Raw genomic sequence first — 57,671 nt, 5'->3', positions numbered from 1 at the left:
GACATCATGCTGCCTGGGCAGGATGGTCTCTCCCTGTGCCGGGATCTGCGGCCACGCTTCAAGGGCCCCATCGTCATGCTCACCTCCCTCGACAGCGACATGAACCAGATCCTGAGTCTGGAGCTGGGAGCCAACGACTACATCCTCAAGACAACGCCGCCCCCTGTGCTGCTGGCCCGGCTGCGGGTCCAGTTCCGCCAGCAGGGACAGGCACCGCAAGCAGCCGTGGCCAATACGCCGCCCCAGCGCCTGCAGTTCGGCCGCTTGAGGATCGACGGGCCGGGCCGGGACGTTCGGCTCGATGGCGACAGCATCCCTCTCTCCACCGCCGACTTCGACCTCTTGTGGGAGCTGGCCTGCCATGCGGGCCAGATCCTGGGACGGGAGGCGCTGTTTCGCAGCCTGCGTGGCCGCGACTACGACGGCCAGGACCGCAGCATGGACGTGGCCATCTCCCGCCTGCGCCGCAAGCTGGGGGATGACAGCAACAACCCGACCCGCATCAAGACGGTGCGCCAGAAGGGTTATCTGCTGGTGCCCCACGCCTGGGAATAATAGGGCCATCCGCCACTGACCACGGGAGAGCACATCCATGCGCCGTCTGTTTATCCAGTTCTACCTGCTGCTGATCGGCTGTTTCACCCTGGCCATACTGCTGGTCGGCCTTGTCTATCAGGTCAGCGCCGAGCGGGCGGGCGACCGCTATCTGGAGCGAATGATGCAAGGCTCCCTCGGCCTGCTCACCGGCGAACTGGCGCGATTGCCGCCAGAGCGCTGGCCCGTGCGCATGGCGGAGCAGAGTCGCCAGCTCACCCTGCCGCTGCAGATCGGTGCCCTCGCCAACCAGCCGCTGGCCAAGGAGGATCAGGCCTTTATCGAGGCGGGCAACATAGTCATCGTCGAAGGGGATGACACCTTCCTGCAGCGCATCCCGGGCACCGATCAAGTGCTGATCGTCGGCCCAGTGCCCTATCTCTCCTATCTGCACGAGCTGCACTGGGTCGATGTGGGGCTGCTGCTGGCCATAGGTCTCTCCCTCGGTCTGCCGATCCTGCTCTGGCTGCGCCCGCACTGGCGTGGTCTGCAACGGCTCGAACAAACCGCCCGCCGGGTTGGTGACGGGGATCTCTCCAGCCGCACCGGCCTGCCGCCCGGCAGCAGCCTGGGCCGGGTGGGACGCACCTTCGATCAGATGACGGAACAGCTGCAAGCCATGCTGGCCAGTCGCAAACAGCTGACCGATGCCATCGCCCACGAGCTGCGCACCCCGCTGGTCAGGTTGCGCTACCGGCTCGCTATGCTGGACCCGCAACCATCGGCAGCGGAACAACAGGGGCTGGAGCGCGATCTGGGGGCACTGGACGCCCTCATCGAGGAGATGCTCACCTACGCCAGGCTGGATCGTCCCGAGCTGCCGTTGCAATGCAGCGAGCTGGAGCTGGCAAGCTGGGCCGGCAGCCGCCTACCGGACTGGCAGACGCTGCGGCCAGAAAAACGACTCGACTTGGTGTGTCCCACCCATCCCCTGCCCTGGCGCGGCGATCCCCGCCTGCTGGATCGGGCGCTGGAGAACCTCATCGGCAACGCCCTGCGCCACGCCACCAGCCGGGTGACCCTCGCCATGAGCCAGCAGCAGGATCACTATCTGCTGGAGGTGGCCGACGACGGCCCTGGCATAGATCCGGCGCTGGCGCCCCAGATCTTCGAGCCCTTCGTGCGGCTGGATCAGAGCCGGGATCGCCGTACCGGCGGCGCCGGTCTCGGCCTCGCCATAGTGCGCAGCATAGCCCGCCACCACTGTGGTGAGGTGCAGTTGCTGCCCAGTGCAGTCGGCGCCCGCTTCTGCCTCAGGCTGCCTGTACATTTGGATACAAACCGTCACCAGCCACTCACTGAACCGCCAGCGGAACAGCCCTAGGATGACGTCATGGAGAAAAGCTCCATGTCATCAACCCGAATGAGGAACTGGAATATGAACAAGCTGATCCCCCTGAGCCTGGCCGCTGTCTTCGCCCTGACCTCCGGCTTCACCATGGCAGCCACCCCCACCAAGGCAGCCGCCCCTCAGGCGACCCAGACCAAGGTGGTGAAAAAGCACCACAAGGCCACTCATGCCAAGACACCGGCCGTCAAGGTCGCTCCCAAGACTAAATAACGACGCATCAAGCTTCCCGTAACAAAAAGGGGCCCCATGATGGGGCCCCTTCTGTCGTGATCGGCATGGCGCCGCAGACTTATTCCAGCATGTAGTCTGCCGGCAGAGCGACGCGCGCCACGCCTGAGGCGACCGCCGCCAGCGCCACGGCACGGGCCACCCGTGGCAGCAGACGGGCATCCATCGGCTTGGGAATGACGTAATCCTTGCCGAAGGCCAGTGCGCTCACCCCTGCGGCGGTCAGCACCTCGGCCGGTACGGGCTCCTTCACCAGACCGCGGATCGCCTCGACCGCGGCTATCTTCATGGCATCGTTGATGCGGCTGGCGCGGGCGTCCAGCGCGCCGCGGAAGATGAAGGGGAAGCAGAGCACATTGTTGATCTGGTTCGGATAATCGGAGCGGCCCGTACCCATGATGAGGTCATCACGCACCGAGTGGGCCAGGGACGGCTTGATCTCGGGATCCGGGTTGGAGCATGCAAAGATGACCGGATTGGGCGCCATCAGGGCCACCGCTTCGGCGGGCAGTACATCCGGACCGGACACACCGACAAACACATCCGCCCCTTCAATCACATCCATCAGGGTGCGCAGTTGCGTATCGTTGGCAAAACGCTGCTTGTAGCGGTTCAGGTCGGTACGCTCCGTGTGGATCACTCCCTGGCGGTCGAGCATGAAGATGTTGTGTGGCGCGGCGCCGCACTTGATCAGCAGATCCATGCAGGCAGTGGCCGCAGCCCCCGCCCCCATGCAGACGATGCGACTCTGTTCGATGCGCTTGCCCTGCACTTCCAGCGCATTGAGCAGACCGGCGGCGGTGACGATGGCGGTGCCATGCTGGTCATCATGGAACACGGGAATATTGCAGCGCGCGATCAGCGACTCTTCGATCTCGAAGCACTCCGGCGCCTTGATGTCTTCCAGATTGATACCACCGAAGGTGTCGGCGATGGCCGCCACAGTGTCGATGAACTGCTGGCTGGTCTCGTGCTTCACCTCTATGTCGATGGCATCTATGCCGGCAAAGCGCTGGAACAAAAGGGCCTTGCCCTCCATCACCGGCTTGGAAGCCAGCGGCCCCAGGTTGCCCAGCCCCAGTATGGCGGTACCGTTGGAGATGACGGCCACCAGGTTGCCCTTGCCGGTGTAGCGGTAGGCATCATCGGGATTGGCGGCGATCTCGCGCACCGGCTCGGCCACACCCGGGCTGTAGGCCAGCGCCAGATCGTGGGCTGTCTCGGCGGGCTTGGTGAGGGCGATGGCAATTTTGCCCGGCATGGGCTGAGCGTGGTAATCGAGTGCTTGTTGACGAAGATCGTGACGCAGATCGGACATGGGGGACCCCGATACGGAAGTGAATGATGTGGTGCATTGGCTCGCGACAGGCGAGGGCTGGGGATCATAAAGAAAACCGCCGGCCTTTCACAGAGGAAAGTATCGCCGGTGGCCAATGACAATTCAGTAATTAGCACGTCATGCTAACCATGAATACCCATTTAGTTATAGATATGGTTTCACCCCATCACAGGGATGCCTGCTTTGGCTTCTGCCTGTCTGGCGATGGCCTCCGTCATCCCCTGAAAGATGAAGAGATGAAACGGCAGCATGGCAAGCCAGTAGGCCAGTCCCCAGGCGCCCTGGGGATGCCAGTGGGCGGTGACCCTGATCCGGGTCAGACCGGACTCCTCCGGCAGGATATTGAACGCCAGTCGCCCCACCCCGGGCGCCTTCATGTTGAACAGCAGGTCCAGCCTGCGCCCTTCATCCACCCCCAGGATCTGCCAGGAGTCCAGCATGTCCCCCTTCACGAAGCGATCCGGGTTGGTGCGACCACGGGTACGGGCCGGGCCGCCGATCAGGTGATCCATCCACTCGCGCACCACCCACAGTTCGTTCATGTAGAAGTAGCGTTGCTCCCCCCCCAACTGCTGCAATACCTGCCACACCACCTCTGGCGAGGCGAGACAGATGGCCTCCCCGCTGGCGGTGCGGTCATAGAAGCCGTACTCGGGATGGCGCCAGCGCAAGCCCAGCGGCGTCTCCTCCCCCTGCTGCTCGGCACCGAGCTTCTGCTCCAGCGCCAGACTCTCCGCCAGCGCCTCGTCAAAACTGAGCAGTGTCTGGGGCAGCAAGGCCCGCAGCGGGCCATCATCGACAGGGATATCGTGCTTGAGGCCACCCACCAGCGCCTTGGCCACCGGCTGCGGCACAGACGTGACGAATTGCAGCCACCAGGCGGAAAGCTTGGGGCTCAGGAAGGGGATGGGAATAATGGGGCAGCGCTTGCCGATATGGGCGGCAAACTTCTGCAACTGCTGCTGGTAGCTGAGCAGCTCGGGGCCAACGGCATTGAGCACCTGGCCATCCACTCCCTCAACTTCCACCAGCCCGCCCAGATAGTGCAACAGATTGGAGAGGGCGATTGGGGGCGTGCGAGAGCGCACCCACTTGGGGGTCACCATCATGGGCAGGTTGAACACCAGATCCCGCATCACCTCGAAGGCAGCCGAGCCCGGCCCTATGATGATGCCGGAGCGCAGCTCCACCGTCGGCACACCCGAGTCACGAAACAGTTCACCACAATAGCGGCGGGAGTTGAGATGACGACTGTTGCACTGCTCGGGCTGAATGGCACCCAGATAGATGATGCGGCGTACCCCGGCGGCGCGGGCGGCGGCGGCAAAGTTCTTCACTCCCTGCTGCTCCAGCCGGTGAAAATCGGCGCCAGCCCCCATGGCGTGGACCAGATAGAAGACGGTGTCTATGTTCGCCAGCGCAGGCAGCAGGGTGATGGGCTTGAGGCTGTCGGCAAAGCGAAACTCCACGCCCTGCGGCAGGCGGCAGGGGCGACGAGCGCCAGCGATCACCCGATAACCCAGCCCTTGCAGGTGAGGGACCAGATAGGAACCGATATAACCCGCGGCTCCCATCACCAGACAATTTCGCATTGGCACTCCTCCCGTATTGTTCATGCTCACCATGAAGGTGCTGTCATCGACAGACATGCATCTCCTTTGATTGAGCCAACACCATAGGGCAAACCGGTTCAATACAAAACGTCGACCAATGAAAAAGGCGCCCGATGGGCGCCTTTTTCAGAATTCTTCAGAAGTAAGATTACTTCTTGGCAGTCAAGCCACCGAAACGCTTGTTGAACTTGTCTACACGGCCGCCGCTAGAAACTTCTTTCTGCTTGCCGGTATAGAACGGGTGGCATGCGGAGCACACGTCCAGGTTCAGATCTTTACCCATGGTAGAGAAAGTGTTGATGACGTTACCGCAAGAGCACTTGGCGGTGATGGCTACGTACTCGGGATGGATACCAGCTTTCATGGACAACCTCAATTATCAGGCCGTGTCGCTATCCGATCTTCTGTCGGACACCACACGATTGTTGAACACAGTTTCAAAGGCTGCGAATAATATAGGAAATGCCTGAGATCAGGCAAGTGGCTTCGCAGAAAAAATAGGCAATCCCTGGTGAATTCTTCCCAAACGCTGGATCTGGTTCGTGTCGCTGTCCCGGTACCGTTACGCCGTCACTTCGACTATCTCTCTCCCTTGCCCCTGCCTGAGCCCGGCTGTCGGGTCGAGATCCCCTTCGGCCCCCAGACGCTGGTCGGGCTGGTGGTCGACCATCCGGCCGAGAGCCAGGTGCCTCGAGCCAAGTTGAAACCCTTGAAAAGGGTGCTCGACAGCACGCCAGTGCTGGGGCCGGACATACTGGCGCTGATGAACTGGAGCGCAAACTACTACCAGCATCCGCTGGGAGAGGTGCTGCCCCACGCTCTGCCGGTGCTGGTACGCAAGGGGGAGCCAGCCGCCTATCGGGAGCTGGAGTTCTGGTTTGCCACGCAAGCCGGGATGGATATGGACCTTAATGAGCTAAAGCGGGCTGCCAAGCAGCAACAGGCCCTCGCCCTGCTGCGCAAGGGGCCGCAAACCCCGTCCGCCCTCAAGCAGGAGGAGATCCAGAGCGCGGCGCTCACGGCACTGGAGAAGAAGGGCCTGCTGGAGAAACGCAGCCTGGAGCCGAGTCATGATGGTGACTGGGCGACGCACTTTGACGCGGGAGAAGGGCTGCGCCTCAACGGCGAGCAGGCGCTGGCGGTATCCGCCGTCACCAGCCAGAGTGACCAGTTCGGCGCCTTCCTGCTCGACGGCATCACAGGCTCCGGCAAGACAGAGGTATACCTGAGCATTCTCGAGCCCCTGCTCAAGGCGGGCAAGCAGGCGCTGGTGATGGTGCCCGAAATTGGTCTCACCCCCCAGACCATCAATCGCTTCCGCCGTCGCTTCAAGGTGCCCGTGGTGGCGATGAACTCCGCCATGAATGACAGGGAGCGGCTCGATGCCTGGCTCGCCTGCCGCGATGGCGGCGCCGCCATCCTGATAGGGACCCGTTCCGCCGTCTTCACCCCGTTCAAGAACCTCGGCATCATCATCATCGACGAGGAACACGACGGCTCTTTCAAGCAGCAGGACGGCTTTCGCTACCACGCCCGGGATCTCGCCGTGATGCGGGCCCATCGCGCCGGCATTCCCATCCTGCTCGGCTCGGCCACCCCCTCGCTGGAAACGCTGCACAACGCCCGCACCGGCAAATATCACCACCTCAGCCTGACGCGGCGCGCCGGTAACGCCCAGACAGCCCGTCAGGTGATTCTGGACATCAAGAGCGTTCGGCTGCAGGCCGGGCTCTCCCCCCAGCTGGAGCAATTGATGGCGGAGCACCTGGCGGCGGGCAATCAGGTGATGCTGTTTCTCAACCGGCGCGGCTATGCCCCGTCGCTGATCTGCCACCAGTGTGGCTGGAGCGCCGCCTGCGAGCGCTGTGACGCCTGGTACACCTGGCATCAGGCAGGGCGTCGCCTGCACTGCCACCACTGCGACAGCGTGCGCCCCCTGCCCCACAGCTGCCCCGAGTGTGGCAGCAACGAGCTGATAGGCTCAGGGGTGGGCACAGAGCAGCTGGAGCAGCTGCTCACCACGGTTTTCCCCCAATACCCCGTAGTGCGCATCGACAGAGACAACACCCGCCGTAAAGGGGAGCTGGAGACCCATCTCGGTGACATCAAGGCGGGCAAGTATAAGATCCTGATCGGCACCCAGATGCTGGCCAAGGGCCACCACTTCCCGGATGTGACGCTGGTCGGCCTGCTGGATGTGGATGGTGCCCTGTTTTCCGCCGATTTTCGCGCCGCCGAGAAGCTGGCCCAGCTCTACACCCAGGTGGCGGGTCGCGCAGGTCGTGCCAGCAAGCCCGGTCTGGTGGTGTTGCAGAGCCACCACCCGGAACATGCCCTGTTGCAGGATCTGACCCAGAACGGTTACGGCCACTTCGCCGACACGGCGCTGAAAGAGCGCCACCTGCTGGGGTTGCCACCGTTCAGCTATCAGGGGCTGTTTCGGGCCGAGGCCAATGGCCGTGACGAGGTACAGCTGTTTCTCGCTCGCCTCGCAGATACGCTGCGCAGCGCCCGTTACCCCCACGTGCAGGTGCTGGGGCCCATCAGCGGCTTCATGGAACGCAAGGCGGGCAAGTTCCGGATGCAGTTGCTGGTGCAGGGGCCGAACCGGGCCCCGCTGGCACAACTGATGGATTGGGCGGTCAAGGAGCTGGACGGCTGGCCCGAGACCAAGAAGGTGCGCTGGAGTCTGGATATAGACCCCACCGAGCTGAACTGAACCAGTTCGTATATTGCTCAAGCGCTGGCGGCGACTTGCCAGAAGTGGTGACTCGCGATCCCGCGATTCGCCAGCCTGGGTCCGGGTTCAGACCCGCAGATCGATCTGCTGCACCCAGCCCCCCTTGCCCTGCTCGGTGAGGTAGAGGCCGGATTGGCGCAAGACCCCCTGATTGCCGCTCTCCCCCAGATGGTTGAAGGGCGTATCGAGGGGGCGCAGCAGTATGGCACCTATTCCCAGCTCCACCAGGGCGATGGGAGCATGGTCCGGGTGCCAGAACTGCAGGGCAGAGAAGTGGCTGTCTCGTTCATCCAGTACGCCGTTGCCATCTTCATCCAGCGCCGCCAGCTCACCAAAACCGTTGCCGGAACGGGCACCGAACAGCTCGCCACCATCGTCTATGGCGCCGTTGCCATTGCGATCCAGCGCCACGAAACCGCTGCCTTCGCTCAAACCCGGCAGGCTGTCATCCTTGCCATCCTGATCGATATCGAAGTTGACCCTTGCCTCGGTCAGATCGGCTATCTTGCCATCCAGACTGAGCACCAGCGGGTCTTTCAGGGCATTGAGGGTGGTGCGGCGCTGACTCACTTCAAGCTGCCGCCAGTCGAGTACAAAGCCGAGATCGAGCTGCAAGGTCTGGCCGTCACTGGTCTGCACGCTGGCCGATGCCACTACCTTGAGCTGCTCCTGTTCCAGCAGAGTGTCGGTCACCTCCACCGCCCGATCCGGCTCCGCTGCCTGAGGGGCGGCCTCTCCCTGGGCCACGCCCTCCATCTCCCCTTCAGATGACTTGATGGGTTTGGGCAGCTCTATCTCGTGGCCGAGCATGGCCTCTATCATCAGCTTGATCAGCCGCAGCCGGTTATCCAGGCCGTCATTTGGATTGGTCTCCTCGGCTTCCGGCTTGACCAGAGAGGGTACCCCCTCAGTCCCCATGGCACCTTGCTGACCCGCCCCCCCTTGCGTCGAGGTCGTTCTGGCTGAGCGCATCAGCTCCGCCACCACGCGTTCCACAACAGGATCCGCAGCCGGACCTGCAGCAGGGGTGGCCTCACCGGCTGTCGTATTCCCGGGCACAACCGGGGCGACAGGCCCCAGATTACGTACCTTGCGAGTCTGTAGCTGCTGATACTGGTGTTGTACCTCCCCCTGGAGGTCGTAGTGATCGATGCGCATCTGATCGCCCTCGGCGCTATACATCTGGTCAGTTATCGACCAGCTGCAACCGGGGGCTTAACACCGATTGGCTATATCAGATCACGGTTGCGTCATCATCGGCACATAACAAGGCCAGGGCCAACGATCTGACCTGCACCAGTGCCAGCGGCTGCTGATAGCTGTGGGCCATCACAACGGCGCCCTCCAGCAAGAGACAAAGTCCGGTGGCTTGCGGGATGCTGCACCCGAGCTGCACTCTGACCCAGTTCAACAGCGCCTGTTTGTGCGCCACCACCAGCTTGCGTACCGGATGACGCGGATCGGCAAATTCGGCGCTGGCATTGATGAAGTTGCAACCGTAGAAATCTCTGCGACCAAACCACTCCCCGAATCCGTCGAGCAGAGCCTGCAATCGACTCACCCTCCCCTCCAGACCTGCCAGCTTCCCCTCGAGCAGGGCGAAGAACTCCTGCTCGCGGGAGAGCAGTACAGCCTCGATCAAGGCATCCTTGGTCGGAAAATGGCGGTAGAGGGTTCGCTTGGTGCTACCCGCCTCCGCCCAGATGCGATCTATGCCGGTTGCGTGAAAACCATGGCGATTGAACAGGCGATAGGCGGTTGCCATCAGCTGTTGGCGCTTTTCACTCACGATTTATCCCTTGAAGTACACCGATCTGTCTACCTAATGTGCCTAATCATGTCAGACAAACCAAGAGAGAAACGTGATGAAAAAATGGTATGGCCCGTTCTGGGCAGGGCTGGGGGCCGCCTTGGCGATCGGGATACTGGGCTGGTTGAACGTCAGTTGGCACACGGCCCTGATCATGGCGCCTTTCGGGGCAAGCTGTGTGCTGCTGTTTTCACTGCCGGCAAGCCCGCTGGCTCGTCCATCCAAGGTGCTCGGAGGCCATCTGCTGACCGCCAGCGTCGGACTGCTGGTGCAGTGGCTCCCCTTGCCGCTGGAGTTGCAGCTGGCATTGGGAGTGGGTCTGGCCATCGCGCTGATGCAAGGCCTGGATCTCATCCATCCCCCCGCTGGCGCCAACCCCTTGCTGGTGTTGATGACGGGGCAGGAGTGGCCCTTCCTGTGGCAGACAGTGCTGCCGGGCGCCTTGCTGCTGATCCTGCTGGGCCAAGGTTTTCAACGGCTGAAACGATGGCCACTCAGAACCACATAAAACAAGGAGGGAGGCAGCGCCTCCCTCCTTGTTATCTCGCTATCCCGTCCATGCCGTTACTGGACTGGCTGGGAGACCCCTTCCAGGTGGATCTCGACCCGGCGATCCGGGGCCAGACAGGCGATGAGTGCAGGCCTGGAGCCAGTGGTGCAGTTGTTGCCGGTCACGGGGGAAGATTTGCCACGCCCCTCGACTCGCACCTTGTCGGCAAAGAGTCCCTTGGCGATCAGATAGTCGGCCACTGTGCGGGCACGTTGTTCCGACAATGCCTGGTTGTAAGCATCGGAGCCGATACGGTCGGTATGCCCCACCACAGTCGCGGCACCGTCCTTGGGATTGGCCGCCACTATCTGGCTGAACAGGGTATCGAGCGCATGACTGGCGGCCGGCTTCAGGGTGGCCTTGTTGAACTCAAACAGCACATCCGAACTCAGGCTGAACGTCTTGGGGGCCACCACAACGGCAGGTGCGGGCTCCACGGCGGGGGCCGGAGCAGGGGCCACCACCTCGTTCCCGTGCTGGCCGAAGCGATAGAGCATGCCCACAGAGAGCAGGCCGTTATCCATCTCTATGCCGGAACGATCGAGGGAGGCATCTCCCAGCGGAGTTGTGTACTGATATTCGAGACGGGCGGCCCAGTCACGGTCAATAGCGTATTCGGCGCCCAGGGCCCCGACAAAAACTGCGCCATGCTTGTCACCGGTTTCCTTGATGAAATCGGTCGCCGTCCGGGCTGACAGCTCGCTGTCTGTCCAGGCGTAGCCACCACCAATCCGGCCATAGAGATCCAGCGCATCATTGACCGGAAACCCTATCTTCATGGTGGCCTGGATCATCTGGCTCTTGGCTTCCCCCTCCACCCTGACCCCGCTCAGCTCACCGGACGAGGTGTACTTGCCGAGCCAGTCATAGCCGAACTCGAAACCCAGGTTGGGGTTGAGCTGATAACCGGCAAACGCACCCAGTCCGAGAGCATCCTTGCTGGTGCCGGTATTTTGCAGCGCCCCCAGGGTATCCGAAACCACTTGCTTCTGGTCGACGTCGAAGTACTTGGACCAACCGGCCTTGCCCCCGGCATACCAGGTATTGTCCTGGGCGGCAGCCTGCACGGCCCCCGTCGCAAGCAGGCCGCTGACCAGAGCGGCAAGTATCGATTTATTCATGGTGAAAGCCTCTGCAATAAGTCGTTGTGGGCGCGCAATGCGCTCTCTTCCCTGATGGGGCCAAGCTGGCCCCGTCACTCAGGTTATCCCATCTCTTGTCAGCCTCAAATGACCAGGGACTCAAGAGTGTGAAGCTGGCGACATTCCAGACGGGAAAACGACCCTGTGCATGAGGATTGTCATAGTGCGTTGAAAGTGCTGCATAAACTCGGATCTTCCGGTGGCCAATAGGTAACTGTCGCCACCTAAGACCCAAGAAACAGGCCCAAAAAGAAGAGGGAGGCATAACGCCTCCCTCCTGCTTTTCGCTCTGTATCAGCTGGCCAGAAACAGCCGGTAGGCGGGGTCGTCACTGACCTCTTTCCAGCCGTAGCCAATCTCGCGCAGGTAGTCGTGGAAGGCGGCCACGTCCTCGTCCGGCAGCTCGAAGGCGCAGAGCACGCGGCCGTAGTCGGCGCCGTGGTTGCGGTAGTGGAACAGGCTGATGTTCCAGCGACAGCCCAGGGTCTCCAGAAAGCGCATCAGGGCGCCCGGTTGCTCCGGAAACTTGAAGCTGTAGAGACGCTCACCGAGGGGCCGGGCCGGGCGGCCACCAATCATGTAGCGCACGTGGTTCTTGGCCAGCTCGCTCTCTGTCATGTTGACCACCGGATAGCCGTTGCCACCGAGTTGGTCGATGATCTGGCCCAGCTCCTCGTCGCCGCCGGTCAGGCGCACCGAGACAAACAGCGACGCCTGAGCCGCATCCGAATAGCGGTAGTTGAACTCGGTCACCATGCGCGGGCCAAGCTGGCGACAAAAGTCGAGGAAAGCCCCCTTGCGCTCGGGTATGGTCACCGCCAGCATGCCCTCGCGCTTCTCGCCGATCTCGCAGCGCTCCGACACATAACGCAGGCTGTGGAAGTTGACGTTGGCGCCCGACAGAATGGCTGCCATCCGCCCGCCCTTGACCTGTTCCCGCTCGCTGTAGGCCTTGAGCCCCGCCAGCGACAGGGCGCCGGAAGGTTCGGCAATGGCACGGCAATCATCGAAGATGTCTTTCAGCGCGGCGCAGATCTGGTCGTTGGAGACAGTCACCACCTCGTCCAGATACTGGTTGCACAGGCGAAACGTCTCTGTGCCGATGCGCTTGACCGCCACACCGTCGGCAAACAGTGAGACCCGCTCCAGATTGACAGGCTCGCCTGCCTCCATGGCAGCCTTGAGGCAGGCGGACCCCTCCGCTTCCACCCCGATCACCTTGACGTCCGGCAGCAGCTGCTTGATATAAACCGCCACACCGGCGGCCAGGCCGCCGCCGCCCACAGGCACGAAGACATGGGTGAGATGGGTATCCTGCTCCAGCAGCTCCTTGCCGATTGTGCCCTGGCCCGCGATCACCTCGACGTCATCAAACGGCGGTATCAGGGTGTAGCCCTCGAGTTCGGAGAGGCGGCGGCTTTCGGCATAGGCCTCATCGAAGCTGTTGCCAAACAGCATGACGTTGCCGCCCTGGCGGCGTACCGCATCGATCTTGATGTCCGGCGTGGTCTTGGGCATCACTATGATGGCCTTGATACCGAGCTTGGCCGCCGACAGGGCGACCCCCTGGGCATGGTTGCCGGCAGAGGCGGCGATGACGCCGTGATCCTTCTGCTCCTGGGTCAGGGTGGCGATCTTGTGGTAGGCACCGCGCAGCTTGAAGGAGTGCACGGGTTGCAAGTCTTCACGCTTGAGCGCCACATGGTTGCCAAGCCGTTCGGACAATTTTTTAAGGGTCTGCAAAGGAGTCACCCGCGCCGCCTCATAGACGGGGGAGAGCAACACCTTGCGTAGATAATCAGCCGCAGAGACCATGAGTTATTCCTCCGTCTCGCATTGATGGGCACATACTGCGCCCGGCTCATAACGGAGCAAACGATAAAAGCTCATCATCACTCCTCCAGCTTGCTGCGGTCACGCACAGCGCCCTTGTCGGCGCTGGTGGCGAGCATGGCGTAGGCGCGCAGGGCAAAGGAGACCTGACGCTGACGATCCAGCGGCTTCCAGCCACGGGCTTCCACGGCAACGCGGCGGGCGGCCAGCACGCTGTCGGCCACCTCCAGCACCATGCTGCGGGCCGGGATGTTGATGTTGATGATGTCGCCATCCGCCACCAGACCGATAGTGCCGCCAGAGGCCGCCTCGGGCGAGACGTGGCCGATGGAGAGACCCGAAGTGCCGCCGGAGAAGCGGCCGTCTGTGATCAGGGCGCACTGTTTGCCCAATCCCATGGACTTGAGATAGGTGGTGGGATAGAGCATCTCCTGCATGCCGGGGCCGCCCTTGGGGCCTTCGTAGCGGATCACGACCACTTCACCGGCCTTGACCGTGCCATCCAGAATGCCGGCAACTGCCGTGTCCTGGCTCTCGAATACCCGGGCCGGGCCACGGAAGCAGAGGTGCTCGTCATCCACCCCGGCCGTTTTTACGATGGCGCCATCAAGGGCCAGGTTGCCGGAGAGCACGGCGAGGCCCCCCTCCAGGCTGTAGGCATGCTCCAGCGAGCGGATGCACCCCTCGGCTCTGTCCACATCCAGCTCGGGCCAGCGGCAATCCTGGCTGAACGCCTTGGTGGTGCGGATGCCAGCTGGCCCGGCGCGGTAGAAGTCCACCACCTCCTGGCTCGGCTGGCGGCTGACGTCGTATTCGTTGAGCAGCTCGGCCAGGGAGCCGCCCAGTACGGTACGGGTGTCACCGTGCACCAGACCCGCCTTCTCCAGCTGACCCAAAATGGCGACCACGCCACCGGCACGGTGCACATCTTCCATATGGTACTTCTGGGTAGAGGGGGCCACCTTGCACAGCTGGGGCACCTTGCGAGACATGCGGTCGATATCGGCCATGGTGAAGTCCACCCCGGCCTCCTGGGCCGCCGCCAGCAGGTGCAGCACTGTATTGGTGGAACCGCCCATGGCGATATCCAGCGCCATGGCATTCTCGAACGCCGCCTTGGTGGCGATGTTGCGTGGCAGGGCGCTCTCGTCATCCTGCTGGTAGTAACGCTTGGCAAGGGTGACGATGCGCTGGCCTGCCAGCTTGAACAGCTGCTCGCGATCGGCATGGGTCGCCAGCATGGAGCCGTTGCCCGGCTGGGAAAGCCCCAGCGCCTCGGTCAGGCAGTTCATGGAGTTGGCAGTAAACATGCCGGAACAGGAGCCGCAGGTAGGGCAGGCGCTGCGCTCCACCTGTTCGCTCTGGGCATCGGAGACCTTGGGGTCGGCGCCCTGGATCATGGCATCAACCAGATCCAGTTTGATGATCTGATCGGACAGCTTGGTCTTGCCCGCTTCCATGGGGCCGCCGGAGACGAAGATCACGGGTATGTTGATGCGCAGGGCGGCCATCAACATACCCGGAGTGATCTTGTCACAGTTGGAGATGCAGACCATGGCATCGGCGCAGTGGGCGTTGACCATGTACTCCACCGAGTCGGCGATAAGCTCGCGAGACGGCAGCGAATAGAGCATGCCGCCGTGGCCCATGGCGATGCCGTCATCCACGGCTATGGTATTGAACTCTTTGGCCACGCCGCCGGCGGCTTCGATCTCGCGGGCCACCAGTTGACCCAGATCCTTGAGGTGGACGTGACCCGGTACGAACTGGGTGAAGGAGTTGACCACGGCTATGATGGGCTTGCCGAAATCCTCGTCTGTCATGCCAGTGGCGCGCCAGAGGGCGCGGGCCCCGGCCATGTTACGTCCGTGGGTGGTGGTGGCGGATCTCAACTTCGGCATTGTCTCTACTCCCTGAATGCCCATGGGGCGCATTATTTCTTGAATGTGTGACTCGCGGATCGGGAATCGATCCTGGTCAGGGCACAACACGGATGCCCTGACCGGAAGCGACTCGGGGAGGCATGGCACCTCCCCGTTCTCGTCAGCCGTTACTTGTCATCGACCGGGGTCAGCCAGTTCCATTTGTCCTTTGTCTGGCCGTTGAACAACCCGAAGAAGGCGTTCTGCAACTGCTCGGTCACTGGGCCACGGCAACCGGCACCTACCTGCATCCGATCCACCGAACGCACAGGCGTCACTTCGGCGGCAGTGCCCGTCATAAAGATCTCGTCCGCAACGTATAAGGCCTCGCGGGGCAGCGCCTGCTCGCGCACCTCATAACCCAGATCCCGGGCCAGGGTCATGATGGTGTCGCGGGTAATGCCGGGCAGGATGGCGGCGGTGGCAGGCGGGGTGAAGAGCACGCCGTTTTTCACCAGGAACAGGTTCTCACCCGCACCTTCGCTCAGGTAGCCGTTCACATCCAGCGCCAGCCCTTCGGCGTAGCCGTTGCGCTTGGCTTCCCGGCTGATGAGTTGAGAGGAGAGGTAGTTGCCACCGGCTTTGGCGCCGGTCGGAATCGTGTTGGGGGCCAGCCGGTTCCAGGAGGTGACGCACACATCCACCCCGTTTTTCAGACCCTCTTCCCCCAGATAGGCACCCCACGGCAGGGCAGCGACCATGAGCTCGGCCTTGGCATCCAGCGGTGGATGCAGTCCCAGCCCCACATTACCGATAAAGGCCAGCGGACGCAGATAACCGCTCTTGAGGCCGTTCTCGCGCACCACGGCGCGGCAGGCTTCATTCACCTCGGCCTCGCTGTAGGGCACCTCCATCCAGTAGATTTTGGCGGAGTCGAACAGGCGGCGGGTGTGCTCCTGCAGACGGAAGATGCAGGTACCCTTGGGGGTGTCATAGGCACGCACCCCCTCGAACACAGAGGAGCCATAGTGCAGGGCATGGCTCATGACGTGCACCTGGGCATCTTGCCAGGGAACCATGTTGCCGTTGAACCAGATATATTGCGGCTGGGGTTGGGAAGGCTGTGACATTGCTGTTGCTCCTTAAGCTCTGATCCGGGGTTGCTGTTCCAGTGCATCGACCCGGGAGACGTCCACCAGCTTGACCAGCTGGCTCCATAAATGCTGGATGGGACGCACCGACTCGACAGTAACCGTGATCCGCAGTTGTTGGCAATCCTGCTCCGCCCCCATCTCCATGCTGAGGGCACAGAGATTGAAGCCGCGGTGGCGCACCACCCTCAATACCCGCTCCATCACTTCAGGTCTGGGCTGGGCGTGAATGTGCAAGGTGTGTTGTGCAAATGCTGGCTGCGCAAAGGTGTGCGGGTTCATGGGCGTTGCTCCATCATCTTGTGGTTGGCGACTCCCGGCGGAACCAGGGGCCAGACGTTTTCTTCCTCTGAAATGGCCACATGCAGCAGATAGGCGCCTTCGCTCCCCAGCAGGCGGTCGAGGGCTGCTGCGATTTGATCCTTGCATGTGATGGTCTCACCCGGGATGCCAAAGGCGGCGGCCAGAGCGACGAAATCGGGGTTGTCGGAGAGGATGGTTTCGCTGTAGCGGCCATCGAAGAACAGCTCCTGCCACTGGCGCACCATGCCGAGACGCTGGTTGTCGATCAGCACCATCTTCACCTTGAGCTGGGCGCGGCGTATGGTGCCCAGCTCCTGCACGTTCATCATGAAGGAGCCATCACCGCTCACCAACACCACTTCGTCATCGGGGCGCGACATCTTGGCGCCGATGGCGGCGGGCAGGCCGAACCCCATGGTGCCGAGGCCGGCGCTGGAGAGGTGGTTGCGCGGGCTGGTGAAGCGCATGTGCTGGGCCACCCACATCTGGTGCTGACCCACGTCGCAGGCCACCACACTGTTCTCCGGCAGCCGGGCCGAAAGCTGCTTGAGCAGGGCCGGGGCATAGATGGGCTGGCCGGGATGGTCGTAGCGAAACGCATACTCGCGAGCCATGTTCGCGCAGTGCTCACGCCAGGGATCGATGGCCAGCGCCATGGCCAGGGCGGGCAACACCCGCTTGAGATCCGTGGTGATGCCCACCTCGGCGGCACGGCGCTTGCCGAACTCGGCGGCATCCACGTCCAGATGGATCACCTTGGCCTCGGGGGCAAACTCTTCCAGCTTGCCGGTCACCCTGTCATCGAACCGGGCACCCACTACCACCAGCAGATCGCACTGCTGCACCGCATAGTTGGCCGATTTGGTACCGTGCATGCCGAGCATGCCCAGATAGACAGGGCTGTCAGGATCCAGCGCGCCAATCCCCTTGAGGGTAGTGACCGCCGGCATGCCGGTGACGGCGGCAAACTCGCGCAGCTGGGTTTCGGCATTGGCCATGCCCACTCCGCCACCGACGTAGAGCACGGGGCGCTCGGCAGCCGCCAGCAGGGTGCGGACCAGCGTCAGCTCGGCCGGATTGAGTGCCTCAGGCTCCTCCACCGCAAACAACAGATTCTGCGCTGGCACGGCGGCCAGCTGCACATCCTTGGGAAAATCGATGAGCACAGGACCGGGACGACCTTCGGTGGCGATGGCGAAGGCCTCTTCCAGCACACGCCCCAGATCCGCCACATCGGTCACCATGAAGGAGTGCTTGGTGCAGGAGAGGGACATGCCGAGCACATCGACCTCCTGAAACGCATCTGTACCTATGGCGGAACAGGGCACCTGACCGCTGATGGCCACCAGAGGCACGGAGTCGAGCAGCGCCTCCGCCAGCCCGGTCACCAGATTGGTGGCGCCGGGGCCCGAGGTGGCGATACAGACCCCCACCTGGCCGGAGGCTCTGGCGTAACCCACCGCAGCCATGGCGGCCCCCTGCTCGTGGCGACAGAGCTGATGGGCAAGGCCCCCGTCATACAGGGCGTCGTAGACCGGCATGATGGCTCCGCCCGGGTAACCAAACACCTGGGTCACACCCTGTTTCTTGAGAGCCTGTACCAAAAACTGCGCGCCGTTCATGTGGAAAATCCTGTCCTGTAGTCGAAAAAAAACCCCCGAGCTGTGAGGCTCGGGGGTCGCTTGTTTCGTTCTGTCCGGTGGTGGGTCTATCCCTTGTTCCGTGCAGCTAAACGAGCCCCGAGCGGTGAGATAATAATCACCACTAGGACCACAATAATGCTGACGAAACGGGAGGCCATGTTCATAGTTACAACCGGAAATCCTGTAAAATTGGAGCGGTTTGCACCGCGAATGGCTATTAGAACTAGCACGGTGATTTTTATTGGGCAAGCCTTTTTTACCTGACAAGACTCTGATTTTGACTAAGCAGCAGCCTGACGGCTGGAACAAAAAACTAATAAAAAACGGTTAACCAGCACATACATCAAACCAAGGACGGGATTTATGTCATTAGCTGTGGTTTATAGCCGTGCCAGCCTGGGGATAGCGGCGCCGCAAGTCACGGTGGAAGTTCACCTCTCCAACGGTCTGCCCGCCTTCAACATGGTGGGATTGCCGGAAACCTCGGTGAAGGAATCCCGGGATCGGGTGCGCAGTGCCCTGCTAAACGGCAATTTCGAGTTCCCGAGCAAACACATCACGGTCAATCTGGCCCCCGCCGACCTGCCCAAGGAGGGAGGCCGTTTCGATCTGGCTATCGCCATCGGCATTCTCGCTGCTTCCAAGCAGATACCGGCAAAATACCTGCTCGATCACGAATTTTTAGGGGAGTTGGCCCTGACCGGCGAGATCCGTCCCGTGCTCGGGGTGCTGCCCGCCGTGCTCGCCTGCCGCGATGCGGGGCGCACCCTGCTGGTACCGAGAGAAAATGGCCCCGAAGCCTCCCTCATTCAGGATGCCGAGGTGCGTACCGCCCACCAGCTGCTGGCCGTCACCGCCTGGCTGGCAGGCCAATATGAGCTGCCCCTGCCGGAGCCCCAGACCACGGACTCCCTGCCCGATGTACCGGATCTGCAGGATGTGATCGGCCAGTCACAGGCCAAGCGGGCATTGGAGATCGCTGCCGCCGGCAGCCACAATCTGCTGTTCATAGGCCCGCCTGGTACCGGCAAGAGCATGCTGGCCAGCCGTTTGCCCGGCATCTTGCCACCCCTGAGCGAGCAGGAGGCGCAGCAGACCGCCGCCATCCACTCCATCGGCGGCCTGACCCCGCGCGCCGGTCACTGGCACCACAGACCCTATCGCACACCCCATCACAGTGCCTCAGCCGTGGCCCTGGTGGGTGGTGGCAGCCATCCCAGACCCGGCGAAATATCCTTGGCCCACAACGGGGTACTCTTTCTCGACGAGCTGCCGGAGTTCGAGCGCAAGGTACTCGACTCTCTGCGCGAACCGCTGGAGACGGGCCACATCACCATCAGCCGCGCCGCCCGTCAGGTGGATTTTCCCGCCCGCTTCCAGCTGGTGGGCGCCATGAACCCCAGCCCCTGCGGCCACTATGGCGACGGCCAGACCCGCTCCAGCCCGGATCAGATATTGCGCTATCTCGGCAAGCTCTCCGGCCCCTTCCTCGATCGCTTCGACCTGACGGTAGAGGTGCCGCTGCTGCCCAAGGGCAGCCTCACCGGCAAGGCGGAGCGGGGGGAATCGAGCCAGCAAATCCGCGATCGGGTGCTGGCGGCGCGGGAGCGAATGCTGAGCCGCAATGGCAAGCTCAACAATCTCCTTGATAGTCGTGAAATCGAAGACATTTGCCGATTATCGCCGCAAGATGCCGAGTTTTTGGAGAATGCCATCCAGAAGCTGGGACTCAGCATCCGGGCCTGGCACCGCATACTGCGGGTGTCACGCACCATAGCCGATCTGGCGGGGCGACCTGCGATCGAGAAGGATCATCTGATCGAGGCGCTCGGCTACAGGGCCATGGACAGGCTGCTGTCGCGGCTGCGCAGCGGCTGAATGGCTGGGATAGAGAGATAGTGAGTCCCACATGCGTGATGGTCCCGTGCATGGTCTAGCGGCTCATCGGCTGATATTATGGCCACAGATCTGACCACTTGGTTGCCACCCACAGACAACGAGACGGACCCGACTCATGCAAAACAAGCTGATAGAGCGGCTGCGCGGCAGCCTCTCGACCTTGCTCTATTTTTTCAACACCCTCTTCTGGTGTATCCCCATCTTCTTGCTGGGCATTCTCAAGCTGCTGTTGCCGCTTAAAGGCTGGCGTACCCTCTGCAACGCTCTGCTGGATGGCTGCGCAAGCTGCTGGATCGGTGTCAACAACCTGATCCAGAAAACCATCATAGGGACCTCTTTCGAGGTGGTCGGCGCGGACAAAGGAAGCCGTGATGAGTGGTACATGGTGATTGCCAACCATCAATCCTGGGTCGACATACTGGTATTGCAGCGGGTTTTTAATCAAAAAATCCCCTTCCTGAAGTTTTTCCTCAAGAAAGAGCTGATTTGGGTACCTTTTCTCGGTCTGGCCTGGTGGGCACTGGACTTCCCCTTCATGCGGCGCTATTCCCGTAAATTTCTGGAAAAAAGGCCACATCTGAAGGGAAAAGACATAGAAACAACCCGAAAGGCCTGTGCCAGGTTTCGCCACATTCCGGTGAGTGTGATGAACTTCGTGGAGGGCACCCGCTTCACCGCCCACAAGCACGACAAACAGGCAGCGCCTTATCGCCATCTGTTGCACCCGAGGGCTGGTGGCATCGCCTTCACCCTGGCGGCCATGGGCGACCAGCTACATCAACTGGTGGATGTGACCATCGCCTATCCGGGTGGTATCCCCAGTTACTGGGACTTCATGTGCGGTCGGGTGAAGGAGATCAAGGTTCAGGTTCGCTTTCTGCCGATTGAACGCAAACTGGTAGGGGATTACTTCAATGACCCCGAGTTCCAACAGGCGTTTCAACAGTGGTTGAACGGGATCTGGCACGAGAAGGACCAGACTCTTAGCCAACTGCTGTCAGACAAGGCGCAGTAAAAGACCCCTCGCCAATCCAGCTCTACCCGGCAGCAGGGCTGGCCTTCAGGTTGGTGACCATGGCAACAGTTTGAGAGTGGTTTTCAGGAATGGCGGAATGCGCGCTGGCAGTAAACTGACGTCGTGCGGGCACAAGTGATACAGGCCGATGCTATGGGTCAGTTTGGCGTTGAGTCCGCCTCCTTGGCGGTTGCCGAAGCAAGCGCCAAGGCCAGTTCTGGCAACTGCTCCTCGCGGAACACTGCAATGCCGTTGCGACGCAGCAGGGCCGTGGTCTTGCCCTCACCCGCCACTGACACACCTTCGAAGCGGCCGTTATAGATACGGCCGCTGCCGCATGAGGGGCTCCCCTCTTTCAGCAGCGCGAAGCGAATCCCCTGCGCCTGACAGAGCGCAAGAGCCAGCTCGGCACCGCGATCGAACTCGGCCGTCACATCCAGTCCGCTCGCGGTCAGCACCAGATCACCCTGCCGCTCGGCAGGGGGGCGCGGAGTCGGCAGTCCGCCTGCCACTTCGGGGCAGAAAGACTGCGTTCGCCCCTCGGCGCCAAGCTCATTCAGCCAGTCGCTGACAATCCCCTTGCTCTGGCCATCGTAACGTACTGGCTGACCCAGCAAGCAGGCACTCACCAGCACCCGGGGCGGCGCTTTGCTCATGCTTCTGCCCCGTGCATCACCTGATCGAACATGACGCAGCAAGGGCTCTCCAACCGGTAGAGGATGGCAGGGCGCTGCTTGCCGGTCCGCTTGCGGCCGGTATCCACCAGAATGTCGGCGCGATGGATGCGCTTGCGAAACGCCGCCGTGTTCATCGGAGTTTGCAGGATGATTTCAAAGGCGCGCTGCACTTCGGAGAGAGTGAACTCGGGCCCCAGCAGTTGCAGCGGCAAGGTGCTGTAGCGACTCTTGATCCGCAGTCTCTCCAGCCCTCTGGCTATAAGCTGGGTATGATCGAAGGCGAGGCTGAGGCCGGGCAGGGCCGAGAGTGGATGCCAGCAACCGTGCACGGCTTCGACTTCCGGATCGACCAGACAGAGGTAGACCAGCGCGGTGGACCAGCCACGGGGATCCCGCTCCAGATTGCCGAGAGTGCAAACCTGTTCGCTGTAGCAGTGGCCGAGCCCCCACTCCGCCAGCAGGCGATGGCGAGCCGTGTCCAGGTCCCGATCCCGAGTCTCGTCGATGCGCAGTGCCGGCAGTTGCCAGCAGTTGGCAAAGGGGGGGTGATCGCGGGTTTCGAGCAACAGCTCGAGCCGCTCCTCGTACAACCGCAGCACCACCATATCCAGACTCATTCTCAGCATGTCGATCGCCCTGCTCGCCTTCCATTAATGTTTGGTAGATAATATCACACGAATAGTATGTGAAGGAGCCAATCATGGGAACCGTCGCCAGCCTGGATATTGATGCGCAGAAGGGATTTACTCCCCTCTGCCCGAACGAACTGCCCGTCGTGGGCGGGGATGATATTGTGGCTGCGCTCAACGCTCAGGCCACCCTCGCCACGCTGCGTATTGGCAGCAAGGACTCCCATCCCGCCAACGCAGCCTGGGCCGTCAGTGACCCAGCCGGCATGTTGTTGCCGCTGGATTTGCCCAATGCCGACCTCACCTGGCCGGTACACTGTGTGCCCGGCACCCAAGGCTTCGAGCTGCTGGATGGCCTGCCCGCCCCCATCGATTACGACTTCTTCGTCTGGAAGGGGGTCGAGCCGGATCTGCACCCCTACGGCACCTGCTTCCACGACCTGGCCGAACGGCGCAGCACAGGGCTCATCGAATTTCTGCAGGCCCGCAAGGTCGATACCGTACTGGTCGGCGGCCTCGCCACCGACTACTGCGTCAAGACCAGCGTGTTGCAACTGCGCCACGCCGGTTTTCGGGTGATCGTCCATCTCGATGCCTGCCGTGGCATAGCCCCGGATACGGTTGCCAGTGCTCACTCCCAGATGATCGAAGCCGGGGCCGAGCTGGCCCAGACCCTGATGGATGTACAACGCCTGCTGGATGCCTGATATGCCGCCGATTCTCACCAGCCTGCCCGATACCGGTGCCTGCAATCTACACATGTGGCCGGCATTCGCCCGCCTGCGGGGAGCCTGATATGCCGCCGATCCTCACCAGTCTGCTCGATACCGATGCCTACAAGCTGCATATGCAGCAGGCGGTGTTCCACCGCTATCCTGATGCCGAGGTGGTGGCCGAATTCCACAGCCGCAACGAAGAAGATCTGTTGCCCATGATGGGCCAGATAGAGGAGCAACTGCGTCTCGCCGGCTCCCTGCGGCTGACCAGGCCGGAACTGAATTTTCTGGCCGAGCGCCCCTTCTTCACCGCCGACTACCTGGATCACCTGCGCCGCAAGCCCCTCGATGCCTCCCTGCTGCAGGTATTCGAGCAGGATGGCCGCATCAATGTGCGGGTCGAGGGACCCTGGCAGGATGTGATCCTGTGGGAAATCCCTGTGCTCGCCATCATCAGCGAGATGCGCAACCGCTTCCGCTATCCCCAGTTTGGCGTCAACCAGGCGCTGGATCGGCTCGATCAGAAGATCGACAAGCTGGAACAGGACCTCAGCCCGGAAGAGATGAGCGAGTTCAACCTCATCGACTTCGGTACCCGTCGCCGCTTCTCCCATGCGGTGCAGGATGCGGTAGTGGGCCGTCTCAAGGAGCGGCTGCCGGCATTTCGCGGCACCAGCAACTACCTGCTGGCCCAAAAGTACCAACTACCTGCCGTGGGCACCCAGGCCCACGAGTGGTTCCAGGCTCACCAGCAGCTCGGCTTCCCGCTCGAGCACAGCCAACGCGCCGCCCTCACCAGCTGGCTGGACGAATTCACCAACCACCTCGGCATTGCCCTGACCGACTGCATCACCATGGACGCCTTCCTGCGTGATTTTGACTTTGAGCTGGCCAGCCGTTATCAGGGTCTGCGCCACGACTCCGGCGACCCTGTTATGTGGGGCGAGAAGGCCATCAGCCACTACCAGCGCCTCGGCATAGACCCCACCGACAAGACGCTGGTCTTCTCCGATGGGCTCAACCTCGACAAGGCGGTGCAGCTGTTCCGCCACTTCCGTGGCCGCATCAACACCAGCTTCGGCATCGGCACCAAGCTCACCTGCGATCTGCCCGGTGTCAGCCCCATGAACATCGTCTTCAAGCTGATGGAGTGCAACGGCGGCCCGGTCGCCAAGATCTCCGACAGCCCGGGCAAGACCCTGTGCCGGGATGCGGACTTCATCCGCAACCTCAAGCAGGCCTTCCACGTCGGGGTGTAACGTGCCTTTTTGAGGAGCCCATCTTGCGCAGAGCGCCGGTGGCCCCCTACCATGACCCTCTTGAAAGGTCCGACTGGTGTCGGGCCTTTCTCTTGCCCGAACGACAGACCACAAGGAACTGCCCATGACCTCTAAATGGATATTTGCCCTCACCACACTGCTGGCCAGCCTAGGCGCCACTGCCGCCGAACCGCTGCGGGTATCCGCCATCCCGGACGAAGCCCCCACCGAGTTGCAGCGCAAGTTCGCCCCGCTGGGAGAATATCTGGCCGAGAAGACGGGGCGCGAGGTGGTGTTCGTACCGGTCAACGATTACGCCGCCGTGGTCGAGGCGCTGGCTGCCGGCAAACTCGACATGGCCTGGCTCGGGGGTTTCACTTATGTGCAGGCCCATCGTAGGGCCGACAAGGTAGTGCCGCTGGTCCAACGCCAGGAGGATGCCCAGTTCACCTCCAAATTCATCGCCAATGCCGACAGCGGCATCAAGACCCTGGCCGACACCAGGGGCAAGGACTTCGCCTTCGGCTCCCCCTCCTCCACCTCGGGTCACCTGATGCCGCGCCACTTCCTGGCCGAGCAGGGCATCAATCCGGAACGTGACTTCGCACATGTCGCCTTCTCCGGCGCTCACGACGCCACCGTTGCCTGGGTCGCCTCCGGCAAGGTGCCGGCCGGTGCGCTCAACGCCTCCGTGTGGGACAAGCTGGTGGAAGAGGGCAAGGTCGATACCGCCAAGGTGAAGGTGATCTGGACCACGCCGACCTACTTTGATTACAACTGGACGGTGCGCGGCGACCTGGATCCGGCGCTGCAGGAGAAAATCAAGCAGGCCTTCCTCAGCCTGGATCCTGCCGTCCCGGCCCAGGCCGAGATCCTCAAGCTGCAACGGGCCAGCCGTTTCATCGAAACCAAGCCCGAGAACTACCAGGGCATAGAAGCGGCCGCGACCCAGGCCGGTCTGCTGAAGTGATCGCCGTTGCGCTGAATGGAGCAGGGCTGCGGCTCGGCGAGAGTCGCATCCTGCATCCGCTTCGCTTGCAGATCGAGGCGGGGGAGTGCGTCGCCATCATAGGACCGAGCGGCGCGGGCAAGACCAGCCTGCTGCGGCTGATCGGTACAGAGCTGCGCGGTGAGCTGGCACTCTCCCTGTGGGGGGAAGATCCCTGGGCCCTCTCCACCCGGGCCCGCCAGCGGCTGCGCAGCCGGATCGGCATGGTCTGGCAGCAGCCTCCGCTGCCCGCCTCCCAGCCGGTGGTGACTGCCGTGCTGGCTGGCAGACTCGGCCAGTGGTCCCTCGTTCGCGCCCTGCTCTCGCTGCTGCGCCCCTGCGATCCGGACGGTGCTCGGGCCGAACTGGCCCGCCTCGGCCTCGCCGACAAGTGGCAGCAGCGCTGCGGCGAGCTCTCCGGTGGCCAGTTGCAGCGAGTCGGCATAGCCCGGGTGCTCTATCAGCAGCCGGACCTGATGCTGGCCGATGAACCCGTCTCCGCCCTCGACCCCGTACTCGCCCAAAGCAGCCTGGATGCCCTGCTGGCGCAAGCCCGCACGCACGGCAGCACGCTCATCGCCAGCCTGCACGCGGTCGAACTGGCCCTTGAGCGCTTCCCCCGCATCATAGGCCTGCGCGAGGGACGGGTGCAGTTCGACTGCCCCGCCACCGCCGTCACCCCGGCCATGCTGGGCGCCCTCTACGCCGGTGACCAGGAGGCACTGCCGTGCGTCGGCTGATGAGCCGCTGGCACCATCCCCTACCTTGGCTGCTGGCCCTGGTCGGCTACAGCCTGTGGCAGCAGGCCGACGGCTGGCTGGGCCTGCTCGATGGTCAGAGCTGGCGGCAGATGGGCAACTTTCTCGCCACCAGCTGGCCACCCCGCCTGGATCAGGACTTTCTGGCCCTGACCCTGACCGCTACCCTGCAGAGTCTGGCCGTGGCGACTCTGGGGCTGGCCGGTGCCCTGCTGCTCGGCATTCCGTTCGCCTTGCTCGGCTCCCGCGCCCTGTCGCTGGCCGAGCTGGGGCCTATCCCCAGCCCGCTGCGCGGCGCCTTGCGCGCCTTCAGCCGGCTCATCGCCATTCTGCTGCGCAGCCTGCCCGAGCTCATCTGGGCGCTGCTGTTCGTGCGTCTGTCGGGGCTCGGGCCCCTGGCCGCCATCCTGGCCATCGCCGTCAGCTACGGCGGCATGCTGGCCAAGGTCTACAACGAGATCATGGAGAGCGGCGCCCTGCAACCGGCCCGCGCCCTGCTACTCGGCGGCAGCGGCCGCCTGCAGGCGCTCTGGTACGGCGTGCTGCCCGCGGTGCGCCAGGAGCTGCTCTCCTACACCGTCTATCGCTGGGAGTGTGCTCTGCGCGCCTCCGTTATCATGGGTTTCGTCGGTGCTGGCGGGCTCGGCCAGCAGCTCGAACTCTCGTTGCGCATGTTTGCCGGTGGTGAGGTAGTGACCCTGCTGCTGGCCTTCATCCTGCTGGTGACCCTGGCCGACGGCCTCAGCGCCTGGCTGCGCCACACCCGCTCCCCCGGCCTGCAACTGCTTGCCTGCCTGGGGCTGGCCAGCGCCATGGCACTCCACCAGCTCGACTGGCGCATGCTGAGTTTTTCCTTCGGCGGGCTGGGCCGGTTCATCGGCGAGTTTCTGCAACCGGACTGGTCGGGGCCTTTTCTGCGAACAGTCGGCCTTGGCCTGCTCGATACGGTGCAGATGGCATTGCTGAGTACCCTGTTGAGCGCCCTGCTGGCCCTGCCGCTGGCCTGTCTCGCCCGCCACTGCTGGCCACTGAGGCTGCTGTTCAACCTGCTGCGATCCGTGCCGGAGCTCATCTTCGCCAGCCTGCTGGTGATCGCGGTCGGGCTGGGGCCGGTGGCGGGCATACTGGCGCTTACCCTGCACACCACGGGCGTGCTGGCCCGGCTGTTCGTGGAGACGCTGGAGAACGCGGATCAGGCCCCTCGCCTCGCCTTGCAATTGAGCGGCTCCGGCCCCACGGCCAGCTTCTGGTACGGGCTGTTTCCACTGGTGTCACGCCAATGGCTGGCCTACAGCCTCTATCGCGGCGAGATGAACCTGAGGGCCGCTACCATACTCGGGGTGGTGGGCGCAGGGGGGCTGGGGCAGCAGCTCTATGTGTCGCTCAGCCTGTTCCGTTACGATCAGGCAGCCACCCTGATCCTGGCCATCTTGCTGCTGGTCTGGCTGGCTGAGGGGATCAGCCGCCGCTCCCGTTTGCCGCGCCCAGCCCCCTCCCAGCGAGACTGCCAGATCTGAATCGGGAGCAAGCAGCCGGCGTTGAGCTGGTCAGGCTCCAATCCCGATAAACAAAAAGCCCGCCGGTTTGCACCGGCGGGCTTTTTTCATGGGTTACTGCGGGATCAGTCTTTCTTGGCCAGCAGGAAATTCACCAACTGGCTGAACTGTTCCTGAGAAGTAATGGATTCGATCTTAACCATGTACTTGCCGTTGACCAGGAAGGCCGGCACACCGCGAATGTTGTAGCTCTCGGTGTTGCGATCAAACTGGGACACCATGCCGGATACGGCGAAGCTGTCGACGGCACCGTCGAACTCTTCAGCCGGCACGCCGTTATCCAGGAAGATCTGCTTCACATCCGCGCGGCTCTGCGGATACTGGCGTTGGGTATGGATCTTGTTGAAGATAGCCGGGGTCAGCTTGGCTTCAACATTCAGCAGGCTGGCCAGGGCATAGGCGCGCTGCATTTCCGGACCCATCTCGCGGCCCAGGAAGGCCACCGGGTTCTTCTTGAGGGGAACGCCTTCTGGCATCCCCGCTTTCAACTGTTCAACGATCGGCTCGAAGGTCGCGCAGTGCGGGCAGTAGTAGGAGAAAAACTCCACCACTTCCGGCTGGGCACTGCCTGTCTGTTTGACCACGTCATAGTTAACGCCTTCCTTGAATTCGGGGGCGGCGTGAACCATGGGGATCATCAGCATGGCAGCGAGGAAAAATAGTACTTTTTTCATGACGTTTCCTGTTAAGGGATCACTGTGAGGCACGCCCGGCGAACCGAAGCAGTGCCAAGCCTATTGCGTCACCACTCAGACGTCAATGGCAAAGGGCCACACCAGCAGGCGCTACGGCAGAGAGCGTCATCGACAGACAATCGCTGTGGGCTTATGCCGACGCGCCCTCGCTCACCACCCCGGTGTCAGGGTCAAAGGTGGTGCCTTGAGCGCGGCCAGTTGATCGTGCGGCAGGTATCGCGAGCTGTGGGCACCCATCAGCACTCTTGATATGTCACCACCCTGGCGTCAGGGTCAAAGGGGGTGCCTTGAGCGCGGCTAGTTGATCATGCGGCAGGTATCGCGATCTGCGGGCACCGATCAGCACTCCTGATATGTCACCACCCTGGCATCAGGGTCAAAGGTGGCGCCTTGAGCGCGGCCAGTTGATCATGCAGGGTCGCAATCTGCTGACGCCAGTAATGGTCGGTATTGAACCAGGGGAAGTGACGGGGAAACGCAGGGTCGTCCCAGCGCCGTGCCAGCCAGGCCATATAGTGAACTATGCGCATGGCCCGCAGCGGCTCAATCAAGGCCAGCTCGCGCGGGTCGAACTCCATGAACTCCTCATAGCTGGCCAGCAGGGTGTCGAGCTGGATTAACTGCTCGTGGCGCTCGCCGCTCAGCATCATCCAGAGATCCTGGATAGCGGGGCCGGTGCGGCAGTCGTCGAGATCGACAAACATGGGGCTATCACGCCACAGAATATTGCCCGGATGACAGTCACCGTGCAGGGAGATCTGTGCCACATCCAGAGTCATGGCATCGCAGACGTGCTTGATCAGCTCGTCGAGTACACCGAAGAATTGCTTGGCCAGCCCGCTCGGCAGCCATTCACCGGATGCCAGCAGCTCACGCGGTTCGTGCAGCATGCTCTCCACATCCAGTCGGACGCGGTGATGGAAGGATCGGCTGGCACCGATCTGGTGAATCCGGCCAAGGTAACGTCCCACCCACTCCAGCTGATCCAGGTTGTCCACCTCGAACTGGCGGCCACCCACGCTCTGCCAGATGGCAAAGGGGTAGCCCTGATGCTCCAGCAAGGTTTCGCCCGCGAAGGAGAGCGGCGCAGCGACCGGGATCTCCGCCTCATTGAGTCGGGCGGCAAAGTCGTGCTCTTCCAGGATCTGGGCGCGACTCCAGCGACCGGGACGGTAGAACTTCACCACATAGCGGCGGCGCTCCTCGTCCTGAAACTGATAGACCCGGTTTTCGTAACTGTTGAGCTCGATGAGGCCGGAGTCGAGTCGCAGACCGCTGAGATCCAGCGCATCCATGATGAGGTCGGGAGTAAGGTCGGAATAGTTGAAACGCATGTCATCCACCATTAAAAAGGGGCGCCGTTGCGCCCCATTCTATCACCACTAAGCTCAATGGCGTTCCAAACCAATCAGTTGCACCAACTATTCCCATTACAGTCGGCTGATAAACTTGCTGGCCTGACGCAGTGTGCCCTTGCTGTCATCGGCTGCCGCCCCATCCCGTTTCAGCACGAACTGTATATCCAGGGTCGGCTTCTTCAGGTTGAAGGGATCGACCGCCACGCTCACCGGCAGGGTGTAGATCTCGCCCGCCTTCAGGGTCACTTCGCGGGGGCCGAACCACTCGTGCTCCGGCAGCCCTTCCACATCCAGCTGATAGGTCTGGGCATGCAGTGTCTTGTTGAGGATTTTGAGGGTATAGGTGTTCTCGATGAGCCCCTCGCTGTTCTCGCGGAACAGCTGGTTGCGATCTCGCAGTATGTCGAGCCCCATGGGCATGATGGACATGGCGTTGTAGACGAACACCCCCAGCATCATGACCATCACCAGGCCATAACCGAGCAGCTTGGGCCGCGCCACGTGGGTGCTGTTATGGGCCAGCTTGTGCTCTGTGGTGTAGCTGATCAGCCCTTTCGGATAGCCCATCCGATCCATGGTCTGGTCGCAGGCGTCGACGCAGGCACCGCAGTTGATGCACTCGTACTGCAGGCCGTCGCGGATGTCTATGCCGGTCGGGCAGACCTGAACGCAGAGGTCGCAATCGATGCAATCCCCCAACCCCAGCGCCTTGGGATCCGCTTTGCGGCTACGGGCACCCCGGGTCTCACCACGCTTGGTGTCGTAGCCGACGATGAAGGTGTCCTTGTCGAACATGGCTGACTGGAAGCGGGCATAGGGGCACATGTGGATACACATGATGGCACGCATCCAGCCGGCATTGCCGTAGGTACAGGCCGTGAAAAACAGTACCCAGAAGATGACCCAGCCACTAGCCTGCAGGGTAAAGAAGTCGGGCACCAGCTCGGTCACATCCTGGAAATAGGCGACGAAAGTGAGACCGGTACCGAGGGATAGCAGGATCCAGGCCAGATGCTTGGCCCCCTTGCGGGCCAGCTTCTCGCCACTCCAGGGGGCGGCATCCAGCTTGCGCCGCTTGTTGGCGGCGCCTTCCAGCTTCTCTTCAAACCAGATAAACATGAAGGTCCAGACTGTCTGCGGGCAGAGATAGCCGCACCAGACCCGGCCGAGGAAGGTGGTCACGAAGAAGAGGGCAAAGGCGGCGATCATGAAGATCCAGGCCAGCAGGGTCAGATCCTGCGGCCAGATGGTGGCACCAAAAATGTGGAACTGCTGATGGCCAACATCGAACAGCACGGCCTGACGACCGTCATAGCGCAACCAGGGCAAGGCAACGAAGAGCACCACGAAGAACCAGCCCATGATCTTGCGCATCCGCTGCCAATAGCCGGTCTGTGCCCTCACGTAAATGCGGTTGCCTGGATTGAACCTGTCATCGCTGGCTTTGAACGTGTTCGGGTTGAAAGTCCCGGTGACGCTCTTGTCAGTCACATCCTTGATATCGATTTTTTCATGATCGGCCATTGCAAGACACAGCTCCCTTATTTGTTATGGAGCGGATTATATCTTAAACAGCCTGCTAATTGTGTGGGTAAGATGTATCTAATGTTCGAGTCGTGTCGCAATTTTCAGCAACAAAAAAGGCATATCGCCGGTTGACGATACACCTCTCGTTGAGATTCTCTTGAAACTACTCAGCCCGGTTTGTACCGAGCCGGGATCACTTGATGCCGCGAGCCTTGAGCAGGGCTTCCTTGAAATCGGGCACATGATCCTTGGCCAGACCCGGGATCATCGCCTGCTTGTCGGATTCCCGCATCTTGAGGTGGTAGATCAGCATGTCGTCGGTCAGGTCGGACAAGGCGCCGTCATAGCCAGCTTCCGCCGCCAGTTTGGCAACAAACTGCACCAGGCTGAGATCCTGTTCCTTGATCCAGGCAGGCTGCAACAACTCCAGCAGCTCTTCGATACGATGACATTGCATAGACAACCTCTTTAATCTGTCATGTGAAACTCAGGCAACCTTACCCATCAAGGCTACTTCGATACGATCCCGCCCATTATGCTTGGCCTGATAGAGGGCCGCATCCGCTTTTTGGATAAGCTCTGCGATGGAGCCGCTCTGATCCGGCACCAGAGTGGCGACCCCGAAGCTGCAACTGACCCGGCCAGAGACCAGGGATTTCTGGTGGGGGATACCCAGATCCTTGAGGGCCATTCGCACGTTTTCGGCAATCTGCAAGGCCCCCTGCATGCTGGTACAGGGCAGCAACAGAGCGAACTCCTCCCCGCCGTAACGAGCGGCGAGATCATCCTCGCGGCGCTGCACCTCGGCCAGCAGAGCAGCCACCCGTTGCAGACACTCGTCACCCTGCTGATGACCGTAGAGATCATTGAATTGCTTGAAATAATCCACATCCACCAGCACCAGCGACAGGGGCGCCCGGGCGCGATGACAGCGGCGCCAGGCCCGCTCGAGGCAATAGTCCAGGTGGGCACGATTGGCGATGCCGGTCAAACCATCCAGCCGGGAAGTGAGTTTGAGGTGTTCGGAGACCAGCTTCAACTCGGCCACCAGATCGGCGTTGGAGAAGCGGTGGTAGAGGGAGGCGACCTGATCCCGCCGCAGACGGCGCAGCAGGGTCGGCAAGAAGACAAACAGATAGCCTGCCAGCATGCAGGAGACGATCCGCTCCTGCTCGTTGCCGGCCCCCAGCTCGAACAGCATGGCAAGCCCGAGTGGCAAGACGGCGCCATAGAGGGAGCGGCGGCTGCCAAACAGCATGATGGCACTGCCGGTGAGGATCAGGCTGGAGAGCATCATCATGGCGGCACGATAGGTGTCGGGCAGCTTGTCCATGTAGAGCAGCACACCGAGCGCCCAGATGATGGAGGTAATGGTGACCCCGATGAACAGCTCGCGTTCCAGCACTGGCAAGGGGGTCTGCGTCAGACTGGACTGACGCCAGCGCAGGTGCCAGCCACGACACAGCAGCAGCAGGCAGACCAGTGCCAACCAGCCGAGCGCCTCGCCAGCGGGCAGGTAATCGTGGAACAGCAGGCTCCAGCCGAGTGCCAGCAGGCCCAGGCAAGGCAGGCTGAATGAGGAGTGAGTATAAAGCTGGGCCATGATGGCCTGCTTCACCTGACGTGTCACACTCTGAGTCAACTGCATGCTCCCTGTACAAGAGCCGCACAGTCTACCACTCCCCCTTCCGGGCCAACAATAAAACGTCTGTTATTAAGCGGTTAGTCAACCGCGCTCCAGCTCGTCCAGAATAGGACACTCAGGATTTTCGTCCCCGTGGCAGCAACAGACCAGCCCTTCGAGGGAGGTCAGCATGGCTTGCAAGCCTGCGATGCGGCTGCGCAGATCAACTATTTTCTCCTGCGCCAGCTTCTTCACCTGAGCGCTGGTTCTGTGCTCGTTCCGATAGAGCGCCAACAGCTCCTGGCACTCCTCCAGATTGAAGCCTGTCTCCCGCGCACGCTTGACGAAGCGCAGCTCCCGCAACGCGCCCTCCGTGTAGCTGCGATAACCGTTGTCGCTGCGTACAGGGGCTGAAATGAGGCCGATACTCTCGTAGTAGCGAATCGTCTTGGCGGTCAGCCCCGTGGCCTTGGCAACCTTGCTGATATTCATTTATGTCTCCTTACCAATCTGGATGAGTGCTGATGTGTGCGCCGCCTTGGGCTGCCAGCGTTTCAGTAACAGGGAATTGCTCAAAACGGTAATGCTGCTCAGGGCCATGGCCGCCCCCGCCAGCTCGGGGCTGAGATAGCCCAGCGCCGCCAGCGGAATGCCGATGATGTTGAACACGAAGGCCCAGAACAGGTTCTGCTGTATGGTGCGCCAGGTGGCTGCCGAGATGTCGATGGCATCGGCCACCAAGCGAGGGTCAGATCGCATGAGAGTGATGGAGGCGGTCTCCATTGCCACATCAGAGCCGGAGCCCATGGCGATCCCCACATCTGCCGCCGCCAACGCAGGGGCGTCGTTCACCCCGTCCCCCACCATGGCCACCAGCCCCTGGGTGCGGGCGCGCAGCGCCTCTACCTTGTCTACCTTGCCGGCGGGCAGCACAGAGTCAAAGGCTCCGTCCAGCCCCAGCTTGCCGGCGATATGGGCCACGGGTGCCGGCGCATCGCCGCTCACCAGCCAGCTGGCGATGCCGCGCTGGCGCAGGGTGGCGATGGCTTCCGGGCTCTCTGGCCTCAGGGTATCGGCCAGGGCGGCGATACCGACGGCCACGCCGTCGATGGCGACCCAGACCCGGGTCGCACCGTCAGCAGGCTCTTCATCCTGCAGCGACTGATCAATCCCGAGCTGAGCCAGCAGAGATGCATTGCCGATAGCGACCGAGTGGCCTGCCACTTTGCCGAGGATGCCGGCACCGACCCGTACCTCGACCTCGTCGGGCTGAGGCAGTACCACCTCCTTGCCGACTGCCTCGCGCATCGCCAACGCCAGCGGATGCTCGCTCGCCTGCTGCAAGGCGGCCGCGAGCCGCAACTGCTCGTCATTGCCGCTCCAGCTCGCCAGCACGGGCCGCCCCTGAGTGAGGGTACCTGTCTTGTCGAAGATCAGCGCCTTGATGGCGTGCGCCTTCTGCAGGGTATCCACGTCTTTGATCAGAATGCCGTGACGGGCCGCCACCCCGGTGCCTGTCACTATGGCTGCCGGCGTCGCCAGCCCCAGCGCACAGGGACAGGCGATCACCAGCACGGCCACGGCAGCCAGCAGTGCCTGACCAAAGTCGTTGCCGATGGCGTACCACACCAGCAGGGTGAACAGGGCGATGGCCATCACCACAGGCACGAACACGGCGGAGACCTTGTCCACCAGCTGTTGCAACGGTGCCTTGCCCATCTGGGCGCTCTCCACCAGGACGATGATCTTGCTGAGGCTGGAATCCTCCCCCACTGTGGTGGCTTCGATCTCCAGCACGCCGGAGCGGTTGATGGCGCCGCCCAGCACGCCCTCCCCGATACCCCGCGGCACCGGCAGGCTCTCGCCGGTGAGGATCGACTCATCGAGATCGCTTGCGCCGCTCACTATCTTGCCATCCACCGGCACCCGCTCGCCCACCAGCACCCGCAGCCTATCGCCGCGCAGCACCTCGTCGATGGCCAGGCTCTGCCAGCGCTCGCCACGCCAGACGGTGGCGGTTTCCGGCCGCAGCGCCATCAGCTCGCGAATGGCGGACTGGGTACTGCGGCGGGCACGGGCCTCCAGCAGTTTGCCCAACGAAATGAGCGTGATGATGATGGCGCTCGCTTCGAAATAGAGTTTGCCGCTGGCGGCCACGCCTAAAGTCAGCAGCAGGTAGAGGCTGTAGAAGTAGGCAGCACTGGTGCCGGTCGCCACCAGCACATCCATGTTGGCGGAGCGATTCTTGATGGCGAGCCAGGCGCCGCGATAGAAGCGGGCCCCAATCCAGAACTGCACCGGGGTAGCGAGCACCAGCTCCAGCCAGGCGGGCATATGCCAGGGCAGCAAGCCCGCCATGGCGATCATGCCCACCAGCAGCGGCAGGGTCAGCAGGGCCGATATAACAACCTGAAGCAACGCCTGGTGCGCGGCGGCGGCTTCCTGCGCCTCCCGCTCCTGCAACTGCTGGCGGCGACCACTGGCAGAGCCCTGCGCCAGTTGGGCGCCAAAGCCGAGCGCCTCTATCCGTTCGCGCAACGAGGCCGGCGTCTGCATACCCGGCACCAGCTCGATGCGGGCCTGCTCGATGGAGAAATTGACCTCAGCCGAAATAACCCCAGGCAATGCCGCCAACATCTTGTTGAGACGTGCGGAGCAGCCGGCACAGGTCATGCCGCGGATCTGGAAGGAGAGGGTCTCGTGGCCGTAGCCATAACCCTGCCCGGTAATGCTGTCGAGTACTTCGGGCAAGCGGGCCGGATCGCTCAACTCGATAGCTGCCTGCTCCAACGCGAAGTTGACGGTGGCCGTTACTCCCTCAAGCTGGTTAAGGGCAGTGCTGATGCGGCTGGCGCAATTGGCGCAGCTCATGCCGCTGAGCGGCAGTTGCAGATGAATGGGGTCTTGAATCTGGGTGGTCATGGTCTCCTCCTCGGAACCAATCGGCCAAACTGGCTGCCGACTGACAAACCCTAACCTTTACTGTAAGGGTAAGCTCAAGCCACGACACGCACTTTTTAAACATAAAAAAACGGCGCCCGCCCCTGCCGGATTACCCGGGCAAGAGGCGAGCGCCGATGCATGGCTTGTTAGCGCTAGAACAACGGGCGATTAGATGCCGTACTGGGCGCGATAAGCCTGCATGGCTGCCAGTTGTACCGCCAGCTCAGGCTGCTCTGCCTGTTTCTCTTCCAGATAGGCGATGAGATCCCCCATCTGGATGATGGCGATGATGTGGGCGCCGTAGTCACGCTCCACCTCCTGGATGGCGGAGAGCTCACCCTTGCCCTTCTCCTGACGATCCAGCGCGATCAATACGCCAGCCAGGGAGGCACCGTTGGCCTGGATCAGATCCATGGATTCGCGGATGGCGGTCCCGGCGGTGATGACGTCATCCACCAGCATGATGCGCCCTTTGAGCGGGCTGCCCACCAGATTGCCGCCCTCGCCGTGATCCTTGGCCTCCTTGCGGTTGAAGCACCAGGGCACATCCACATCGTGTTGCTCCACCAGCTGCACGGCAGTGGCGGAGGCGATGGGGATCCCCTTGTAGGCCGGGCCAAACAGCACATCGAACTCGATGCCGCCATCCATCAGCGCTGCGGCATAGAAGCGGCCGAGGCGGGCCAGATCGCGGCCGCTGTTGAACAGACCGGCGTTGAAGAAGTAGGGGCTTTTACGACCGGATTTCAGGGTGAATTCACCGAATTTGAGGACCTGTTTCTCCAGGGCGAACTCGATAAATTGACGCTGGTAGGCTTTCATTCTGGCTCCTTGCTTGGCTTGTCGTTTACTTGTGTGGGGGTATAAAAAAACGCGGCCAATGCCGCGTTTTTAAAATAAAGAGAGTGACTGCTTCTGCAGCGCAATGATCTCTTCAATGCCGCCCTTGGCGAGCCCCAGCATCGCCAGCAGCTCCTCATGGGTGAAGGGCTCGGCCTCCGCGGTGCCCTGCACCTCTATGATGCGACCATCCTCGGTCATCACCACGTTCATGTCGGTCTCGGCGGCGGAGTCTTCAATGTACTCCAGATCGCAGATGGCTTCGCCCTGATACATGCCGACGGAGACGGCGGCGATCATCTGCTTGAGCGGGCTCTGCTTGATCATGCCTTTCTCAACCATCCAGTTCAGCGCATCCACCAGCGCCACGCAGGCACCGGTAATGGAGGCGGTGCGGGTGCCGCCATCGGCCTGCAGCACGTCGCAGTCAACTGTGATGGAGTGCTCGCCCAGCGCAGTCAGGTCTACCGCCGCACGCAGGGAACGGGCGATCAGACGGGAGATCTCCAGAGTACGGCCACTCTGCTTGCCGGCGGCCGCTTCGCGGTTCATCCGAGAGTGAGTGGAGCGCGGCAGCATGCCGTATTCGGCAGTGACCCAACCCTGACCCTTCCCTTTCAGGAAGCGCGGTACGCTGGTGTCGACGCTGGCGGTGCAGAGCACGCGAGTGTTACCGAACTCCACCAGCACTGAGCCTTCTGCATGTTTGGTGAAATTGCGGGTAATGGTAACCGGGCGAAGTTGCGCGGCACTGCGATCGCTTGGACGTGACATGGAACGGACCTCTGGGCTGGCTCAAATTGGCGAAGGAGTATAAGTGATCCAGCCCCAAATATCAGCCGCTAAGAAGCCCTTCATGATCGGTCAAGAGCAGTCATCTCAAAGGTGAGGAACCACGCAGAAACCGGCGCCTATCACCCTTGTTCATGAGCCAGGGCAGCACCGGGCCCGGCTCAACACTGTCCCACAAAAGCCGGAACGGGTTCTAAAGCCACCGCTATGGCTGACGGGACAAGTCTGGCTGAGTATACTGGCCCCACACTTCATCAAGCCCGGAACAATCAATGATTCACAGCATGACCGCCTACGCCCGCAAGGAATTCAAGGGCGACTGGGGCACAGCCGTTTGGGAAATTCGTTCGGTCAACCAGCGCTATCTGGAAACCTATATCCGTCTGCCGGAGCAACTGCGCAGCCTGGAGCCGGTGCTGCGTGAGCGTTTCCGTGCCAAGCTGCAACGCGGCAAGGTGGAGTGCAACCTGCGTTTCGAAGCCGCTCAGGCGGCCGCCAGCCAGCTGCACATCAATGAAGAGCTGGCCAAGCTGATCATCGACAGCGCCAACTGGGTAATGAAAGAGGCAGGCCAGGGCCAGCTCAACCCGGTTGACGTGCTGCGCTGGCCGGGTGTCATGGCCGCCGCCGAGCAGGACATGGACGCGGTTGCCACCGAGCTGCTCGGCGGGTTTGACCAGACCATGGAAGACTTCATCGCCTCCCGCGCCAGTGAAGGGGCCAACCTCAAGAACTTGATCCAGCAGCGTCTGGATGGCATTCAGGTGGAAGTGAAGAAGGTGCGCATACACCTGCCGCAGATCATCGAGTGGCAGCGCCAGAAGCTCACCGATCGCCTGACCGAGGCCAAGGTGGAGCTGGATCCGGCCCGTATCGAGCAGGAAATCGTGCTGCTGGCCCAGAAGATCGACGTGGCCGAAGAGCTCGATCGCCTGGAGATGCACATCAGCGAAACCATCAAGATCATGAAGAAGGGGGGCGCCTGTGGCCGTCGTCTGGACTTCATGATGCAGGAGTTCAACCGCGAGTCGAACACGCTCGGTTCGAAATCCATCAACGCTGACGTGACCCAGTCCGCCGTCGAGCTGAAAGTCCTCATCGAACAGATGAGAGAGCAGATCCAGAACATAGAATGATGGATGCAAGAAGCCCGTCATCGACGGGCTTCTACTTTGTGTTCGCACTACGCCACCATTGGCTTGAGCCAGATCGGATTTTCACTCAGAGCCGACAGCATCTGACTCGCTTGTGCGGTATGCTGGCACGCTGATGATCAACAACGACCTCTATTGAGGCCTGCCTTATGAAATACCTTGTAGTACAAACCAAGCAGATAGGGGATGTCCTGATCTCCACCGCGCTGTGCAACAACCTCAAGCAGAACGAGCCAACCGGGGAAGTTCACTATCTGGTCATGGACTATTGCGCGGGTATGGCGCAGGGCAATCCCAATATCGATCGACTCATCGTCATCGAGAAAGCCAGGCGCAACGACTGGCGTTACATGAAGGACCTGCTGCTGGATATCCGCCGCGAACACTATGACGTGGTGGTCAACAGCCAGGGCCAGATGATCGGCCTGCTGACTTGCCGATTCTCCGGTGCCAAGTTGCGGATAGGATTTGACTCCTTCCCCTGGCGACTCGGCCACAACCGCATAGTACGCTTTCGCAAAGACACCGAATTCCAGGGCAACAGCACCCTGGTTGACGACAGGTTCTCGCTGCTAAAACCCCTCAACCTGGCCAGGGAAGATCGCAATTACTATCTCTGGCTGAGTGAGGAAGAAAAACAGCAGGGACGTGAAACCTTGCAAACAGCCGGCATCGATCCCTCGCGACCCTTGATCGCCATGGGGGTCAACTCGCTGGGGCACTACAAGCGCTGGCCCATCGACTGCTTCGCCCAAGTTGCCCAATGGCTCATCGAACAGCACAACACCCAGATCTTGATCTACTGCGGGCCGGGAGAAGAAGAGTACAACCGCAGCCTCAAACCGCTGCTGTCAACCGAGCTGCAGGCCAGCGTGTTTGACCACATCAAGACCCGCTCGGTGCGGGAACTGGTGGGTCTGTTCGCCCATTGCCAGCTGTTTGTCGGCAACGATACAGGCCCGCGCCACATGGCCCAGGCCATCGACCTGCCCCTGCTGACCATAGTCGCCCCGGGCGGCGACAAGATCATCGCCAACCCGGTCAACCACCCCCGTTATCAAGCCATCGATATCTTCGATGCCAAGGGGGCAGAAACTGACCAGCTATCAGCACTGAATAAAAATGGCACGAATGAACAACTCTATCGCCTCATTACTCCCGAGATGGTGACGGAAAGACTGAGTACACTTATTGCTCAATTGAAAGCAACATAGAAAGCGCATCAGATATTGCATGACTTTCTACATTGTTCATATCCGCATTGATGCCTGGAGAATGGCTAAATATCACCTTGGTTAAGGGTGAGGGACTTGGTAGCCATTGATTGAACTCATTCCCGTGTAGTGGGTAAATAGCGATTAGTGGTTTTTTGAGTCCGGCTGCGATATGAACGATGGCAGTATCGACCGAAATGACCACGTTGGCTGCCCGAATGCAATAAATTGCATCCTCAATTGTATTCACCCCTTCCAGTAGCGCCACATTGTTTACACCACAACCATTTATCATTTTCTGTGCATCCTCACGAGTGGCCGGTGAGGAAAGTAGAGCAAAATGACGAGTGGGGAAACACTGACCCAAAACAGTCAGCAATTCCGTTACCTTTCCTTGTGACATGGACTTGTAACGCGTGCTACCAAAAGGATTGATGATAATACTATTGTCGCAGCCATATATAACCTTGTCTCTAGCAACATCGGGGATAATATATGTAGTATCTACATCCATTAACCCTAACATGTTCAATAGATATGTATATTTCTCTTGAAATAGCATGCCCTTGGTAGTATCAGAGAGCTTTATATTTACCCGTGCGACATTATCATCCAGCGATGCGATATTGGTTGGTGATAACTTATACAAAAAGTATAAGTCTTTCATCTTCATCCCTTCGGTGAGATGTATTGCCAGATCCACATGAGGAATTGACAAGGCTATATCGCAAAGAGTTTTGTAACTTGGCCTTTTAGTTACTTCTATCACATGGTCAACACCAAACTCCTCTCGATACAAAGGTGCCAAGGCAGGGGAGGTAATAACAGTAATGAATTTATTAGGCAGCTTTTTCAGCTCTCGAAAGAAAAATGATGAGGCAAATGAATCGCCTATCTTGGCATCCCAACGAATAACTAAAATATGACTTATGTCTCCTTGCAAGCCAAGAGGGGTCTTCTTGTCAAAAAAAATAATTCCCAAGGCTCGACGAATCCGGTCGCGTAATAGCTGCAGATATCCAATCACGATTCGACCTCTCGATTAGCCAGATGAGGACCATAGTTGCGATCATCGATCGTTGTCTCAAACAATCCTACATCCATGCAGCTTGGCTCAACTCCGGATGCAGTCAGTCCATTCAATTGCAACCGCCCGGTCAGATAATCAGATGGCATTCTGATTGGATATGCCTTTCTTAATAATTTTTTAGCGCCAGACAATGTCAATATATAACCAGCAGTAGAGATTATCCCACGTTTAGAGCTACAACTTGGGGTGCGATATCTTGCAAGACGATATCCCTCGGGCAAAGGCTTCATCCATGGCCAACATTTAGCTTTGCCATGATACAAGAAAATAATCTCAGAATGACTCTTTGCAATGGCGCTCTCCATAATCGCGTTGAAGTGCATATGGAGATATATATCATCCTCCAGCACCACACAACGCTCTATGTTTTTTTCCACCATCATCTCATACAACCTGATATGACTCATGGCACAGCCTACTTCGCCCATACTGAGATCGTGACCACACGTCTCACGGGCAAGGGGAAAGTCAACATGCTGCAACTCAGCATCACTCAACGCTTTACCATCGACTGCATCGAAAAATGTAAATTCAAGGCCAAGATGCTTCATCTGTTTAATAAGCATTGCTCGCCGAGCTTGACTTCGAGAAAGACTAATGACAAATATCGGAATCATAATGCGCTCTTATTTTCTCTTAATTCAGACGAATACCAAATAAATATCATACTCAAGACATATAGATATAGTATGTCTTGATGTTCAAATGGTACGTCGCTGAATGCACTGATGGCAAAGGAAAGTGGAATCAGAACACATGCTGCATCTCCACCCATTTTTTTCATGGATAACCATAGAGGAAGGAAAAGGAATGCTACCAGCACGACAAAGCCTATCCCACCTCGAATAACCAAGTTCTGCATATATTGACTGTGAGCGTGTGCCAAGGCAGCATTCAGAGCCAATGGAGGAACCAATCCTCGCGCGACCTGCTCTTGTTTTAATGCATCAAAACCATTAGTACCCACTCCGGTAAGTGGTGCATCCAGAAACCCAAGCCAAGCACTCTGCCATGCAACGACCCTCAAACCCCACGAAGAGTTATACGATCCTTTTTCAGCAAAATTAAGATCAGAAACCGCATCTGCGACCCTGAGTTGTACCAATTGATTGGTATGGTAAGTAATGCCTATGGATGCGATGCACAACATAGCTATGGCAATATACTTCCATGGTTTAAATAACGCCTTGTAGCAAATGACATAACCAACGATACCACCGAGGGCCAACCAGCCCCCCCGACTCTGAGATAGGTAGAGAGCAAACAGGGCCGCCACCAAAGCGACCAAGGCGCCATACCTTATCCAGCGCAACAGTTGCCTCTGCTGGAACACAAACCAGTTCAATATCGCCAGTGTCAATGCAGCCTGCGAAAAGAGAATGGCATTGGTAAATCCTTCAACTCTGACAATACCACTCTGATATTGCCAGAGGCTCATAATACCCAAGCCAATACCTCCAGTGACAATCGCAGCATAGCCCAATGTCAACAGAACTGGCTTGCGTGGTATCATCAACGCAAACACGACAACGTAGAATAAACCACGCATCACACCATATTGATCACCATGGATCAGCCGGTTTACAAAAATCATGGCTGCATAGGCTGCCAATACCCAGAGAATACGCCGGTCCTCAAGCCCGACGTCTCGCTTTTTACCAACAAAGTAATTTAGCAGACCAAATACGGATGCCACGACGAGTAGATTGGAAAGAATTGTCTGGCCGGCTGGTACCAAAAAAAGGCCGCAAAAGGAAAACAAAATCACCAGCGCAAACAAGGCTGTCGTAGCTTTGTCGAGCAGTTCGAGGCTTCTAATGGACATCAATTATTATTTCCTGAATACGTAGTTGCCCCGAATCTTCCGCCACAGGCCAAAAACATCGGTACGAGGGAAAATGGCGATGCGACGGATCCGGTAGGGATCCTGATGCATGGCTCGGGGACCACTGTTGGTGGCTACGGCAAAGCGGTAACCAGCGGCCTGTGCCTGCTCCTTGGCGCTATCATCCATGTCCCCATAAGGGTAAGCAAACGACAGCAGCGAATAGCCAAGCAATGCCTCCAACTGTCGTTTATTTTCTCTTATTTCATGGGCTTGTTGCTCGGGGGGGAGCTTGCTCAGCCGTGGATGGGTCAGGGTATGGCCCCCAATCTCCACATGGCCGGAGGCCACCAGTGCTTTTATCTGCTCCCCATTCATCAGGGAAATCTGGGTATCCGGGTTGGTGGGGTGTTCCACGTCCCAGCGATTATGCTCCTCTCCCGTCACCACATATACCACGGCTTTGTAACCGTATTTTTCAAGCAATGGCAGCATGCGGGTCAGGTTGTCCTGGTAGCCGTCATCGGCAGTGATCATCAGGTACTTCTTGCCATATTCCAGGCGATGAATGAAGCCCCTGTCAGCCAGATCGCGGAAGGTCAGCGTCTCGTAGCCCAACCATTTCAGCAAGCGCAGATGCTTCTCAAACATGGCAATCGGCATCCAGGTACCATGCACCCCCTTCTCGCTGTCATGCTCGATAAAGCGGTGATACATGACGACAGGCATCTCCCGGCGCAGGGTCTCGACTACAGCATCCTGATAGACAGACTCCAGACCGGATACTACCCCTTGCAAGCCATACTCAGCCTGAATGCGCTGGCAAATAACGTCCGGCACACCCCGGCTGGCCAACGCAGGCAGAATTTGCGCCTTCAAGGCAGCGAAGTCGATAGCCAGATCCTTGGGGCCTATGTCACCAAAGTTGCTGGCCAGCGCCTCCGCCAGATTCTGTTCAGTCACCAGACCAATCGCCTTGGCCTCGCCGATGGCAAACGCAGGGCGCCCGCACAGCAGTGCCTCCATTGCGACCCTACCAGCCCCGATCACCAGATCGCAACCCGCCAGCAAGGCAGGCACATCATCCACATAGCCGACAAAATCGACCTGGTTCTGAAAGCGACAGAAACGCTCGGGCACCTGACTGCCGCTCACCACACGAACCTGACAAGTGTCCAGATCAAGCACCTCATCCAGCAGGCGATAACAGAGCTCGCCTTTGGGACCGCTCAGGCGACCTATGATGGCGATCACCGGCCTGGCATTGTCAGGCACCGGCACAGGCTGGAACTTGTCGGTCTCGATACCGTTGCGCAGTACCTGCACTATGTCCGGATCCACCCCCAGGTTGTCGATGATCTGGTGGGCTATGTCTTCACAGACAGCCACAGCCCTAAACCCAAGGGCATGGAAGGCCTTGCGAGAGGCGTGTACCGGCTGACGCCCATGTACCGTGGTAATCATAGGAGTACCGGTCAGTTTGCAGGCCACATAGCTGCTCCAGCCAGATGCACGGGAGTGGGCATGTACCAACTGGATATGATGCTTCTTGATGAGGTAGATGAGGTAAAACACATGCCAGAAACGGCGCAGTATGCTGCGCTTGTTGAAACGCAGCTTGAACACCGGCCCCAGGGTAGGCTTGGTCAGCGTATCCGATACGTAGCAAACCTGATGACCACGTCGGGTCAATTCGTTACCGACAGTGGTGGCATAGACCTCAGCTCCCGTCACTTCAAGCTGGGAGAGTGCCATCAATATGTTCATATTTTTCTCACCCACAACGTATTCTATACATCTCTCTACCATTTCATGAGAGAGCGGTAGACGAATTTCATCATGCCGATGAGGCGATGACTAGGTATTTAATAGTGTCTCAATATCTCGCATGCTGCGTTCGAAGCTGAAAAATTCAGATCGCTGCTTCGATAACTCAGCATAGCGTTCACGAATGGCATCATTCTCCAATAGCATTTTCAAACCATCAGCTAACGCTTGTGCATTCGCAATGGGTACCAAATGACCAAACTCCCCATTACTTAATGCCTCTTTGGGTCCGGTACAATCGGTTGACACAATGGGCTTACCGAGCGTCATCGCCTCAACCAGTACAACTGGATACCCCTCATAATGAGAAGAAATGACAAATATGTCACAACCTGCAATGTAGGGATAAGGATTGTCTTTGAAACCAAGCAGACTAGTATTATCACCCAGTTGATGCTCTGTGATATAGGCTTCCAGAGTCGACCTGTCCGATCCTTCACCAAGAATCGTCAAGTGATAATTCAATCCCGCAGATATGTTTATTCTGTGAGCATCCAAAAGAACATCAAATGCCTTTTGATCATTGAGCAAGCGACCAACAGCCAATACATTGAGCCCCGAACCAACTCTGATTTTCTGTTCGCCACCATCAATGATTTTTTTTAGATCTATCGGGTTGTAAATAACTGAGGTAATATCATTGAGAGCAGGGTAAAGACTCAAAACTGAATGCTTAGAACCTTCCGAAACACAGATTATTTGATCCATGCTCTCATATGCGACCTTCTCTATCTCTCTTGGCAGGGTATGATGCTTCTCCAGGTCTATATGTACCCATGCTATTTTTTTCTTGGGACCATCCAGGTGGGATAATAGCAAACTACTGTCACCCTCCAGAAAAGAAACCCCGACATCATACTCCTCAGGAAACGACATGTTGGCTAGCCATGGCTTTGATAGAACTGCATTAAGCCATCTTTTCTTTAGCGAATACATCATTCCTCTACGGACTAGCCCCGTAGGCTCTGCATCTAGCAGGTATTTTATTTTTACATGAGGTGGAATTTTTGATAGATACATTCCCTCACGTTTCAATAATAACAACGTGACGTCATATTTGATATCATCAAGACTATTGACAATATTAACCAATACCTTTTCAGCCCCTCCCCCCCCCAATGTCTCCATCAGGAATAGCACTTTCTTTTTCATACTTAAAGTCACTTCAATTGGAGGTTTTAATACTAAAAATACGGGCCATCTCTTTGGGAGACGGCCCGGACTCCATAAGGCTGATTTACGCCCGGTTCAACCAGGCCATGTAATCGGCCACGCCTTCGGCCACTGTCTTGAACTCGCCGTCATAACCGACACCGCGCAGCCTGGTCATGTCTGCCTGAGTGAAGCTCTGATAGCGACCCTTGAGATGATCCGGAAAAGGGATGTACTCGATGGCGCCCTGCTGGTGATGCTTGATCACGGCCTCGGCCACGTTCTGGAAAGGCTCGGCTCGGCCGGTGCCGCAGTTGAAGATGCCGGAGTGCTGCGGGTTCTGCCAGAACCAGAGGTTAACCTTGCAGACATCGTCCACATAGATGAAATCACGCATCTGGCCACCATCCGGGAAACCGTCACAGCCCTCGAACAGCTTGGGATTGTCACCCTGCTTCACCTGGGTATTGAGGTGGAAAGCCACAGAGGCCATGGAACCCTTGTGCTGCTCGCGCGGACCGTAGACGTTGAAATACTTCAGACCCACGACCTGGGAGTTGATCTCCGGCATCCAGCGGCGCACGTACTGGTCGAACAGCTGCTTGGAGTAGCCATAGACGTTGAGCGGCTGCTCGAACTTGGGATCTTCGATGAAGTTATCGTTGCGGCCACCGTAGGTCGCGGCGGAGGAGGCATAAATGAACGGAATTTCCCGCTCGATACAGTAGTGGAACAGATCCTTGGAGTACTCGTAGTTGACCTCCATGATGAACTTGCCATTCCACTCCGTGGTAGCGGAGCAGGCACCTTCATGGAAGATCACCTCGATGCCGTCATCCCACTCTTCAAACTCGTCACCAGAGACGATCCGCGCCTGGAACTCGTCCTTATCCATGTAATCGGCAATGGTCAGGTCGACCAGATTGACGAACTTGGTGCCGTCGGTCAGGTCATCGATGACCACGATATCGGTCCGTCCTTGAGCGTTCAGCTGCTTGACCAGATTGCTGCCGATAAAGCCAGCACCGCCAGTTACTACGATCATGGAGTTTGCCTCGCGTACGTTGATGGTCACATGTGACTGCTTGTTAAAGCTGTGTATAGTGAGCCAATTTGAAATTGCCGAAAAGTTTATCACGGGCCGCAAGGGGATTCGACCTTGATGCAAGGGGCCCGCCAGAGGGAACAGTGATGAAAACCAGAGACAGGATCATTCACAGCGCCACCGAGCTGTTCAACGATCAGGGTGAACGCAACATCACCACCAACCACATTGCCGCCCATCTGGGCATCAGCCCAGGCAACCTTTATTACCATTTCAGGAATAAAGAAGACATCATCCACTCGATTTTTGATCAATATGCCCGTCACCTGAGCGAGAGCTTTACCCCGGCGCGCAGCAACGAGATCAAGCTGGAAAACCTGATGGGCTACCTGGATGCCATCTTTTATCTGATGTGGCAGTTCCGTTTTTTCTACGCAAATTTACCGGACATCCTCAGTCGCGATGAGCCATTGCAGCAGAAGTATCTCAAGGCCCAGGAGCAGTTGCGCTCCTCCGTGGTCGCCCTGCTCAGGAGCCTGCGCGAAGGGGGTATCATAGATGTCAACGACGAGGACCTGCCCGACCTTGGCCAGACCATCAAAATGGTGGTGACCTGCTGGATCCCGTTCCAGATTGCCCAGGCCCCCCATACCCGCATCACCAAGCCACTGCTCTACCAGGGGGTATTGCGGGTGCTGTTCCTGCTGCGTCCCTATATCCAGCCCCAGGTGGCCGGGCAGATCCGTCAGCTGGAGCAGCATTACAGTCAACTGGCCCAACCAGCAGGGTGAGATCTGTTTCACAATTGTTGATAAACAGCTGCAATAGCCAATAAGGATCGAGGATGTCTAACGGATTCTATCGTCACCTGACCGAGCAACTTGGCCAAGTACAGGCTGAAGGATTGTACAAGCAGGAGCGCATCATCACCTCGGCCCAACAGGCCCAGATTGCGGTGGGCGGTGAGCAGGTACTGAACTTCTGTGCCAACAACTACCTGGGACTGGCCAACCACAAGGTGCTGGAACAGAAGCTCTCTGCCTTCCTCGGCACCGAGGATACCATCCTCTACTCCTCCTGCTTCGATGCCAACGGCGGCCTGTTCGAAACCCTGTTCGGTGCCGAAGACGCCATCATTTCCGATGCCCTCAACCACGCCTCCATCATAGACGGCGTGCGGCTGTGCAAGGCCAGGCGTTATCGCTATGCCAACAACGACATGGCCGAGCTGGAAGCCCAGCTCAAACAGGCCAACGCCGATGGAGCCCGTTTCAAGTTGATCGCCACCGACGGCGTCTTCTCCATGGATGGGGTCATCGCCGATCTGAAATCCATCTGCGATCTGGCCGACAAGTACGATGCTCTGGTGATGGTGGATGATTCCCACGCAGTCGGATTCATTGGCAACAACGGTCGCGGCACCCACGAATACTGCGGTGTGCTGGACAGAGTCGACATCATTACCGGCACCTTGGGCAAGGCACTGGGAGGCGCCTCCGGTGGCTACACCTCTGGCAAGAAAGAGGTTATCGAATGGCTGCGTCAACGCTCCCGTCCCTACCTCTTCTCCAACTCGCTGGCCCCCTCCATCGTCTCGGCCACCATCAAGGTGATCGACATGCTGGCCGAAGGCCACGAGCTGCGCGCCCGTCTGAAAGAGAACAGCCGTTACTTCCGCGAGCGGATGAGCGCTGCCGGCTTCACCCTGGCAGGTGCCGATCACGCCATCATCCCTGTGATGCTGGGGGATGCCAAGCTGGCCTCCGAAATGGCGAGCCGCATGCTGGCCGCCGGCATCTACGTGGTGGGCTTCTCCTTCCCTGTCGTCCCCAAGGGCCAGGCCCGCATTCGCACCCAGATGTCTGCCGCTCATACCCGTGAACAGCTGGACAAGGCGATCGATGCCTTCATCGGCATCGGCCGCGAACTCGGTGTCATCTGATTTGAACCAAGGGGCTGCAGCCCCTTTTTTCTGCATTCATCGTGATTGACTGGCATGAAGGAACAACCATGAAAGCACTCTCCAAACTCAAAGCCGAAGTCGGCATCTGGATGACGGATGTCCCGGCACCCGAGCTCGGCCACAACGATCTGCTGATCAAGATCCGCAAGACCGCCATTTGTGGCACCGACATGCACATCTACAACTGGGACGAATGGGCCCAAAAGACCATCCCCGTGCCCATGGTGGTCGGTCATGAATACGTGGGCGAAGTGGTCGCCGTCGGCCAGGAAGTGCGTGGCTTCGCCGTGGGGGATCGGGTCTCCGGCGAGGGCCACATTACCTGTGGCCACTGCCGCAACTGCCGGGCCGGCCGCACCCACCTGTGCCGCAACACCATAGGGGTCGGCGTCAACCGCCCGGGTTCCTTCGCCGAATATCTGGTGATCCCGGCCTTCAACGCTTTCAAGCTGCCTGACAACATCCCCGATGAACTGGCCGCCATTTTCGACCCGTTCGGCAACGCAGTGCACACTGCGCTCTCCTTCGACCTGGTGGGCGAAGACGTGCTCATTACAGGTGCAGGCCCCATCGGCATCATGGCTGCAGCCGTCTGTCGCCACGTGGGAGCCCGTCATGTGGTGATCACGGACGTCAACGAATATCGGCTGGAGCTGGCGCGCAAGATGGGTGCCACCCGCGCCGTCAACGTCAGCAAAGAGAAACTTGCTGACGTGATGAGCGCACTCGGCATGACTGAAGGCTTCGACGTGGGGCTGGAGATGTCCGGTGTGCCCTCGGCCTTCCAGGACATGATCGACAAGATGAACCACGGCGGCAAAATTGCCATGCTCGGCATCCCCCCCTCCACCATGGCCATAGATTGGAATAAGGTGATCTTCAAGGGACTGTTTATCAAAGGGATCTACGGCCGCGAGATGTTCGAGACCTGGTACAAGATGGCAAGCCTGATCCAGTCAGGTCTGGATCTCACTCCCATCATCACCCATCATTTCCATATCGATGACTTCCAGCAAGGCTTCGAAGCCATGGGGTCAGGCAAGTCCGGCAAGGTAATCCTCAGCTGGGACAAATAAGCCCTTGGGTCGCCCTCTTTCATGAAACCCGGTGAATACCGGGTTTTTTTATCATGCATCCTCACCAGTTTGTGATCTGACGAAGAAACTTTGCACGCAGAGTGCTTAACACTTCACACACAAGCGTTTAAATGGCTGTAACTATTCGGTTATAATCCAGCCGTTTTCTAGGGATAATAAAAGCCTGCTGGGAGTACATGAGCGTGTTGAAAAAACTGAGCTATTTGCTGGCTGTCGGAATGACGGCTGCCAGTTTGTCCGGCGTTGTACTTGCTGCCGATGAGATGTCACCGGACGCGATTGCCGAACGGATCAAGCCCGTCGGTCAGGTCTATACCGCCAAGGAGCTGGAAGGGATTGCGACTGCAGGCGCAGCTCCTGTGGCGGCAGCACCATCCGGCCCACGTGATGGCGAGGCCGTGTACAAAGGGGCGTGCTTTGCCTGTCATGACATGGGTATTGCCGGTGCCCCCAAACGCGGCGACAAGGCTGTGTGGGAGCCACGCATAGCGCAAGGCATTGATATATTAAAGAAACATGCAATTGAAGGCTTCACCGGCAAGAGCGGTGTGATGCCAGCACGAGGGACTTGCGTCACCTGTAGCGATGAAGAGATCGAAAACGCCATTCACTACATGACCGACAACCTCTAAGTGATTGAAAGGGCCGCAATTGCGGCCCTTTCAATCTGTTTACTTCCGACTACTCTTTGTAAGGTAGGCAAACCGGGAGTTTCTATGTCAGCCCAACCCACAGCACCGCATTACTCGACTCCCTTGTTGGCGTTGGTCTCCTCTATTATGGACTTCCCAGCACCCTCCGAGGCCACCCCTAAAGAGTATGACACCCTGATCCAGCAGCTGAACCAGCTCTGTCCGCTGCAACATTTTGGCATATTGGGCTTATCGGAAGCGGGGCTGCACTGGGTCTGCGAGCATCAGATTTCTGACCGTTTCAAACTACAGCTGGGGCTGGAGGAGTCGCGGATCTCCGATCAGCTTGACCAGCTCGATGAGGCGAAAGGCTGGTGCATACTGCCGGTCGAGCACGGTCAGATACAGTGGTTACTGGCCTGCTGTCAGCCCAAGGATCTGCCCACACTGCGCCTGTTGCTGGAATGTCTCGCCAAGCGGCTGAATGAAACCCAGGCAGGCTCCCAGCTATCGGAACTGGCCTCCCCCCTTATCCGCAAGGATCCGGACTGGCAAAAAAAGATTGAGAGCATCAATCGCATTATCCGCTTGGCCAATACCCTGCCCAGCCAGGCACTGTTCTCCCAGCTGGAAGCTGTGCTACGCCAGATACTGGCCATTCAGGACATGTTGCTGGTCCGAATAGACAGCCATCGGCTGGAAAAAATATATCCCGAGCAGCCACCGCACAGCGACGAGTTCATCACCAGCCTGTGCCACAGCACCAACAACATGGAACAGCACAAAGAGCAGTTGCACTGGTACAGCCAACCCTTGCGCCTGCAGCAGCAATACTTTGCCCACTTCCTTATCAGTACTCAGCAGCCGCTGGAGACAGATAACCGGTTGTTCCTCGACTTTCTGCGCAGCCAGCTGACCCTGTTGCTGGAGCTGAGGCGGATCCGGCAGCAGCTGCACGACATCAACTCGGAAGACTCCATCAACCAGCGCCTGCAACAGCTGCGGCAGACCAATCTCAGATTGCAGAAGCAACTCAAGCAACACCAGGAGCTCGAACGCAGGCTGCAATTCGATGCGCTTCACGACCCACTGACCCAGCTGCCCAACCGCGCACTGTTGATGAACCACCTCAACCACGCCATGACCCACTTCCACCGCTACAAGACGCCGGGATTTGCACTCATCTTCGTCGATGTGGAGCACTTCAAGCAGGTCAATGACACCCTGGGCCATAGCGCTGGCGATCAGTTGCTCAAAGAGATGAGTCGCCGTCTGCAAACCTGCATCAGACAAAACGACATGGTGGCCAGACTGGGAGGGGACGAATTCGTCATCTACTTGGACAACAGCAAGGACGAGGAGGATATCAGCCCTGTTCTCAACCGCGTCATCAGCCGCCTCTCCTATCCATTCCGGCTGCAAGGCAATGAGCTGAGCATCACAGTCAGCCTGGGGGTGGCCAGTGTGTCGGAGCAGACTTCAGATATCAGTCAACTGCTGCATCAGGCCGACCTGGCCATGTATCAGGCCAAACGCAACGGTCGCAGCCGCATCGTCAGCTATTCGGAAGAGTGCTCGGCCCAGACCTGGACCTCACCGGAGGAGATGCTGGCCAGAGCACTGCGAGAGGGGCGCATAGTGCCTTATTTCCAGCCGGTGATCCGGCTAAGGACAGTCGTCTGACAGGGCTGGAGGTGATGGCTCGCTGGATCACGGAGGAGGGTGTACTCAAGGATGCCTTCGACTTCATCCCGCTGGCGGAGCAGTGCGGCCTTATTCAGGAACTGGATTACCAGATACTGCGCCACACCTGCCAACAACTGAAGAACTGGCTGCCCATGTCGGGCCAGAGCAAGTTCAAGGTTGCGATCAACCTCTCCGGCAAGCATCTGGTCAACCACGATCAGATCATGCGACTGGTCGACATTATTGAGAGCGAGGGGATAGCACCGGGTTACCTGATTTTCGAATTCAACGAGCGGGAGCTGTCGCGGCAGGATTCCGACGCCCTCACCTCTTTGCACGAGCTGAGGGCCAAAGGCATTCAGATCAGTCTGGATGATTTTGGCACCGGCTTCTCCTCCCTCAATGCCCTGTTCCACTTCCCGGTGGACTACATCAAGGTGGATGACAGTTTCACCCATCGCATGCTGCAATCACCCAAGGATCTGGCGCTGATCCGCGCCATGCGGGACATCTGCCAGGATCTGGATTTCACTCTGGTAGTCGAAGGGATCGAGAACCAGCAGCAATTGCAGAAGCTGATCGACATGGGCTGCCTGATGGGACAAGGACGCTACATTTCACCACCCATGCCGGGGGCAGATATCACTCCCCTGCTCAGCCAGACCAAGGGGGAACGCGGCTAGCCGTGTCGGCTCAGTCCTTCTTGAACAGCGCTCGCAGGTTGGCGACGCCAACCTGCCCTTTCTGCTGGCGCTCCTCGGCCGTCACCTTCTTCTGATTTTCCCACTCAAGATCGTCCTGGGGCAGCTCCAGCAGAAAGCGGCTCGGCTCGGGCCTTACCGACTCTCCATACTGGCGCCGCTCTTTGCAGAGGGTGAAGGTGAGCTCGGTCTGGGCACGGGTAATGCCCACGTAGGCGAGGCGCCGCTCTTCCTCCACGTTGTCTTCATCGATACTGGTCTGATGGGGCAACAGGCCCTCTTCCATCCCCACCATGAAGACATAGGGGAACTCCAGCCCCTTGGAGGCGTGTAGTGTCATCAGCTGCACCTGATCGGCATCATCCTCCCCCTCGTTGCGCTCCATCATGTCGCGCAAGGTAAGGCGGGTGACCACCTGGGCGAGCGTCATCGACTCTTCCAGCTCATCCCCTTCCAGCATTTCGGTGATCCAGCGGTAGAGGGTGGAGACGTTCTGCATCCGCATCTCGGCCGCTTTGGGGCTGGGTGAGGTTTCGTAGAGCCACTCTTCGTAGTGGATCTCCTTGATCATGTCCCGCACCGCCTCAACCGGGTTGCCCCGCTGCGCCTGCTCGCCTAATCGCACCAGCCAGTTGGTAAATGCTTGTAGTGCACTCAAGCCACGGCCGGAAAGAGACTGTTCCAGCCCCAGCTCGAAGCTGGCCGCAAACAGGCTCTTGCCGCGCTGGTTGGCATACTGACCCAGTTTTTCGAGCGTGGTGGGGCCGATTTCACGGCGCGGCAGGTTGACCACCCGCAGGAAGGCGGTGTCCTCGTCCGGATTCACCAGCAGCTTGAGATAAGCCATGATGTCCTTGATCTCGGTACGGGAGAAGAAAGAGGTACCGCCCGAGATGCGATAGGGGATGCGGTTGGTCATCAGCGCTTTCTCGAAGATGCGCGACTGATGGTTGCCACGATAGAGGATGGCGTAATCCTTGAACCGGGTGCGGTTCATGAACTTGTGCCCCATCAGCTCGGCGGCGATCCGCTCTGCCTCGTGCTCCTCGTTCTTGGCAAACAACACTTTGACCGGCACCCCGTAATCGAGCTCGGAGAAGAGCGCCTTGTCGAACACATGAGGGTTGTTGGCAATCAATATGTTGGCGCATTTCAGAATGCGACCCTTGGAGCGGTAGTTCTGTTCCAGCTTGATGAGCTTGAGGCTCGGAAAGTCTTCGTTAAGCAGCACCAGATTCTGCGGCTTGGCACCGCGCCAGGAGTAGATGGACTGGTCATCGTCCCCTACCACGGTAAAGCGGGCCCGCTCGCCGACGATCTGCTTCACCAGCTCGTACTGGCTGGTGTTGGTGTCCTGGTACTCATCGACCAGCAGGTAGCGGATCTTGTTTTGCCAGCGGGTGCGGACCTCTTCATTGCTCTTGAGCAGCAGGGTCGGCATCACGATAAGGTCATCGAAGTCGAGCGCGTTATAGGCCACCATCTGGCGGTGATAGCGCTCGTAGAGCTGGGCCATCAGCACCTCTTCCGGCCCCTGGGCGATACGCATGGCACGCGCCGGCAGTATGAGGTCGTTTTTCCAGTTGGAGATCTGGCTGATGAGGGCCGACAGCTTGTCCTTGTCGTTATCCAGCTCAGCTTCGGTCAGCTCCTTGAGCAGCGCCAGCTGGTCGGTATCGTCAAAAAGGGAGAAGTTCGCCTTGAGATTCAGACTCTTGTGCTCACGGCGTATGATGTCGAGACCCAGGGTATGGAAGGTGGAGACCATGAGGCCCCGCGCCTCCTTGCGACCCAGAGTCTGGCCGACACGCTCCTTCATCTCCCGCGCCGCCTTGTTGGTGAAGGTGACGGCCGCTATGTTGCGGGCGTTATAGCCACACTGTTGCACCAGGTAGGCGATCTTGTTGGTGATGACGCGCGTCTTGCCCGATCCGGCTCCCGCTAGCACCAGGCAAGGGCCGGAGACAAACTTGACCGCTTCGTTCTGATTGGGGTTGAGCTTCATGGGCCGGATCTCTTGGCTTATGATGAGGGGCGGCATTGTAACAGAAATCAGCGGGCAAGCCGCATCGCTGCGCCACACACCATCAGTCGGCAAGCATCATGCGCCTTGTGTTCGAACGCCATTTTCAGGATCATGGCCGACTTTTCCAGACGATGACGAGGGGAGCATGAATCAGCAAGAGCACACCCAATTGCGCGGCCAGTTTCCGGCCTTGGCGCAGCAGGTCAACGGCCATCCTCTGGTCTATCTGGATAACGCCGCCACCACCCAGAAGCCGCAAGCGGTACTGGATGCGATAGCGCACTACTATCGGGCCGATAACGCCAACGTTCACCGTGCAGCCCATACTCTGAGCGGCCGGGCCACTCGAGCCTTCGAGGCCGCCCGCGAGACAGTCGCCAGGTTCATCCATGCGCCTCACTGTCGCGAGGTGATCTGGACCCGCGGCACAACCGAGGCAATCAACCTGGTGGCCCAAAGCTGGGGAATGAGCGAGCTCAAAGCGGGGGACGAAATCGTACTCAGCACCCTGGAGCACCACGCCAACATAGTCCCTTGGCAGCTGATTGCCCAACGCACCGGCGCGGTGATCCGGGTCATCCCCCTCAATGAGCGGGGCGATCTCGATCTGGCCACCTATCACGCCATGCTGGGGCCACGGACCCGGCTGGTGAGCGTGGCCCATGTATCCAATGCCCTCGGCACCGTCAATCCGGTATCGCAGATAGTAACTGCCGCCAAAGCTGTCGGCGCCCTGACCCTGATCGACGGCGCCCAGGCAGTGGCTCACCTCGAGGTAGATGTTCAGGCCATAGGGTGCGACTTCTATGCTTTTTCCGGTCACAAGCTATATGGCCCGACCGGGATCGGTGTGCTGTGGGGCAGAACCGAACTGCTGGAACGGATGCCGCCATGGCAAGCGGGCGGCGAGATGATCGACAGGGTCAGTTTCAGCGGCACCACCTTCAACGCCCTGCCCTTCAAGTTCGAAGCAGGCACCCCGCACATCGCCGGTGCCATAGGCCTGGCTGCCGCCATCGACTTTTTCATGCAACAAGACAGGATTGCCCTGGTTCACCACGAGCAGGTACTCACCGACCATCTGGTGGCAGGGCTGCGGCAGGTACCGGGCCTGCGTCTTGTCGGTGAACCCGGCCAGCGCGCCGGCGCCGTCTCTTTCTTGCTGGACGACATCCATCCCCAGGATGCCGCCACCCTGCTCGACATGCAGGGCATAGCGCTGCGGGTCGGCCATCACTGCGCCATGCCGTTGATGCAGAGCCTTGGCATCAGCGGTACCATCCGCGCCTCCCTGGCCTGCTACAACAATCAGGACGATGTGAATGCCCTGCTGGCGGCTCTGCGCAAACTCAGTGACTTCTTCTAAGGCAGACAACCCTATGAACAGCCTCGCAACCTATACCCAGATCGGCCTGGAACCCAATGCCGAGGGCATCCGCCAACAATTTGTGGCCGCCCACGGCTGGGAAAACCAGTACAGGCTCATCATCCAGCTCGGCAAGCTGCTGCCCGGCCTGCCTGCCAAATGGCAGCAGGAGGAGTTTCGTCTCAAGGGGTGTGAAAGCCAGGCCTGGCTGAAAGGGGAGCAGGGAGAGGATGACCGTTGGCATTTTGCCTGCGACTCCGATGCCCGCATAGTGCGCGGACTGATCGTCATCGTGCTGGCTGCGCTCAACCACCAATCCGCGGAGGCCATTCAGGCCTTTGATATGGAAGCCTATTTCACCGAACTGGGGCTGGAGAAACACCTGAGCCCGTCACGGGGTAACGGGCTCAGAGCGATCGTGCTGGCGATCCGGGAGCATGCAGTCTAATCCGCCTTGTTCAGTGCTCGATTACGCTTCGCTAATTGACCCTACTTCTTCATTCCCGGCCTCTTTTTCGGCGCGAGCACCCCGCTCGGCAATCTTCTTCAATACCCTGGACGCGGCAACCAACCCAAAGGTTGCCGTCACCGGCGTCACGGCGCCGAAGCCGGAGGCACAATCCATCTTCATGTTGCCATCGCTGGCGGCCTTGGCCTGACAGGTGCCACCATTGCCATCCGGGTAGCTCAACTGCTCGGTTGAAAAGACACACTCCACTCCGAACTTGCGAGCAGGATTCTTGCTGAAATTGTGCAGCCGGCGCAGATCGGAGCGCACCTTGGCTGCCAGCGGATCCTGAATGGTCTTGGCCAAATCGGCCACAGTAATCTGGGTGGGATCCATCTGTCCGCCGGCACCGCCAGCCACTATCACAGGGATCTTGTTGCGCTTGCAGAAGGCAATCAGCGCCACCTTGGCCTTGACCGAGTCGATGGCATCCACCACATAGTCAAACTCCCGCTTGATGTGCTCAGCCTGATTGTCAGGGGTGACGAAGTCATCCACCTCGATCACCTCGCAATCGGGGTTGATGGCGCGGATCCGCTCGGCCATGACTTCCGTCTTGAGGCGGCCGACAGTGCCTTGCATGGCGTGGATCTGGCGATTGGTATTGGTGATGCAGATGTCGTCCATGTCGATCAGGGTGATCTGATTGATGCCGGCGCGGGCCAACGCCTCGGCCGCCCAGGAGCCTACCCCGCCGATCCCCACCACACAGACCTTGGCCTGGCTAAAGGAACGCAGTGCGTTCTGACCATAAAGACGGGCAATGCCCCCGAATCGCTGTAGATATTCTGCTTTCATACCATCACCTTGCTTGAGGGCGGCCATTATAGCGGCAACGACAGCCAGCGGCGAACATCAAGATGCCCCGGAGTGGAGAGTGGAAGAGAAGGTAGGTAATGGTGATCGCTGACTTTGCAGTTGCGGAAATGAAAAAAGCCCAGTCTTTCGAC

General features: G+C 59.5%; 50 protein-coding genes and 1 pseudogene (1 of these 51 running past the window's edge). 21 read left to right on the top strand and 30 right to left on the bottom strand.

The window, feature by feature from the left end:
* The 3 genes in view from rstA to AXW79_RS20955 are tightly spaced (at most 54 nt apart) and all read left to right on the top strand, a layout consistent with a single transcriptional unit that may run on beyond the window.
* Positions 1–555: the 3' portion of a two-component system response regulator RstA gene (rstA, locus tag AXW79_RS20965; protein WP_005318245.1), read on the top strand. The gene continues 153 nt to the left of window position 1, outside the view; 555 of the gene's 708 nt are visible here — the last part of the coding sequence; its start codon lies off the left edge, out of view; the stop codon is at positions 553–555.
* Positions 556–592: 37 nt separating this feature from the next.
* Complete coding sequence (rstB, locus tag AXW79_RS20960; RefSeq protein ID WP_005318243.1) at positions 593–1,918, top strand: two-component system sensor histidine kinase RstB; 1,326 nt, start codon at positions 593–595, stop codon at positions 1,916–1,918.
* Positions 1,919–1,972: 54 nt separating this feature from the next.
* Positions 1,973–2,155, top strand: coding sequence for a hypothetical protein (locus AXW79_RS20955; protein ID WP_005318241.1), 183 nt, complete (start codon positions 1,973–1,975; stop codon positions 2,153–2,155).
* Between the two features lie 79 nt (positions 2,156–2,234).
* Here the strand turns inward: AXW79_RS20955 and AXW79_RS20950 are convergent, their stop codons facing one another.
* The 3 genes from AXW79_RS20950 to rpmE form a co-directional block, all read right to left on the bottom strand.
* Positions 2,235–3,491: a malic enzyme-like NAD(P)-binding protein gene (locus AXW79_RS20950; protein ID WP_005318238.1), complete on the bottom strand. Its 1,257-nt coding sequence runs from the start codon at positions 3,489–3,491 to the stop codon at positions 2,235–2,237.
* Between the two features lie 179 nt (positions 3,492–3,670).
* Positions 3,671–5,104 carry a DUF2867 domain-containing protein gene (locus tag AXW79_RS20945; RefSeq protein ID WP_043144593.1) on the bottom strand — a complete coding sequence of 478 codons (1,434 nt, stop codon included), beginning with the start codon at positions 5,102–5,104 and terminating at the stop codon, positions 3,671–3,673.
* Between the two features lie 169 nt (positions 5,105–5,273).
* The gene (gene rpmE, locus AXW79_RS20940; protein WP_005318234.1) at positions 5,274–5,489 is read right to left on the bottom strand and encodes a 50S ribosomal protein L31; all 216 of its coding nucleotides are present in this window, start codon (positions 5,487–5,489) and stop codon (positions 5,274–5,276) included.
* Positions 5,490–5,636: 147 nt separating this feature from the next.
* On the opposite strand from rpmE, the gene priA reads away from it, so the two are divergent.
* Positions 5,637–7,844: a primosomal protein N' gene (gene priA / locus AXW79_RS20935; protein ID WP_005318233.1), complete on the top strand. Its 2,208-nt coding sequence runs from the start codon at positions 5,637–5,639 to the stop codon at positions 7,842–7,844.
* Positions 7,845–7,931: 87 nt separating this feature from the next.
* On the opposite strand, the gene AXW79_RS20930 is transcribed toward priA, so the two are convergent.
* Both AXW79_RS20930 and AXW79_RS20925 read right to left on the bottom strand, forming a co-directional pair.
* Positions 7,932–9,047 (bottom strand): hypothetical protein, encoded by a 1,116-nt coding sequence (locus AXW79_RS20930; RefSeq protein WP_005318231.1) that lies wholly within the window; start codon positions 9,045–9,047, stop codon positions 7,932–7,934.
* A 52-nt stretch (positions 9,048–9,099) separates the two neighbouring features.
* Positions 9,100–9,654 carry a TetR/AcrR family transcriptional regulator gene (locus AXW79_RS20925; RefSeq protein WP_005318229.1) on the bottom strand — a complete coding sequence of 185 codons (555 nt, stop codon included), beginning with the start codon at positions 9,652–9,654 and terminating at the stop codon, positions 9,100–9,102.
* A 76-nt stretch (positions 9,655–9,730) separates the two neighbouring features.
* Here AXW79_RS20925 and AXW79_RS20920 point away from each other — a divergent pair, with 76 nt between their 5' ends.
* Positions 9,731–10,183: an HPP family protein gene (locus AXW79_RS20920; RefSeq protein ID WP_005318227.1), complete on the top strand. Its 453-nt coding sequence runs from the start codon at positions 9,731–9,733 to the stop codon at positions 10,181–10,183.
* Between the two features lie 56 nt (positions 10,184–10,239).
* Here the strand turns inward: AXW79_RS20920 and ompA are convergent, their stop codons facing one another.
* The 6 genes from ompA to ilvG all read right to left on the bottom strand — a co-directional run bounded on the left by ompA (position 10,240) and on the right by ilvG (position 18,138).
* Positions 10,240–11,346, bottom strand: coding sequence for a porin OmpA (gene ompA, locus AXW79_RS20915; RefSeq protein ID WP_005318225.1), 1,107 nt, complete (start codon positions 11,344–11,346; stop codon positions 10,240–10,242).
* A gap of 315 nt (positions 11,347–11,661) precedes the next feature.
* Complete coding sequence (ilvA, locus tag AXW79_RS20910) at positions 11,662–13,182, bottom strand: threonine ammonia-lyase, biosynthetic (RefSeq protein WP_005318222.1); 1,521 nt, start codon at positions 13,180–13,182, stop codon at positions 11,662–11,664.
* A 77-nt stretch (positions 13,183–13,259) separates the two neighbouring features.
* Positions 13,260–15,101 (bottom strand): dihydroxy-acid dehydratase, encoded by a 1,842-nt coding sequence (ilvD, locus tag AXW79_RS20905; protein WP_005318219.1) that lies wholly within the window; start codon positions 15,099–15,101, stop codon positions 13,260–13,262.
* Positions 15,102–15,250: 149 nt separating this feature from the next.
* Positions 15,251–16,192: a branched-chain amino acid transaminase gene (locus AXW79_RS20900; RefSeq protein WP_005318217.1), complete on the bottom strand. Its 942-nt coding sequence runs from the start codon at positions 16,190–16,192 to the stop codon at positions 15,251–15,253.
* Between the two features lie 12 nt (positions 16,193–16,204).
* Positions 16,205–16,495: an acetolactate synthase 2 small subunit gene (gene ilvM / locus AXW79_RS20895; protein ID WP_005318216.1), complete on the bottom strand. Its 291-nt coding sequence runs from the start codon at positions 16,493–16,495 to the stop codon at positions 16,205–16,207.
* Positions 16,492–18,138, bottom strand: a complete 1,647-nt coding sequence (gene ilvG / locus AXW79_RS20890; RefSeq protein ID WP_005318213.1) for an acetolactate synthase 2 catalytic subunit — start codon at positions 18,136–18,138, stop codon at positions 16,492–16,494. The genes ilvM and ilvG overlap by 4 nt, the downstream gene beginning before the upstream one ends.
* Positions 18,139–18,522: 384 nt before the next feature.
* Between ilvG and AXW79_RS20885 the strand changes: the two genes are divergently transcribed.
* Entirely contained in the window at positions 18,523–20,037 is a 1,515-nt protein-coding gene (locus tag AXW79_RS20885) for a YifB family Mg chelatase-like AAA ATPase (protein WP_011898225.1), read from the top strand.
* Between the two features lie 136 nt (positions 20,038–20,173).
* The gene (locus tag AXW79_RS20880) at positions 20,174–21,073 is read left to right on the top strand and encodes an acyltransferase (protein WP_005318209.1); all 900 of its coding nucleotides are present in this window, start codon (positions 20,174–20,176) and stop codon (positions 21,071–21,073) included.
* Between the two features lie 158 nt (positions 21,074–21,231).
* Here the strand turns inward: AXW79_RS20880 and AXW79_RS20875 are convergent, their stop codons facing one another.
* Together AXW79_RS20875 and AXW79_RS20870 are read right to left on the bottom strand one after the other, a co-directional pair.
* The gene (locus AXW79_RS20875; protein WP_005318207.1) at positions 21,232–21,729 is read right to left on the bottom strand and encodes a DUF523 domain-containing protein; all 498 of its coding nucleotides are present in this window, start codon (positions 21,727–21,729) and stop codon (positions 21,232–21,234) included.
* Positions 21,726–22,376, bottom strand: coding sequence for an NUDIX hydrolase (locus tag AXW79_RS20870; RefSeq protein ID WP_011898224.1), 651 nt, complete (start codon positions 22,374–22,376; stop codon positions 21,726–21,728). The genes AXW79_RS20875 and AXW79_RS20870 overlap by 4 nt, the downstream gene beginning before the upstream one ends.
* A 74-nt stretch (positions 22,377–22,450) precedes the next feature.
* Here AXW79_RS20870 and AXW79_RS20865 point away from each other — a divergent pair, with 74 nt between their 5' ends.
* From AXW79_RS20865 to AXW79_RS20845, 5 genes are all read left to right on the top strand, one after another.
* On the top strand, positions 22,451–23,086 hold the full coding sequence (locus AXW79_RS20865) for a nicotinamidase (RefSeq protein WP_005318202.1): 636 nt from the start codon (positions 22,451–22,453) through the stop codon (positions 23,084–23,086).
* An 89-nt stretch (positions 23,087–23,175) separates the two neighbouring features.
* Positions 23,176–24,354, top strand: a complete 1,179-nt coding sequence (gene pncB, locus AXW79_RS20860) for a nicotinate phosphoribosyltransferase (protein ID WP_011898223.1) — start codon at positions 23,176–23,178, stop codon at positions 24,352–24,354.
* Between the two features lie 124 nt (positions 24,355–24,478).
* Complete coding sequence (locus tag AXW79_RS20855) at positions 24,479–25,324, top strand: putative selenate ABC transporter substrate-binding protein (RefSeq protein ID WP_005318198.1); 846 nt, start codon at positions 24,479–24,481, stop codon at positions 25,322–25,324.
* A complete protein-coding gene (locus tag AXW79_RS20850; RefSeq protein WP_005318196.1) occupies positions 25,321–26,082 on the top strand; it encodes a phosphonate ABC transporter ATP-binding protein in 762 nt (253 codons plus the stop codon). The genes AXW79_RS20855 and AXW79_RS20850 overlap by 4 nt, the downstream gene beginning before the upstream one ends.
* Positions 26,082–27,617 carry a PhnE/PtxC family ABC transporter permease gene (locus tag AXW79_RS20845; RefSeq protein ID WP_005318194.1) on the top strand — a complete coding sequence of 512 codons (1,536 nt, stop codon included), beginning with the start codon at positions 26,082–26,084 and terminating at the stop codon, positions 27,615–27,617. Before AXW79_RS20850 ends, AXW79_RS20845 begins: the two co-directional genes overlap by 1 nt.
* A gap of 104 nt (positions 27,618–27,721) precedes the next feature.
* Here the strand turns inward: AXW79_RS20845 and AXW79_RS20840 are convergent, their stop codons facing one another.
* From AXW79_RS20840 to rph, 9 genes are all read right to left on the bottom strand, one after another.
* Positions 27,722–28,330, bottom strand: a complete 609-nt coding sequence (locus AXW79_RS20840) for a thiol:disulfide interchange protein DsbA/DsbL (RefSeq protein WP_005318191.1) — start codon at positions 28,328–28,330, stop codon at positions 27,722–27,724.
* A gap of 377 nt (positions 28,331–28,707) precedes the next feature.
* Positions 28,708–29,697 carry a serine/threonine protein kinase gene (locus AXW79_RS20835; protein WP_005318188.1) on the bottom strand — a complete coding sequence of 330 codons (990 nt, stop codon included), beginning with the start codon at positions 29,695–29,697 and terminating at the stop codon, positions 28,708–28,710.
* Between the two features lie 84 nt (positions 29,698–29,781).
* A complete protein-coding gene (gene ccoG, locus AXW79_RS20830) occupies positions 29,782–31,233 on the bottom strand; it encodes a cytochrome c oxidase accessory protein CcoG (RefSeq protein ID WP_005318186.1) in 1,452 nt (483 codons plus the stop codon).
* Between the two features lie 196 nt (positions 31,234–31,429).
* On the bottom strand, positions 31,430–31,693 hold the full coding sequence (locus tag AXW79_RS20825; protein ID WP_005318183.1) for a YihD family protein: 264 nt from the start codon (positions 31,691–31,693) through the stop codon (positions 31,430–31,432).
* A 30-nt stretch (positions 31,694–31,723) separates the two neighbouring features.
* The gene (locus AXW79_RS20820) at positions 31,724–32,878 is read right to left on the bottom strand and encodes a GGDEF domain-containing protein (RefSeq protein ID WP_170321051.1); all 1,155 of its coding nucleotides are present in this window, start codon (positions 32,876–32,878) and stop codon (positions 31,724–31,726) included.
* 84 nt (positions 32,879–32,962) lie between these two features.
* The gene (cueR, locus tag AXW79_RS20815; RefSeq protein WP_005318178.1) at positions 32,963–33,352 is read right to left on the bottom strand and encodes a Cu(I)-responsive transcriptional regulator; all 390 of its coding nucleotides are present in this window, start codon (positions 33,350–33,352) and stop codon (positions 32,963–32,965) included.
* Positions 33,353–35,782 (bottom strand): heavy metal translocating P-type ATPase, encoded by a 2,430-nt coding sequence (locus AXW79_RS20810; RefSeq protein WP_005318176.1) that lies wholly within the window; start codon positions 35,780–35,782, stop codon positions 33,353–33,355. It abuts the gene before it with no gap.
* 189 nt (positions 35,783–35,971) lie between these two features.
* On the bottom strand, positions 35,972–36,625 hold the full coding sequence (pyrE, locus tag AXW79_RS20805; protein WP_005318174.1) for an orotate phosphoribosyltransferase: 654 nt from the start codon (positions 36,623–36,625) through the stop codon (positions 35,972–35,974).
* A gap of 69 nt (positions 36,626–36,694) precedes the next feature.
* Positions 36,695–37,417, bottom strand: a complete 723-nt coding sequence (gene rph, locus AXW79_RS20800) for a ribonuclease PH (RefSeq protein ID WP_005318172.1) — start codon at positions 37,415–37,417, stop codon at positions 36,695–36,697.
* A 290-nt stretch (positions 37,418–37,707) separates the two neighbouring features.
* On the opposite strand from rph, the gene AXW79_RS20795 reads away from it, so the two are divergent.
* Both AXW79_RS20795 and AXW79_RS20790 read left to right on the top strand, forming a co-directional pair.
* A complete protein-coding gene (locus tag AXW79_RS20795) occupies positions 37,708–38,571 on the top strand; it encodes a YicC/YloC family endoribonuclease (protein ID WP_005318170.1) in 864 nt (287 codons plus the stop codon).
* Positions 38,572–38,738: 167 nt separating this feature from the next.
* Complete coding sequence (locus AXW79_RS20790; RefSeq protein ID WP_005318167.1) at positions 38,739–39,803, top strand: glycosyltransferase family 9 protein; 1,065 nt, start codon at positions 38,739–38,741, stop codon at positions 39,801–39,803.
* On the opposite strand, the gene AXW79_RS20785 is transcribed toward AXW79_RS20790, so the two are convergent.
* The 6 genes from AXW79_RS20785 to rfaD form a co-directional block, all read right to left on the bottom strand.
* Positions 39,778–40,830: a glycosyltransferase family 9 protein gene (locus AXW79_RS20785; protein ID WP_005318164.1), complete on the bottom strand. Its 1,053-nt coding sequence runs from the start codon at positions 40,828–40,830 to the stop codon at positions 39,778–39,780. The two genes, AXW79_RS20790 and AXW79_RS20785, sit on opposite strands and share 26 nt — an antisense overlap.
* On the bottom strand, positions 40,827–41,510 hold the full coding sequence (locus AXW79_RS20780; RefSeq protein ID WP_005318162.1) for a glycosyltransferase family 25 protein: 684 nt from the start codon (positions 41,508–41,510) through the stop codon (positions 40,827–40,829). Before AXW79_RS20780 ends, AXW79_RS20785 begins: the two co-directional genes overlap by 4 nt.
* Positions 41,507–42,718 carry an O-antigen ligase family protein gene (locus tag AXW79_RS20775; protein WP_005318160.1) on the bottom strand — a complete coding sequence of 404 codons (1,212 nt, stop codon included), beginning with the start codon at positions 42,716–42,718 and terminating at the stop codon, positions 41,507–41,509. Before AXW79_RS20775 ends, AXW79_RS20780 begins: the two co-directional genes overlap by 4 nt.
* A 6-nt stretch (positions 42,719–42,724) precedes the next feature.
* Positions 42,725–44,485 (bottom strand): polysaccharide deacetylase family protein, encoded by a 1,761-nt coding sequence (locus tag AXW79_RS20770; protein WP_005318158.1) that lies wholly within the window; start codon positions 44,483–44,485, stop codon positions 42,725–42,727.
* Between the two features lie 90 nt (positions 44,486–44,575).
* Positions 44,576–45,697, bottom strand: coding sequence for a glycosyltransferase (locus AXW79_RS20765; RefSeq protein ID WP_005318155.1), 1,122 nt, complete (start codon positions 45,695–45,697; stop codon positions 44,576–44,578).
* 85 nt (positions 45,698–45,782) lie between these two features.
* Positions 45,783–46,742, bottom strand: coding sequence for an ADP-glyceromanno-heptose 6-epimerase (gene rfaD / locus AXW79_RS20760; RefSeq protein ID WP_005318153.1), 960 nt, complete (start codon positions 46,740–46,742; stop codon positions 45,783–45,785).
* 146 nt (positions 46,743–46,888) lie between these two features.
* Here rfaD and AXW79_RS20755 point away from each other — a divergent pair, with 146 nt between their 5' ends.
* From AXW79_RS20755 to AXW79_RS20735, 5 genes and pseudogenes are all read left to right on the top strand, one after another.
* Positions 46,889–47,533, top strand: coding sequence for a TetR/AcrR family transcriptional regulator (locus AXW79_RS20755; protein WP_005318149.1), 645 nt, complete (start codon positions 46,889–46,891; stop codon positions 47,531–47,533).
* 53 nt (positions 47,534–47,586) lie between these two features.
* Positions 47,587–48,684, top strand: a complete 1,098-nt coding sequence (locus AXW79_RS20750; protein WP_005318148.1) for a glycine C-acetyltransferase — start codon at positions 47,587–47,589, stop codon at positions 48,682–48,684.
* A 68-nt stretch (positions 48,685–48,752) separates the two neighbouring features.
* Positions 48,753–49,781, top strand: coding sequence for an L-threonine 3-dehydrogenase (tdh, locus tag AXW79_RS20745; RefSeq protein WP_005318146.1), 1,029 nt, complete (start codon positions 48,753–48,755; stop codon positions 49,779–49,781).
* Positions 49,782–49,978: 197 nt separating this feature from the next.
* Positions 49,979–50,434 carry a c-type cytochrome gene (locus tag AXW79_RS20740; protein WP_005318144.1) on the top strand — a complete coding sequence of 152 codons (456 nt, stop codon included), beginning with the start codon at positions 49,979–49,981 and terminating at the stop codon, positions 50,432–50,434.
* 84 nt (positions 50,435–50,518) lie between these two features.
* A pseudogene (locus tag AXW79_RS20735) lies at positions 50,519–52,803 on the top strand (putative bifunctional diguanylate cyclase/phosphodiesterase).
* A gap of 10 nt (positions 52,804–52,813) precedes the next feature.
* Here the strand turns inward: AXW79_RS20735 and rep are convergent.
* Complete coding sequence (gene rep, locus AXW79_RS20730; protein WP_005318142.1) at positions 52,814–54,826, bottom strand: DNA helicase Rep; 2,013 nt, start codon at positions 54,824–54,826, stop codon at positions 52,814–52,816.
* A gap of 166 nt (positions 54,827–54,992) precedes the next feature.
* Between rep and AXW79_RS20725 the strand changes: the two genes are divergently transcribed.
* Both AXW79_RS20725 and AXW79_RS20720 read left to right on the top strand, forming a co-directional pair.
* Entirely contained in the window at positions 54,993–56,213 is a 1,221-nt protein-coding gene (locus AXW79_RS20725) for an aminotransferase class V-fold PLP-dependent enzyme (RefSeq protein ID WP_005318140.1), read from the top strand.
* Between the two features lie 13 nt (positions 56,214–56,226).
* Positions 56,227–56,661, top strand: a complete 435-nt coding sequence (locus AXW79_RS20720; RefSeq protein ID WP_005318138.1) for a SufE family protein — start codon at positions 56,227–56,229, stop codon at positions 56,659–56,661.
* Between the two features lie 21 nt (positions 56,662–56,682).
* Here the strand turns inward: AXW79_RS20720 and tcdA are convergent, their stop codons facing one another.
* Positions 56,683–57,519: a tRNA cyclic N6-threonylcarbamoyladenosine(37) synthase TcdA gene (tcdA, locus tag AXW79_RS20715; RefSeq protein WP_005318136.1), complete on the bottom strand. Its 837-nt coding sequence runs from the start codon at positions 57,517–57,519 to the stop codon at positions 56,683–56,685.
* Positions 57,520–57,671: the final 152 nt, after the last annotated feature.

The sequence above is a fragment of the Aeromonas salmonicida subsp. salmonicida genome, assembly GCF_001643305.1.
Lineage (GTDB): Bacteria > Pseudomonadota > Gammaproteobacteria > Enterobacterales > Aeromonadaceae > Aeromonas > Aeromonas salmonicida.
The sequence above is the reverse complement of the archived record's forward strand: the minus strand, read 5'-3'. Positions and strand labels throughout refer to the sequence as shown.

Bases quoted from the DNA above. Each gene is read 5' to 3' on its own strand.
- rstB (WP_005318243.1), top strand. From the start codon at position 593: ATGCGCCGTCTGTTTATCCAGTTCTACCTGCTGCTGATCGGCTGTTTC.
- AXW79_RS20955 (WP_005318241.1), top strand. From the start codon at position 1,973: ATGAACAAGCTGATCCCCCTGAGCCTGGCCGCTGTCTTCGCCCTGACC.
- AXW79_RS20950 (WP_005318238.1), bottom strand. From the start codon at position 3,491: ATGTCCGATCTGCGTCACGATCTTCGTCAACAAGCACTCGATTACCAC.
- AXW79_RS20945 (WP_043144593.1), bottom strand. From the start codon at position 5,104: ATGCGAAATTGTCTGGTGATGGGAGCCGCGGGTTATATCGGTTCCTAT.
- rpmE (WP_005318234.1), bottom strand. From the start codon at position 5,489: ATGAAAGCTGGTATCCATCCCGAGTACGTAGCCATCACCGCCAAGTGC.
- AXW79_RS20930 (WP_005318231.1), bottom strand. From the start codon at position 9,047: ATGTATAGCGCCGAGGGCGATCAGATGCGCATCGATCACTACGACCTC.
- AXW79_RS20920 (WP_005318227.1), top strand. From the start codon at position 9,731: ATGAAAAAATGGTATGGCCCGTTCTGGGCAGGGCTGGGGGCCGCCTTG.
- ompA (WP_005318225.1), bottom strand. From the start codon at position 11,346: ATGAATAAATCGATACTTGCCGCTCTGGTCAGCGGCCTGCTTGCGACG.
- ilvA (WP_005318222.1), bottom strand. From the start codon at position 13,182: ATGGTCTCTGCGGCTGATTATCTACGCAAGGTGTTGCTCTCCCCCGTC.
- ilvD (WP_005318219.1), bottom strand. From the start codon at position 15,101: ATGCCGAAGTTGAGATCCGCCACCACCACCCACGGACGTAACATGGCC.
- AXW79_RS20900 (WP_005318217.1), bottom strand. From the start codon at position 16,192: ATGTCACAGCCTTCCCAACCCCAGCCGCAATATATCTGGTTCAACGGC.
- ilvM (WP_005318216.1), bottom strand. From the start codon at position 16,495: ATGAACCCGCACACCTTTGCGCAGCCAGCATTTGCACAACACACCTTG.
- ilvG (WP_005318213.1), bottom strand. From the start codon at position 18,138: ATGAACGGCGCGCAGTTTTTGGTACAGGCTCTCAAGAAACAGGGTGTG.
- AXW79_RS20885 (WP_011898225.1), top strand. From the start codon at position 18,523: ATGTCATTAGCTGTGGTTTATAGCCGTGCCAGCCTGGGGATAGCGGCG.
- AXW79_RS20880 (WP_005318209.1), top strand. From the start codon at position 20,174: ATGCAAAACAAGCTGATAGAGCGGCTGCGCGGCAGCCTCTCGACCTTG.
- AXW79_RS20875 (WP_005318207.1), bottom strand. From the start codon at position 21,729: ATGAGCAAAGCGCCGCCCCGGGTGCTGGTGAGTGCCTGCTTGCTGGGT.
- AXW79_RS20870 (WP_011898224.1), bottom strand. From the start codon at position 22,376: ATGCTGAGAATGAGTCTGGATATGGTGGTGCTGCGGTTGTACGAGGAG.
- AXW79_RS20865 (WP_005318202.1), top strand. From the start codon at position 22,451: ATGGGAACCGTCGCCAGCCTGGATATTGATGCGCAGAAGGGATTTACT.
- pncB (WP_011898223.1), top strand. From the start codon at position 23,176: ATGCCGCCGATCCTCACCAGTCTGCTCGATACCGATGCCTACAAGCTG.
- AXW79_RS20855 (WP_005318198.1), top strand. From the start codon at position 24,479: ATGACCTCTAAATGGATATTTGCCCTCACCACACTGCTGGCCAGCCTA.
- AXW79_RS20845 (WP_005318194.1), top strand. From the start codon at position 26,082: ATGAGCCGCTGGCACCATCCCCTACCTTGGCTGCTGGCCCTGGTCGGC.
- AXW79_RS20840 (WP_005318191.1), bottom strand. From the start codon at position 28,330: ATGAAAAAAGTACTATTTTTCCTCGCTGCCATGCTGATGATCCCCATG.
- AXW79_RS20835 (WP_005318188.1), bottom strand. From the start codon at position 29,697: ATGGTGGATGACATGCGTTTCAACTATTCCGACCTTACTCCCGACCTC.
- ccoG (WP_005318186.1), bottom strand. From the start codon at position 31,233: ATGGCCGATCATGAAAAAATCGATATCAAGGATGTGACTGACAAGAGC.
- AXW79_RS20825 (WP_005318183.1), bottom strand. From the start codon at position 31,693: ATGCAATGTCATCGTATCGAAGAGCTGCTGGAGTTGTTGCAGCCTGCC.
- cueR (WP_005318178.1), bottom strand. From the start codon at position 33,352: ATGAATATCAGCAAGGTTGCCAAGGCCACGGGGCTGACCGCCAAGACG.
- AXW79_RS20810 (WP_005318176.1), bottom strand. From the start codon at position 35,782: ATGACCACCCAGATTCAAGACCCCATTCATCTGCAACTGCCGCTCAGC.
- pyrE (WP_005318174.1), bottom strand. From the start codon at position 36,625: ATGAAAGCCTACCAGCGTCAATTTATCGAGTTCGCCCTGGAGAAACAG.
- rph (WP_005318172.1), bottom strand. From the start codon at position 37,417: ATGTCACGTCCAAGCGATCGCAGTGCCGCGCAACTTCGCCCGGTTACC.
- AXW79_RS20795 (WP_005318170.1), top strand. From the start codon at position 37,708: ATGATTCACAGCATGACCGCCTACGCCCGCAAGGAATTCAAGGGCGAC.
- AXW79_RS20790 (WP_005318167.1), top strand. From the start codon at position 38,739: ATGAAATACCTTGTAGTACAAACCAAGCAGATAGGGGATGTCCTGATC.
- AXW79_RS20780 (WP_005318162.1), bottom strand. From the start codon at position 41,510: ATGATTCCGATATTTGTCATTAGTCTTTCTCGAAGTCAAGCTCGGCGA.
- AXW79_RS20775 (WP_005318160.1), bottom strand. From the start codon at position 42,718: ATGTCCATTAGAAGCCTCGAACTGCTCGACAAAGCTACGACAGCCTTG.
- AXW79_RS20770 (WP_005318158.1), bottom strand. From the start codon at position 44,485: ATGAACATATTGATGGCACTCTCCCAGCTTGAAGTGACGGGAGCTGAG.
- AXW79_RS20765 (WP_005318155.1), bottom strand. From the start codon at position 45,697: ATGAAAAAGAAAGTGCTATTCCTGATGGAGACATTGGGGGGGGGAGGG.
- rfaD (WP_005318153.1), bottom strand. From the start codon at position 46,742: ATGATCGTAGTAACTGGCGGTGCTGGCTTTATCGGCAGCAATCTGGTC.
- AXW79_RS20755 (WP_005318149.1), top strand. From the start codon at position 46,889: ATGAAAACCAGAGACAGGATCATTCACAGCGCCACCGAGCTGTTCAAC.
- AXW79_RS20750 (WP_005318148.1), top strand. From the start codon at position 47,587: ATGTCTAACGGATTCTATCGTCACCTGACCGAGCAACTTGGCCAAGTA.
- tdh (WP_005318146.1), top strand. From the start codon at position 48,753: ATGAAAGCACTCTCCAAACTCAAAGCCGAAGTCGGCATCTGGATGACG.
- AXW79_RS20740 (WP_005318144.1), top strand. From the start codon at position 49,979: ATGAGCGTGTTGAAAAAACTGAGCTATTTGCTGGCTGTCGGAATGACG.
- rep (WP_005318142.1), bottom strand. From the start codon at position 54,826: ATGAAGCTCAACCCCAATCAGAACGAAGCGGTCAAGTTTGTCTCCGGC.
- AXW79_RS20725 (WP_005318140.1), top strand. From the start codon at position 54,993: ATGAATCAGCAAGAGCACACCCAATTGCGCGGCCAGTTTCCGGCCTTG.
- AXW79_RS20720 (WP_005318138.1), top strand. From the start codon at position 56,227: ATGAACAGCCTCGCAACCTATACCCAGATCGGCCTGGAACCCAATGCC.
- tcdA (WP_005318136.1), bottom strand. From the start codon at position 57,519: ATGAAAGCAGAATATCTACAGCGATTCGGGGGCATTGCCCGTCTTTAT.